General features: G+C 74.0%; 51 protein-coding genes (2 of these 51 cut by a window edge). 35 read left to right on the top strand and 16 right to left on the bottom strand.

The annotated features are described in order from the left end of the window. From ACGFXC_RS19285 to ACGFXC_RS19275, 3 genes are all read left to right on the top strand, one after another. Positions 1–1,228, top strand: partial view of a peroxidase gene (locus ACGFXC_RS19285; protein WP_393714259.1) — the 3' portion only. Its footprint begins 749 nt before the window's first position; the window shows 1,228 of its 1,977 coding nt (coding positions 750–1,977); its start codon lies off the left edge, out of view; the stop codon is at positions 1,226–1,228. Positions 1,229–1,357: 129 nt separating this feature from the next. Beyond that, positions 1,358–1,963: a helix-turn-helix domain-containing protein gene (locus ACGFXC_RS19280; protein ID WP_393714257.1), complete on the top strand. Its 606-nt coding sequence runs from the start codon at positions 1,358–1,360 to the stop codon at positions 1,961–1,963. Positions 1,964–1,967: 4 nt separating this feature from the next. Further along, positions 1,968–2,684, top strand: a complete 717-nt coding sequence (locus ACGFXC_RS19275) for a helical backbone metal receptor (RefSeq protein WP_393714255.1) — start codon at positions 1,968–1,970, stop codon at positions 2,682–2,684. Positions 2,685–2,730: 46 nt separating this feature from the next. Here the strand turns inward: ACGFXC_RS19275 and ACGFXC_RS19270 are convergent, their stop codons facing one another. Continuing rightward, positions 2,731–3,855 (bottom strand): TDT family transporter, encoded by a 1,125-nt coding sequence (locus ACGFXC_RS19270; RefSeq protein ID WP_393714253.1) that lies wholly within the window; start codon positions 3,853–3,855, stop codon positions 2,731–2,733. Between the two features lie 70 nt (positions 3,856–3,925). On the opposite strand from ACGFXC_RS19270, the gene ACGFXC_RS19265 reads away from it, so the two are divergent. Continuing rightward, positions 3,926–4,849 carry a LysR family transcriptional regulator gene (locus ACGFXC_RS19265; RefSeq protein WP_393714252.1) on the top strand — a complete coding sequence of 308 codons (924 nt, stop codon included), beginning with the start codon at positions 3,926–3,928 and terminating at the stop codon, positions 4,847–4,849. A 61-nt stretch (positions 4,850–4,910) separates the two neighbouring features. On the opposite strand, the gene ACGFXC_RS19260 is transcribed toward ACGFXC_RS19265, so the two are convergent. The 4 genes from ACGFXC_RS19260 to ACGFXC_RS19245 form a co-directional block, all read right to left on the bottom strand. Next, the gene (locus ACGFXC_RS19260; RefSeq protein WP_393714250.1) at positions 4,911–5,687 is read right to left on the bottom strand and encodes a hypothetical protein; all 777 of its coding nucleotides are present in this window, start codon (positions 5,685–5,687) and stop codon (positions 4,911–4,913) included. 103 nt (positions 5,688–5,790) lie between these two features. Next, complete coding sequence (locus ACGFXC_RS19255) at positions 5,791–6,498, bottom strand: gamma-glutamyl-gamma-aminobutyrate hydrolase family protein (RefSeq protein ID WP_393714248.1); 708 nt, start codon at positions 6,496–6,498, stop codon at positions 5,791–5,793. 48 nt (positions 6,499–6,546) lie between these two features. Beyond that, positions 6,547–8,010, bottom strand: a complete 1,464-nt coding sequence (eat, locus tag ACGFXC_RS19250; protein WP_393714246.1) for an ethanolamine permease — start codon at positions 8,008–8,010, stop codon at positions 6,547–6,549. Between the two features lie 152 nt (positions 8,011–8,162). Beyond that, positions 8,163–8,909, bottom strand: a complete 747-nt coding sequence (locus ACGFXC_RS19245) for a FadR/GntR family transcriptional regulator (RefSeq protein WP_393714244.1) — start codon at positions 8,907–8,909, stop codon at positions 8,163–8,165. A gap of 77 nt (positions 8,910–8,986) precedes the next feature. On the opposite strand from ACGFXC_RS19245, the gene ACGFXC_RS19240 reads away from it, so the two are divergent. The 4 genes from ACGFXC_RS19240 (at position 8,987) to ACGFXC_RS19225 (ending at position 14,004) form a co-directional block, all read left to right on the top strand. After that, positions 8,987–10,351, top strand: a complete 1,365-nt coding sequence (locus ACGFXC_RS19240) for a glutamine synthetase family protein (protein ID WP_393714242.1) — start codon at positions 8,987–8,989, stop codon at positions 10,349–10,351. An 81-nt stretch (positions 10,352–10,432) separates the two neighbouring features. Further along, positions 10,433–11,797, top strand: coding sequence for an aldehyde dehydrogenase family protein (locus ACGFXC_RS19235; protein WP_393714240.1), 1,365 nt, complete (start codon positions 10,433–10,435; stop codon positions 11,795–11,797). A 5-nt stretch (positions 11,798–11,802) separates the two neighbouring features. Then, positions 11,803–12,588, top strand: coding sequence for a 3-oxoacyl-ACP reductase (locus tag ACGFXC_RS19230; protein ID WP_393714238.1), 786 nt, complete (start codon positions 11,803–11,805; stop codon positions 12,586–12,588). Positions 12,589–12,696: 108 nt separating this feature from the next. Next, a complete protein-coding gene (locus ACGFXC_RS19225) occupies positions 12,697–14,004 on the top strand; it encodes a haloacid dehalogenase-like hydrolase (protein ID WP_393714236.1) in 1,308 nt (435 codons plus the stop codon). A gap of 49 nt (positions 14,005–14,053) precedes the next feature. Here ACGFXC_RS19225 and ACGFXC_RS19220 read toward each other — a convergent pair whose 3' ends face one another. Beyond that, positions 14,054–15,247: an amino acid deaminase/aldolase gene (locus tag ACGFXC_RS19220; protein WP_393714234.1), complete on the bottom strand. Its 1,194-nt coding sequence runs from the start codon at positions 15,245–15,247 to the stop codon at positions 14,054–14,056. A gap of 119 nt (positions 15,248–15,366) precedes the next feature. Here ACGFXC_RS19220 and ACGFXC_RS19215 point away from each other — a divergent pair, with 119 nt between their 5' ends. The 3 genes from ACGFXC_RS19215 to ACGFXC_RS19205 are packed head-to-tail and all read left to right on the top strand — an operon-like array spanning position 15,367 to position 18,100. Then, the gene (locus ACGFXC_RS19215; RefSeq protein ID WP_393714232.1) at positions 15,367–16,167 is read left to right on the top strand and encodes a hypothetical protein; all 801 of its coding nucleotides are present in this window, start codon (positions 15,367–15,369) and stop codon (positions 16,165–16,167) included. Beyond that, positions 16,164–17,357 carry a type VII secretion-associated serine protease mycosin gene (mycP, locus tag ACGFXC_RS19210; RefSeq protein WP_393714230.1) on the top strand — a complete coding sequence of 398 codons (1,194 nt, stop codon included), beginning with the start codon at positions 16,164–16,166 and terminating at the stop codon, positions 17,355–17,357. The genes ACGFXC_RS19215 and mycP overlap by 4 nt, the downstream gene beginning before the upstream one ends. A 2-nt stretch (positions 17,358–17,359) precedes the next feature. Next, positions 17,360–18,100 carry an SseB family protein gene (locus ACGFXC_RS19205; protein ID WP_393714228.1) on the top strand — a complete coding sequence of 247 codons (741 nt, stop codon included), beginning with the start codon at positions 17,360–17,362 and terminating at the stop codon, positions 18,098–18,100. 87 nt (positions 18,101–18,187) lie between these two features. Here ACGFXC_RS19205 and ACGFXC_RS19200 read toward each other — a convergent pair whose 3' ends face one another. After that, complete coding sequence (locus ACGFXC_RS19200; protein WP_266578154.1) at positions 18,188–18,568, bottom strand: DUF1844 domain-containing protein; 381 nt, start codon at positions 18,566–18,568, stop codon at positions 18,188–18,190. Positions 18,569–18,894: 326 nt separating this feature from the next. On the opposite strand from ACGFXC_RS19200, the gene infC reads away from it, so the two are divergent. The 10 genes from infC to ACGFXC_RS19150 all read left to right on the top strand — a co-directional run bounded on the left by infC (position 18,895) and on the right by ACGFXC_RS19150 (position 30,094). After that, positions 18,895–19,617: a translation initiation factor IF-3 gene (infC, locus tag ACGFXC_RS19195; protein ID WP_393714226.1), complete on the top strand. Its 723-nt coding sequence runs from the start codon at positions 18,895–18,897 to the stop codon at positions 19,615–19,617. Positions 19,618–19,719: 102 nt separating this feature from the next. Then, complete coding sequence (rpmI, locus tag ACGFXC_RS19190; RefSeq protein WP_030387121.1) at positions 19,720–19,914, top strand: 50S ribosomal protein L35; 195 nt, start codon at positions 19,720–19,722, stop codon at positions 19,912–19,914. A 102-nt stretch (positions 19,915–20,016) separates the two neighbouring features. Further along, a complete protein-coding gene (rplT, locus tag ACGFXC_RS19185) occupies positions 20,017–20,403 on the top strand; it encodes a 50S ribosomal protein L20 (protein WP_007263143.1) in 387 nt (128 codons plus the stop codon). A gap of 178 nt (positions 20,404–20,581) precedes the next feature. Beyond that, positions 20,582–21,439 (top strand): TrmH family RNA methyltransferase, encoded by an 858-nt coding sequence (locus ACGFXC_RS19180; RefSeq protein WP_393714223.1) that lies wholly within the window; start codon positions 20,582–20,584, stop codon positions 21,437–21,439. Positions 21,440–21,495: 56 nt separating this feature from the next. After that, complete coding sequence (locus ACGFXC_RS19175) at positions 21,496–22,743, top strand: ATP-binding protein (protein WP_393714221.1); 1,248 nt, start codon at positions 21,496–21,498, stop codon at positions 22,741–22,743. A gap of 151 nt (positions 22,744–22,894) precedes the next feature. Further along, a complete protein-coding gene (gene pheS, locus ACGFXC_RS19170; RefSeq protein ID WP_393714219.1) occupies positions 22,895–24,022 on the top strand; it encodes a phenylalanine--tRNA ligase subunit alpha in 1,128 nt (375 codons plus the stop codon). Then, positions 24,022–26,550, top strand: a complete 2,529-nt coding sequence (gene pheT / locus ACGFXC_RS19165) for a phenylalanine--tRNA ligase subunit beta (protein ID WP_393714217.1) — start codon at positions 24,022–24,024, stop codon at positions 26,548–26,550. Before pheS ends, pheT begins: the two co-directional genes overlap by 1 nt. Before the next feature lie 149 nt (positions 26,551–26,699). Beyond that, positions 26,700–27,695, top strand: a complete 996-nt coding sequence (locus ACGFXC_RS19160; RefSeq protein WP_393714215.1) for a PP2C family protein-serine/threonine phosphatase — start codon at positions 26,700–26,702, stop codon at positions 27,693–27,695. 472 nt (positions 27,696–28,167) lie between these two features. Further along, positions 28,168–29,505 (top strand): transcriptional regulator, encoded by a 1,338-nt coding sequence (locus ACGFXC_RS19155; RefSeq protein WP_393714213.1) that lies wholly within the window; start codon positions 28,168–28,170, stop codon positions 29,503–29,505. 52 nt (positions 29,506–29,557) lie between these two features. Further along, on the top strand, positions 29,558–30,094 hold the full coding sequence (locus ACGFXC_RS19150) for an NUDIX hydrolase (RefSeq protein ID WP_393714211.1): 537 nt from the start codon (positions 29,558–29,560) through the stop codon (positions 30,092–30,094). A gap of 6 nt (positions 30,095–30,100) precedes the next feature. On the opposite strand, the gene ACGFXC_RS19145 is transcribed toward ACGFXC_RS19150, so the two are convergent. Then, a complete protein-coding gene (locus ACGFXC_RS19145; RefSeq protein ID WP_351824133.1) occupies positions 30,101–31,003 on the bottom strand; it encodes a 3-hydroxybutyryl-CoA dehydrogenase in 903 nt (300 codons plus the stop codon). Between the two features lie 153 nt (positions 31,004–31,156). Between ACGFXC_RS19145 and ACGFXC_RS19140 the strand changes: the two genes are divergently transcribed. Next, positions 31,157–32,470, top strand: coding sequence for a glycoside hydrolase family 10 protein (locus tag ACGFXC_RS19140; protein ID WP_393714209.1), 1,314 nt, complete (start codon positions 31,157–31,159; stop codon positions 32,468–32,470). Position 32,471: 1 nt separating this feature from the next. Here ACGFXC_RS19140 and ACGFXC_RS19135 read toward each other — a convergent pair whose 3' ends face one another. After that, the gene (locus tag ACGFXC_RS19135; RefSeq protein WP_393714207.1) at positions 32,472–32,681 is read right to left on the bottom strand and encodes a DUF1918 domain-containing protein; all 210 of its coding nucleotides are present in this window, start codon (positions 32,679–32,681) and stop codon (positions 32,472–32,474) included. A gap of 105 nt (positions 32,682–32,786) precedes the next feature. Continuing rightward, a complete protein-coding gene (locus tag ACGFXC_RS19130) occupies positions 32,787–33,701 on the bottom strand; it encodes a DMT family transporter (protein WP_393714205.1) in 915 nt (304 codons plus the stop codon). Here ACGFXC_RS19130 and ACGFXC_RS19125 point away from each other — a divergent pair. The 6 genes from ACGFXC_RS19125 to ACGFXC_RS19100 all read left to right on the top strand — a co-directional run bounded on the left by ACGFXC_RS19125 (position 33,700) and on the right by ACGFXC_RS19100 (position 40,072). After that, positions 33,700–35,121 (top strand): PLP-dependent aminotransferase family protein, encoded by a 1,422-nt coding sequence (locus ACGFXC_RS19125; protein ID WP_393714204.1) that lies wholly within the window; start codon positions 33,700–33,702, stop codon positions 35,119–35,121. The two genes, ACGFXC_RS19130 and ACGFXC_RS19125, sit on opposite strands and share 2 nt — an antisense overlap. A 120-nt stretch (positions 35,122–35,241) precedes the next feature. Continuing rightward, positions 35,242–36,282 carry an N-acetyl-gamma-glutamyl-phosphate reductase gene (argC, locus tag ACGFXC_RS19120; protein ID WP_393714202.1) on the top strand — a complete coding sequence of 347 codons (1,041 nt, stop codon included), beginning with the start codon at positions 35,242–35,244 and terminating at the stop codon, positions 36,280–36,282. After that, the gene (gene argJ / locus ACGFXC_RS19115; RefSeq protein WP_393714200.1) at positions 36,279–37,436 is read left to right on the top strand and encodes a bifunctional glutamate N-acetyltransferase/amino-acid acetyltransferase ArgJ; all 1,158 of its coding nucleotides are present in this window, start codon (positions 36,279–36,281) and stop codon (positions 37,434–37,436) included. Before argC ends, argJ begins: the two co-directional genes overlap by 4 nt. Next, complete coding sequence (gene argB / locus ACGFXC_RS19110; protein WP_393714198.1) at positions 37,433–38,341, top strand: acetylglutamate kinase; 909 nt, start codon at positions 37,433–37,435, stop codon at positions 38,339–38,341. The genes argJ and argB overlap by 4 nt, the downstream gene beginning before the upstream one ends. Continuing rightward, complete coding sequence (locus ACGFXC_RS19105) at positions 38,338–39,528, top strand: acetylornithine transaminase (RefSeq protein WP_393714196.1); 1,191 nt, start codon at positions 38,338–38,340, stop codon at positions 39,526–39,528. Before argB ends, ACGFXC_RS19105 begins: the two co-directional genes overlap by 4 nt. A 7-nt stretch (positions 39,529–39,535) precedes the next feature. Beyond that, entirely contained in the window at positions 39,536–40,072 is a 537-nt protein-coding gene (locus ACGFXC_RS19100) for an arginine repressor (RefSeq protein WP_393714194.1), read from the top strand. Positions 40,073–40,085: 13 nt separating this feature from the next. On the opposite strand, the gene ACGFXC_RS19095 is transcribed toward ACGFXC_RS19100, so the two are convergent. The 4 genes from ACGFXC_RS19095 to ACGFXC_RS19080 are packed head-to-tail and all read right to left on the bottom strand — an operon-like array spanning position 40,086 to position 46,755. Further along, complete coding sequence (locus ACGFXC_RS19095; RefSeq protein ID WP_393714192.1) at positions 40,086–40,691, bottom strand: hypothetical protein; 606 nt, start codon at positions 40,689–40,691, stop codon at positions 40,086–40,088. Beyond that, positions 40,688–41,059 carry a hypothetical protein gene (locus ACGFXC_RS19090; RefSeq protein ID WP_393714190.1) on the bottom strand — a complete coding sequence of 124 codons (372 nt, stop codon included), beginning with the start codon at positions 41,057–41,059 and terminating at the stop codon, positions 40,688–40,690. Before ACGFXC_RS19090 ends, ACGFXC_RS19095 begins: the two co-directional genes overlap by 4 nt. After that, complete coding sequence (locus ACGFXC_RS19085; protein WP_393714188.1) at positions 41,056–46,032, bottom strand: caspase family protein; 4,977 nt, start codon at positions 46,030–46,032, stop codon at positions 41,056–41,058. The genes ACGFXC_RS19090 and ACGFXC_RS19085 overlap by 4 nt, the downstream gene beginning before the upstream one ends. 30 nt (positions 46,033–46,062) lie before the next feature. Continuing rightward, on the bottom strand, positions 46,063–46,755 hold the full coding sequence (locus tag ACGFXC_RS19080) for a L,D-transpeptidase (RefSeq protein WP_393714586.1): 693 nt from the start codon (positions 46,753–46,755) through the stop codon (positions 46,063–46,065). Between the two features lie 162 nt (positions 46,756–46,917). Here ACGFXC_RS19080 and ACGFXC_RS19075 point away from each other — a divergent pair, with 162 nt between their 5' ends. Continuing rightward, positions 46,918–48,111: an argininosuccinate synthase gene (locus ACGFXC_RS19075; RefSeq protein WP_030723509.1), complete on the top strand. Its 1,194-nt coding sequence runs from the start codon at positions 46,918–46,920 to the stop codon at positions 48,109–48,111. Between the two features lie 87 nt (positions 48,112–48,198). Continuing rightward, positions 48,199–49,626: an argininosuccinate lyase gene (gene argH / locus ACGFXC_RS19070; protein ID WP_393714186.1), complete on the top strand. Its 1,428-nt coding sequence runs from the start codon at positions 48,199–48,201 to the stop codon at positions 49,624–49,626. A gap of 101 nt (positions 49,627–49,727) precedes the next feature. Here the strand turns inward: argH and ACGFXC_RS19065 are convergent, their stop codons facing one another. Then, complete coding sequence (locus ACGFXC_RS19065; protein ID WP_393714585.1) at positions 49,728–50,261, bottom strand: HAD domain-containing protein; 534 nt, start codon at positions 50,259–50,261, stop codon at positions 49,728–49,730. A 107-nt stretch (positions 50,262–50,368) separates the two neighbouring features. On the opposite strand from ACGFXC_RS19065, the gene ACGFXC_RS19060 reads away from it, so the two are divergent. The 3 genes from ACGFXC_RS19060 (at position 50,369) to ACGFXC_RS19050 (ending at position 54,018) form a co-directional block, all read left to right on the top strand. Continuing rightward, the gene (locus ACGFXC_RS19060) at positions 50,369–50,920 is read left to right on the top strand and encodes a TetR/AcrR family transcriptional regulator (protein WP_393714184.1); all 552 of its coding nucleotides are present in this window, start codon (positions 50,369–50,371) and stop codon (positions 50,918–50,920) included. Beyond that, a complete protein-coding gene (locus tag ACGFXC_RS19055; RefSeq protein WP_393714182.1) occupies positions 50,917–52,461 on the top strand; it encodes an MFS transporter in 1,545 nt (514 codons plus the stop codon). The genes ACGFXC_RS19060 and ACGFXC_RS19055 overlap by 4 nt, the downstream gene beginning before the upstream one ends. A 69-nt stretch (positions 52,462–52,530) precedes the next feature. Continuing rightward, positions 52,531–54,018: a membrane-associated oxidoreductase gene (locus ACGFXC_RS19050; protein WP_393714180.1), complete on the top strand. Its 1,488-nt coding sequence runs from the start codon at positions 52,531–52,533 to the stop codon at positions 54,016–54,018. Between the two features lie 12 nt (positions 54,019–54,030). Here ACGFXC_RS19050 and ACGFXC_RS19045 read toward each other — a convergent pair whose 3' ends face one another. Further along, the gene (locus tag ACGFXC_RS19045) at positions 54,031–54,660 is read right to left on the bottom strand and encodes a lysophospholipid acyltransferase family protein (protein WP_393714178.1); all 630 of its coding nucleotides are present in this window, start codon (positions 54,658–54,660) and stop codon (positions 54,031–54,033) included. A 300-nt stretch (positions 54,661–54,960) separates the two neighbouring features. Between ACGFXC_RS19045 and ACGFXC_RS19040 the strand changes: the two genes are divergently transcribed. Together ACGFXC_RS19040 and ACGFXC_RS19035 are read left to right on the top strand one after the other, a co-directional pair. Then, positions 54,961–56,118, top strand: coding sequence for a glycerophosphodiester phosphodiesterase (locus ACGFXC_RS19040; RefSeq protein WP_393714176.1), 1,158 nt, complete (start codon positions 54,961–54,963; stop codon positions 56,116–56,118). A 73-nt stretch (positions 56,119–56,191) separates the two neighbouring features. After that, positions 56,192–56,675 carry the 5' portion of a sigma-70 family RNA polymerase sigma factor gene (locus ACGFXC_RS19035; protein WP_393714174.1) on the top strand. It continues 47 nt past the right edge of the window, so only the first 484 of its 531 coding nucleotides appear in the window; the start codon lies at positions 56,192–56,194; its stop codon lies off the right edge, out of view.

Here is a 56,675-nt window from a genome sequence, read left to right as displayed (position 1 = left end):
CGGGATCAGCCAGCCCGGCGTACGCGGCTTCCACGCCCCCGACCCCGCGGACAGCGCCACCGTGCAGGGGAAGCCCGGAACCCGGCTGGTGCCGGCCGGGGAGTTCCTCGTAGGACAGGAGAAGGCCGGGCAGCGGCCCGCCGGGCTGCCCGCGTGGGCCACCGGGGGCGCCTTCCAGGTGGTCCGGCGCCTGGCCCAGGACGTGCCCGGCTGGTGGGAGCAGGCCGGGCAGCGGCTCGCCGAGCTGAAGAAGTCCGGCGCCGCGCCGCCCGACGCGACCCCGACCTGGGTCGCGGCCCGGCTGGTCGGCCGCTGGCCCGGCGGCACCCCCATCGCGGGCTGCCCCCTCGCCGAGGAGCCGGGCCCGATCGGCGCGGATCCCGACGCCGCGCTGGTCTACGGCGAGGACGCGCAGGGCTGGCACACCCCGCTGTTCGCCCACATCCGCAAGGGCAACCCGCGCGACGGCCTCGTCCTCGGGCCCGGCCGGCCGCCGCTGGCCGCGGCCGAGCTGGACGGCCGCCGCATCATCCGGCGCGGCATCCCCTTCGGCCCCGCCTACGACCCCGCCCAGCAGGGCGGCGAGCACGGCCCCGACACTCCGCGCGGGCTGCTCTTCATCGGCTACCAGGCCGACCTGGTCCAGCAGTTCGAGTTCGTGGCCAAGAAGTGGATCAACGAAGCGGACTTCCCGGCCGGGCGCAACCCGCGCGTCGGCGCCGACCCGGTGCTCGGACCGGACTCCCCGGTCACCTTCGAGACCGAGTCCGACGGCGGCGGCAGCCGGGCCACCACGCTCCGCTTCGGCCGCTTCGTGCGCACCGAGGGCGCCCTCTACGCGTTCACCCCCTCGCTGACCGCCCTGCGCGCCCTGGCCGACGGCTCCCTCGACGACTCCGTCGAGGTCCACCCCGGTACGGTGCTGCGCGCCGGGGACGTCCTCGACGCCGGCTCCGCCCGGCTGACCCTCGGCGCCGACGGCGACCTCGTGGTGCTGGACGCCTCCGGGGCCCGCCGCTGGAACTCCGCCACCGCGGGCACCGGCCACGACGCGCTCTTCTCGTACGACGGCGAGCTGAGCGTGCGCACCGGGGCGGGCGGCCGGGTCTGGAGCAGCGGCACCGCGGGGCACCCCGGCGCCCGGCTGCTGGTCAGACCGTCCGGTGACGTGGTGATCCTGGACGGTGACCGGGTGCTGTGGCGGGCCTCGGGAGGCGGCGTAGGGTGACCGCGGGACCACGGGAAGCCACCGGGCGGGGGCCCGGTGGTCCCATGGGCGCGAATCCGGGGGCGGTTGCTGCGTAAGGTGCTTACAGCACACCGATGTGCGACGAGGACAGGGGAGGGCAGCCCCGAGATGAACGCCAAGGAAGACGGCAGTGACAAGGAGAAGGACTCCAAAGAACCGCTGCGGGTGGGCGTGGCCGTGCGCAAGAGACGCCGTGCGCTCCACCTGACCCTCGCCGCGGTCTCGGCGCGCAGCGGTCTGTCCGTCCCCTTCCTGAGTCAGATAGAGAACGAACGGGCCCGCCCCAGCATGCGTTCCCTGGAGCGGGTCGCCGACGCGCTGGAGACCACCGCGGTCGAGCTGCTGGCCGCCTCCGACACGGCGCGCACGGTGGACCTGGTCCGGGCCGGCGAGGAGCCCGGGCTGGAACCGGTCATGGGCGTACGTCCCCTCGTGCGCGGCCACCACCAGCTGCACGCGCTGGAGTTCACCGGGGACCAGGACGCGGGCCGCGAGTACCAGCACCGCAACGACGAGCTGATGTACGTGGTCTCCGGTGCCTGCCAGGTGGAGGCCGAGGGGCGGGCGTACCGGCTGGAGAGCGGGGACGCGCTGTTCCTCTCCGGCGGGGTGCGCCACCGGTGGCGGGCCGTCAGCGAGGACACCCGGCTGCTCGTGGTCGCCGTCGGCGACCACATCCACGCCACCTCCGAGCCCCCGTCGCCGGGACACTGAGCCGGTGCGCGTCGTCTCGCTCGTGCCCTCCCTGACCGAGGCGGTGGCGGTGTCCGCGCCCGGGCTGTTGGTGGGGGTGACCGACTGGTGCACGCACCCGGCCCGGCTGGGGGAGGCGGTGCGGATCGGGGGCACGAAGAACCCCGACGTACGGGGGGTGCTGGCCCTGCGCCCCGATCTGGTGATCGCCAACGAGGAGGAGAACCGGGCCCCCGACCTCGACGCCCTGCGGGCGGCGGGGGTGGACGTGCTGGTCACCGAGGTACGGGACCTGCCGCAGGCGCTGAGCGAGCTGGAGCGGGTACTCGTGGGGGCGCTGGGGCTGGAGCGGCCCGAGTGGCTCTCGCGGGCCGGGGAGGCCTGGGCGGAGGTGGAGCCCGTCGGGGCGTTCACGGCGTTCGTGCCGGTGTGGCGGCGGCCCTGGATGGTGCTGGGCCGGGACACCTTCGCCGGGGACCTGCTGGCCCGGCTCGGGGTGCGCAACGCCTACGCCGGGCACGCGGAGCGGTACCCGAGGGTGCCGGTGGCCGAGCTGGCGGGGAGCGGCTGCGATCTGGTGGTGCTCCCGGACGAGCCGTACCGCTTCACCGCCGGCGACGGTCCCGAGGCGTTCCCGGGCCTGCCCGCGGCGCTGGTCAGTGGCCGCCACCTGACCTGGTACGGGCCCTCGCTGGTGGAGGCCCCGGCGGTCTTGGCGGCGGCGCTGCGGGCGGCCCGGTAGCTGCCCGGCGGCCCGGTGGCCGCCGCGGGGACGGCCGCGCGGGGCGTCAGCCGCCCGTGGGCAGCAAGCGGCCGGTGAACAGGCCGCGCAGGGTGTGGACGGCGGCGAGCAGCCAGCCGGCGAGCAGACCCAGGAAGAGGGCGGCGGCCAGCCAGGCGAAGGCGTCCAGACCGGTGTGGCGGGCCAGTCCGGCGGCGCCGGTGACGCAGGTGCCGACGGGGAAGGTCAGGGCCCACCAGGTCATCGCGAAGGGCATTCCGGCGCGGGCGGCCCGCACCAGCATGGCGCCCGCGAGCGCCAGCCAGAGCAGGGCGAAGCCCATCACGGGGACCCCGTAGACGACGGCGAAGCCGGCCAGGGCGTCCGCGTAGGGGGCGGCGATGGCGTGCGGGGCCACGTCGGCGAGCTGGTTGACGGCGGTGGTGGACTGGCCGAGGGGGCCCAGTACGAGGAACAGCGCCGGGGTCGTCACCAGCGGCAGGGGGCCCGTCACGATCAGGCGTCCGAAGACCAGGGGGAGCAGCAGCAGGGTGGCGAGCAGGCTCACGCCGAACATGGCGTAGCAGGCCAGCAGCATCGCCTCGCGGGGCTGGCCCGCGGGCAGGTGCGGGACGAGCAGGGGGCCCAGCGCGGCGGAGACCATCGGGGCGACCACGGGCAGCAGCCAGACGGGGCTGGCCTGGGCGGCCTCCACCTTGTGCCGCACCACCATCAGGTAGGGCACCACGACCGCCATGACCAGGCCGATCACGGTTCCGGCGGTGAACAGCACGGCGTCGGCGACGACGGCCGCCGGCTCCCCGATCAGGTCCTTCCCGACGATCAGCGTGCCGCCCCCGACGGCCAGCAGGGCCATCGAGAGGCACCCGTAGAAGGGGGCCACGGCGTGGTCGAGGAGATGGGCGCGGGCCTGGTCGCGGTGGTGCAGCCAGTGCCCGGCGCGGGCGGTGAGCAGGACGGCGAGGGCCACGGCGGACAGTGCCCAGACGGCCTGGCAGGCCGCGCGCTGACCGGGCACCTGGTACGGGAGGGTGGCTCCGGCGTTGGCGACGATGGCCGTGCCCATGACGCCGGCGTACCAGTTGGGGCCGAGGTGGCGCAGCGCGGGGGCCCTGCGGGTCCGGGGCGCGGTGACGGCGGTGGAGCGGGGTATCGCGAGGGTGGTGGCCATGGACCCAGCCTCGCGCCGGGGGCGCGGGGACGGCAGAGGTCAACACCCTATGAGGCCATAAACTGATGTTATGGGTAATGAGGAGTGGGTTCCGCTTGCGCACCGCGTGCCGGACCTGGGCGCGCTGGAGCTGCTGCTCGCGGTGGCGCGGGTCGGCAGCCTGAGCGGTGCGGCGCGGCACCTCGGCATCACGCAGCCGGCCGCGAGCAGCCGGATCCGCGCGATGGAGACCCGGCTCGGGGTCGCCCTGGTCGACCGCTCCCCGCGCGGCTCGACGCTGACGGCCGAGGGCGCGCTCGTCACGGACTGGGCCCGGCGGGTGGTGGAGGCAGCGGAGGCCTTCGACGCCGGGGCGCAGGCGCTGCGCGGCCGCCGGGACTCGCGGCTGCGGGTGGCGGCCAGCATGACCATCGCGGAGTACCTGCTGCCGGGGTGGCTGATCGCCCTGCGCGGGGAGCGCCCGGACACGGCGGTCTCGCTGCACGCCGGGAACTCGGCGGACGTAGCCCAGCGGATCCTGGGCCACGAGGCGGACCTGGGCTTCGTGGAGGGGCTGTCGGTGCCGGACGGCCTGGACTCCGCGGTCATCGCGCAGGACCGGCTGGTCGTGACGGTGGCCCCGACGCACCCGTGGGCCCGCCGGACGAAGGGCGTCGAGGCCGCCGAGCTGGCGTCGACCCCGCTGATCCTGCGGGAACGCGGCTCGGGCACCCGGCAGGTGCTGGACGCCGCGCTCGCGACGGCCGGCGGGCTGGCGGCCCCGCTGCTGGAGCTGGCCTCGACCACGGCCGTGAAGGCGGCGGCGCTCGGCGGCGCCGGGCCGTGCGTGCTCTCGGAGCTGGCGGTGGGCGACGAGCTGGCGGCGCGGCGGCTGGTGGAGGTCCCGGTGCCCGGCGCGGCGCTCGGCCGGGCCCTGCGCGCCGTCTGGCCGGCGGGCGCCCGGCCGGCGGGCCCGGCCCGCGACCTGCTGTCGCTGACCCGGCGCCGCCCGTAGACCGGCCGCGGGCCGGAAGGCCCGGGCCGCGGATCCGGCGTCCGGGAGACCCGTGCCGGGCTCACTCCCCGGTGCGCAGCGCCTTCGTCAGGAGGGCGCCCGCGACGATCAGGGCCGTGCCCAGCCACCACACGTTGTCGAAGATCAGCACCGCGATGCCGATCGGCACCAGCAGCCCGGCCAGCGGCACCAGCACGGCGGCCCGGCCCGGCCCCGGTTCGCCCCGCGCGCGGGAGCGCACGACGCCCGGGTACCAGACGGTGAAGCGGAGCGCGGCGGCGATGGCCAGGATCTGGACGATCCAGCCGGTCCAGACGTTGTTCGGGTTGTGCAGCACCAGGTCCCCGTAGCCGCCGGCCAGCGCCGCCACCAGGAAGGCCAGTCCCCATACGCCGGTGATCACGTAGTTGGTCCGCAGGAAGGCCGGCGTGTGCCACAGGGACGGGTCCGCCTGCTCCCGGGCGTACGGGAGGGTGAACGGCATCCGCAGCGCCATCGAGCCGAAGGCGATCGCGGTGAGGGCGAGGTTCGAGACCTCTCCCGCGTACGTCTCCAGCCAGCGCAGCGTGCCCTGTCCGGCCAGGGCGCCGATGACGGCCATGGCCCCGAAGAAGACCACGTCCGCCAGTTCCAGCAGTTTCCAGGAGCTGCCCCGGTGGACCAGCCGGCCGGCGGCGACCAGGACGACGACCGAGGCCAGCGCCAGGCCCACCGCGAGCTCGAACCGCCCCGGTCCCACCAGCAGCGAGAAGACGATCCACGGCGCCATCCCGACCACCGGGTTCTCCAGGATCCCGGAAACCCGGCCGGTGAACGTGCCGTACGCCTGCGTGCCCATCCTCCCAGCCTGCGCGCCGCGGGGGCGGGCGGCCAGTCGCGGGGGACCGGCCCCGGGCCCGGCCCCGGGAGGACGCCGGGGCCCGGCCGGGCGGCGCACGCGTTCAGGCCACCAGGACCGCGCGGCGGGCCGTGGCCGCCTCGATCAGCGCCGCCATCACCCGGGTGTCCTTGTCCCGCTCCGGGTGCCACTGGACGCCCACGACCCAGCGGGAGCGGTCCGGGTCCTCGATCGCCTCCACCGTGCCGTCCTCGGCGTACGCCGAGACGACCAGGCCGCGGCCCAGCCGGTCCACGGCCTGGTGGTGGTAGGTCGGGACCTCCGCCACCTCCGGGACCAGCGCCGCGTAGCGGGTCCCGGCGACCGGGCGCACCGGGTGCCAGGAGGTGACGCCGGGGGTGTCGACGTGGCCGTCGATGTGCTGGATGAGCGTGCCGCCGAGGGCCACGTTGAGGGCCTGCATGCCCCGGCAGATCCCCAGGAAAGGCGTGCCGGACTCCAGGGCCGCCCCGGTCAGGGCCAGTTCCCACTCGTCGCGCACCGTGGCGGGCGCTCCCGTACGGGGGTCGCGCGCGGCCCCGTAACGCAGCGGGTCCACGTCCGGGCCGCCCGCGACGATCAGGCCGTCCACCCGGCCCAGCACCTCCGCCGCCCGCGCCGTTTCGTCCGGCGGCAGCAGCACGGCCGCGCCGCCGGCCGCCTGGACGAGCTCGTAGTACCCGGTCGGGACGAGGGAGGTGGGCAGGTCCCACACGCCGTAGCGGGTGGATTCCTCGACGTAGGTGGTGATGCCGATGAGCGGCCTGGGCACGGTGATACCTCCAGGGTGGTGCCGGACAGCGGAAACGGGGCCAGGATTTCAGTCGCGGGTCAACTCCGCCTCGGCTGCCGCAAGCGCGGCGAACTCCTCCTCGGGCGCGGAGGCGACCAGGTGGTGGCGACTGTAGAAGGCGAAGTAGGCGAGGGCGACGGCGTACACGGCGAGCGCGATGAACGCCGCGTCCTTGTCCACCAGGAAGGTGGCCACCAGCGCCGACAGGGCGAGCACGAAGGCGACGGAGGAGGTCAGGACGCCGCCGGGGGTGCGGTAGGGGCGTTCCAGGCCGGGCTCGCGGCGCCGCAGCACGATGTGCGAGAGGGCCATCAGGGCGTAGGAGATGGTCGCTCCGAACACCGCGATGTTCAGCATCCGCGCGCCGTTGCCGGTGGCCGCCGCGAGGGCGAAGCCGATCGCCCCGGGAATCACCAGTCCGAGGTACGGGGCCTTGCGCCGGGAGGTGAGCGAGAGGAAGCGCGGCAGGTATCCGGCGCGGGAGAGCGCGAACAGCTGGCGGGAGCCCGCGTAGATGAGGGAGAAGAAGGAGGCGACGAGGCCGGCGAGACCCGCGTAGTTGACGAAGCGGCTCAGCGCGGTCGGTCCTCCGTCGCCCTCCAGCGCCACGACGAGCGGGTTGCCCGCGGACCGCACGGCGTCCGCGCCGTGGGCGCCGGTGGCGGCGAAGAAGGTGATCAGGGCGAGCAGGGCCAGGATGCCCATGGCGATGGCGAGGGCCTTCGGCATGGAGCGGACCGGGTCCTTGGCCTCCTCGGCGGCGAGCGGTACGCCCTCGACGCCGAGGAAGAACCACATGCCGAAGGGGAACGCGGCCCAGATGCCGAGGACGCCGAACGGCAGCCAGGAACTGGAGCCGAACGCGCCGGTGTCCACCGCGATGTCGTCGAGGGAGCCCGCGTCGAAATCGGTGAGCGCCCCGAACGCGAAGATCAGCAGCGCGGCGACGGCTATGGCGGTGACGACCAGGCTGAAGCGCAGGGCCTCGCCCACGCCCCACAGGTGGACGCCGATGAAGACGACGAAGCAGCCCAGGTAGACGGGCCAGCTGGAGGTGAGCCCGAACAGGCCGAGGGATTCGACGTAGTCGCCGATGAAGATGACGATGGCCGCCGGGGCGAGGATGTACTCGATGAGGATGGCCGTACCGGTGAGGAAGCCGCCCCAGGGGCCCAGCGCGCGGCGGGCGAAGCCGTAGCCGCCGCCCGCCGTGGGCAGGATCGTGGACAGCTCGGCGAGGGAGAAGACCAGACAGGCGTACATGGCGCCCATCAGGACCGTGGCGATGGCCAGGCCGCCGAAACCGCCCTTGTCCAGGCCGACGTTCCAGCCGGAGAAGTCGCCCGAGACGACGTAGGCCACGCCGAGGCCGGTCAGCAGCAGCCAGCCGGCGCTGCCGCGGCGCAGGGTGCGGCGCTCCAGGTAGGCGGCGTCCGCGTCCCCGGGGGAGGGCGGCGCGGATGCGGGTGCGGATGCGGTGTCGTCGGCCATGTGCGCTCCTGCCTAGGGCAATGCGATGCAATGGTTGTGAGGCGTACCTTTGCGTCCGGGGTGTGGCGGGCGCAAGACCCTGGCGTTAAAGAGCGGTTACGAATCCGCCCCGCCCCGCTGAGCACCCCCCCGCTGAGCGCCCGCCCCGCCCCTCAGGCCAGGAACCCGCGCAGCAGGGCCGCCGTGCCGCAGCAGTGCTCGCGCATCACGGCCCGGGCCCCCTCGGCGTCCCGCTCCAGCACCGCCTCCACCAGCGCGGTGTGCTGCTGCTGCGAGTGCTCCAGGTTGCGCACCAGCAGCGGGATGCAGTCCAGCAGGTCGTTCACGGTGGCCCGGACGGCCGCGTACTGGGCCGTCAGGGAGGCCGACCCGGCGAGCTCGCACAGCGTGAGGTGGAAGAGGGTGTCCTGGCGGCGGTAGTCGGCGAGCGGGGCGTCGTGGGTGGCGGTGAGCGCGCGCAGCAGCCGCTCGGTGCCCTCCTCCGTCAGGCCGTGCACGGCGCACAGTCCGGCCGCTCCCACCTCCAGCACCTCGCGGAAGCGCAGCGCGTCCTCGATGTCCACCCCCGCGACCCGCCGGCGCAGCTCCTCCTCGGCGCCGCCGGCCGGGGTGTCGGGGCGGGTCCGTACGAACGTCCCGCCGTAGCGGCCGCGCCGGGCCTCGACCAGCCCCTGGTCCTGGAGCACCTTCAGCACCTCGCGCAGGGTGACCCGGCTGATCCCCATCCGCTCCGCCAGCTCGCGCTCCGGCGGCAGCCGTTCCCCGCCCGGCACCAGACCCAGCCGGACCACCTGGAGGATCTGTTCGAGGGCCTCCTCGAAACCGTTGCCCGCCCGCACCTGCCGCAGTACGGGATTCAGCCGCGCGATCGCGCCACCCTCGCCCGCCGTGTCGGTCATCTCGGCCCCTCCCCTTCCCAAGCAATGGTCTCATTCAATACCTTAGGCGCACTCGGCTCACCGAAGGAGAGATTCCAGTGGTAGACCGCAAGCCCCCGCTCGCGCCCGAGGAGCTTCGCGCCCTCGTTGCGAGCGGCGAGATCGACACCGTCGTCCTGGCCTTCCCCGACATGCAGGGACGCCTCCAGGGCAAGCGGTTCGCCGCCCAGTTCTTCCTCGACGAGGTCCTCGACCACGGCACCGAGGGCTGCAACTACCTCCTCGCCGTCGACACGGACATGAACACCGTCGACGGCTACGAGATGTCCTCCTGGGACCGCGGCTACGGCGACTTCGCCATGCACCCGGACCTCGCCACCCTGCGCCGCATCCCCTGGAACCCCGGCAGTGCCTTCGTCCTGGCCGACCTCGCCTGGAACGACGGCTCGCCCGTGGTCGCCGCGCCCCGCCAGATCCTGCGCCGCCAGCTGGAACGCCTCGCCGGACACGGCTACACGGCGGCCGTCGGCACCGAGCTGGAGTTCATGGTCTTCCGGGACACCTACGAAGAGGCCTGGAACGCCGACTACCGCGGGCTGACCCCGGCCAACCAGTACAACATCGACTACTCGGTCCTCGGCACCGGCCGCGTCGAACCCCTGCTGCGGCGCATCCGCAACGAGATGCAGGCCGCCGGCCTGGTCGTGGAGTCCGCCAAGGGCGAGTGCAACCTCGGCCAGCACGAGATCGTCTTCCGCTACGACGAGGCGCTCACCACCTGCGACCAGCACTCCCTCTACAAGACGGGAGCCAAGGAGATCGCCGCCCAGGAAGGCGTCTCGCTCACCTTCATGGCCAAGTACGACGAGCGCGAGGGCAACTCCTGTCACATCCACCTCTCGCTGGTCGACGCCGACGGCAACAACGCCATGGCGGGTGACGGCGCCGGCGGCATGTCACCCGTGATGCGGCACTTCCTGGCCGGGCAGCTCGCAGCCCTGCGCGACTTCTCCCTTCTCTACGCCCCCAACATCAATTCGTACAAGCGTTTCCGCCCGGGATCCTTCGCCCCGACGGCGGTCGCCTGGGGCCTCGACAACCGCACCTGCGCCCTGCGCGTGGTCGGCCACGGCCGCTCCACCCGCTTCGAGAACCGCCTCCCCGGCGGCGACGTCAACCCCTACCTCGCCGTCTCCGGCCTGATCGCGGCCGGCCTCTACGGCATCGAGAACCGCCTCGAACTCCCCGAGGCCTGTACCGGCAACGCCTACACCGGCGACTACGCACACGTACCGGCCACCCTGCGCGAGGCCGCGGAGCTCTGGGAGAACAGCGAGATCGCCAAGGCGGCCTTCGGCCCCGAAGTCGTCGCGCACTACCGCAACATGGCCCGCGTCGAACTCGACGCCTACGACTCGGCCGTCACCGACTGGGAACTGCGCCGCTCCTTCGAACGCCTGTGACCCCGGGCCGCTGCCCCGGCCCGCAGCCCCGGCGACAGCCCCGCCCGTAGCCCCGCTCACCGAACCACTGAGAGGCACCACGTGTCCGACGCGCTGGAAGTCCTGAATCCGGCCACCGAGGAAATCGTCGCCACCGTCCCGGCCGCCACACGGGACGACGTCGACGCCGCCGTCGTACGGGCCGCCGCGGCCCAGCGCGGATGGGCGGCCGCCGCCCCCGCCGACCGGGCCAGACTCCTGCGGCGCTTCGCCGCGGTCGTCGACGGACACCTGGAGGAACTGGCACGGCTGGAGGTCAGGGAGGCCGGCCACACCATCGGCAACGCCCGCTGGGAAGCGGGCAACGTACGCGACCTGCTGGACTTCGCCGCCGGGGGAGTGGAGCGCCTCTCGGGCCGTCAGATCCCGGTCGCGGGCGGCATCGACGTCACCTTCCTCGAACCCCTCGGCGTCATCGGCGTGATCGCGCCCTGGAACTTCCCCATGCCGATCGCCGCCTGGGGCCTGGCCCCCGCCCTCGCCGCGGGCAACGCCGTCCTCCTCAAGCCCGCCGAGACCACCCCGCTCACCGCCCTGCGCCTCGCCGAACTCGCCCTCGAAGCCGGGATCCCCGAGCACCTCTTCCAGGTGCTCCCCGGGCACGGAGCGGTCGCCGGGGACGCCCTGGTCGAGCACCCCGGAGTCGCGAAGATCGTCTTCACCGGCTCCACCCGCGTCGGCAAGCAGATCATGTCCAAGTGCGCCGAACGGGTGAAGCGGATCACCCTCGAACTCGGCGGCAAGAGCCCCAACATCGTCTTCGCCGACGCCGACCTGGAAGCCGCGGCGGCCGCCGCGCCCATGGCCTTCCTCGACAACACCGGCCAGGACTGCTGCGCGCGCACCCGGATCCTCGTCCAGCGCTCCGCCTACGACCGGTTCCTGGAGCTCGTCGCCCCGGGCATCGAGAGCGTGGTCGTCGGCGACCCGGCCGACGAGAAGACCCAGATGGGGCCGCTGATCTCGCGGATCCAGCTGGACCGCGTACGGTCCTACGTCACCGACGACCTCACCGCGGTCCGCGGCACCGCCCCCGAGGGACCCGGATTCTGGTACCCGCCGACCCTCGTCACCGGCGCCGCCCCCACCGCGCCGGTCGCCGCCGAGGAGGTCTTCGGCCCGGTCGCCGTCGTCCTGCCCTTCGAGGACGAGGAGGACGCCGTACGCCTGGCCAACGCGACCGCGTACGGACTCTCCGGCTCCCTGTGGACCCGCGACCTCGGCCGCGCCCTGCGCGTCTCGCGCGCCGTCCAGGCCGGCAACCTCTCCGTCAACTCCCACTCCAGCGTCCGCTACTGGACCCCCTTCGGCGGCTACAAGCAGTCCGGGCTCGGCCGCGAGCTCGGACCGGACGCCCTCACCGCCTTCACCGAAACCAAGAACGTCTTCATCAGCACGGAGGCCTGACCAGCATGTCGAACGAAGAGATCATCTGCCGCCGCCTCGTCGGCCGCACCGCCGTCATCACCGGAGCGGGCAGCGGCATCGGCCTCGCCACCGCCCGGCGCCTGGCCTCCGAGGGGGCGAACATCGTCTGCGCCGACATCGACGAGCGGGCCGGCAAGGCCGCCGCCGAGGAGGTCGGCGGCACCTTCGTCCAGGTCGACGTCACCGACCAGGAGCAGGTCGAGGCCCTGTTCAAGGCCGCCTTCGACACCTACGGATCCGTCGACATCGCCTTCAACAACGCCGGCATCTCGCCCCCCGACGACGACTCCATCCTCACCACCGGGCTCGACGCCTGGCGCCGCGTCCAGGACGTCAACCTCACCTCCGTCTACCTGTGCTGCAAGGCCGCCCTGCCCTACATGCAGCGCCAGGGCCGCGGCTCCATCATCAACACCGCCTCCTTCGTCGCCGTCATGGGCGCCGCCACCTCCCAGATCTCCTACACCGCCTCCAAGGGCGGCGTCCTCGCCATGTCCCGCGAACTCGGCGTCCAGTTCGCCCGCGAGGGCATCCGCGTCAACGCCCTGTGCCCGGGCCCCGTCAACACCCCGCTGCTCCAGGAACTGTTCGCCAAGGACCCCGAGCGGGCCGCCCGCCGCCTCGTGCACATCCCGCTCGGCCGGTTCGCCGAGCCCACCGAGATCGCCGCCGCCGTGGCCTTCCTCGCCAGTGACGACTCCTCCTTCATCAACGCCACCGACTTCCTCGTCGACGGCGGGATCTCCGGCGCGTACGTCACTCCTCTCTAAACGTTCACCCCCGCACCACCCACCGGACAGCCGGGCGTCGCACGACGCCCGGCTGTCGTGCTCTAACGTCCGCGACGATCTTCATCAGAATCAGGAGTGACCACCTCAGTGACCCGACCCAGCTCCCCCCGCCGGTTCCAGGCCGCCGCCGCGGCCGCCCTGGCCGCCGGCGCCCTCGTCGCCGCCACCGCACCCGCCGCCCAGGCGACGACGGCCCGCCCCGGCGCGCACTGCACCACCCCGCAGCTCGCGGCCGGCTGGTACGGGGACAACCAGGCCCGCCTGCAGCAGCTGATCGACCAGTACGGCAGCTGCAACCCGTACCGGCCCGACCGGACCAAGCCCGTCGCCGTCTTCGACTGGGACAACACCGTCGTCAAGAACGACGTCGGGGACGCCACCATGTTCTGGCTGCTGCGCAACGGCAAGATACGCCAGCCCGCGGGCGGCGACTGGACCACCACCAGCCGCTACCTCACCCCCGCCGCCGCCCGGGCCCTGGCCACCGCATGCGGCCCGCTCGCCCGCCCCGGCACCCCGCTGCCCACCGGCACCCCGCGGGGCGCGGCCTGCGCCGACGAACTGAACGCCGTCTACGGCACCGCCGCCACCCGGACCGGCGCCGCGGCCTTCGCCGGCTGGGACCGCCGTACGATCGAACCCGCCTACGCCTGGCTGCCGCAGCTGACGCAGGGCTGGACCGCGGCCCAGGTGCGCGGCTTCGCCGCCGCAGCCCGCGCCGAGAACCTCGCCGCGCCCGTCGGAGCCACGCAGCGGGTCGGCACGAGCACCGCCGCCACCGGCTGGGTCCGCTACTACGACCAGCAGCGCGACCTGATCAAGGGCCTCCGGCAGGCCGGCTTCGACGTGTGGATCAGCTCCGCCTCCCCGCAGCCCGTCGTCGAGGTCTGGGCCCAGGGCGTCGGCGTCAAGGCCGACCACGTCATCGGCATCCGCAACACCACCACCCGGGGCGGCGCGTTCACCGCCCACCTCCAGGGCTGCGGGTCCGTCAAGGACGGCGCCGACACGATGATCACGTACGTCGACGGCAAGCGCTGCTGGATCAACAAGGAGGTCTTCGGGGTCCGCGGCGCGGCCGCCGAGAAGGTCCAGCCCGCCGCCCGCCGGCAGGTCTTCGCCGCCGGTGACTCCGACACCGACATCTCGTTCCTGCGCGACGCCACCGCCCTGCGGCTCGTCGTCAACCGCAACAAGAACGAGCTGATGTGCCGCGCGTACGACAACAGCGACGGCAAGTGGATCGTGAACCCCATGTTCATCGAGCCGAAGAAGCAGAAGAGCAGCCCCTACCCCTGCTCCACCACGGGCTACGTCGACCACGACGGCACGCCCGGCCCCGTCCGCCGGGGCGACACCAGCGTCGTCCCCGACCAGACGGACCGCGTCTTCTAGCGCGGGCGGAACCCTGGCGGCCTCTGAGGCCTCGGAGCCCCCGGGGGCCTCAGAGGAAGGTGCGGCCCTCGCCCCGGTACGTCGGGGCGGTGGCCGTCACCCGGTCGCCCTCGACCAGGTGCAGCGTCTCGAAGCGCTCGCACAGCTCACCGGCCTTCGCGTGCCGGAACCAGACCCGGTCGCCGATCAGCAGATCGTCGGCCGGGCTCCCCAGCAGCGGCGTCTGCACCTCGCCCGCGCCCTCCTGCGGGTCGTAGCGCAGCCCGGCCGGCAGGTACGGCACGGGCAGCCGGTCCGCGCCCGGAGCGCCCGACGCCGGATAGCCCCCGCCCAGCACGGTCACCACGCCCACCCCCGGCCGGCGCACCACGGGCTGCGCGAACAGCGCCGCCGGACGGCCCCGGAACGAGGTGTAGTTGTCGAACAGGCGCGGCACGTACAGCCCCGACCCGGCGGCGATCTCGGTCACCGCGTCCTCGGCGGCCGTCTCGGCCACGCTCCCGGTGCCACCGCCGTTGACGAACTCCAGGTCCGGCACCACCGCGCGCACGGCCCGCACCACCTCGGCCCGCCGCGCCGCCAGCTCCCGGCGCGCCGCCCCCTGCATCAGCCGGATCATCCGCGACCGCACCGGCCGCCCGGCCGGCGCGTCCCCGACCCCGGCGATGTGGCCCTCGTAGCCCATCAGCCCCACCACCCGGAACCCGGGCCGCTCGTTCACCGTCCGCGCCAGTGCGGCCAGTTGCCCCGGCTCCCGCAGCGGCGAGCGCCGCGCGCCGACCCGGACCCGGCCGCCGAGCAGGTGCAGGGCCGTGTCGAGCTCCAGGCAGACCCGGACCTCCTCCGCGCCCCCGTCGCGCGCGCGGTCGATCAGGTCCAGCTGCGCAGGATCGTCCACCATCACCGTCACGGCGGCGGCCAGCTTCGAGTCGTGCGCCAGCTCCCCGAATGCGGCCCGGTCGGCCGACGGATAGGCGAGCAGCACGTCCTCGAACCCGGACCGGGCCAGCCACAGCGACTCCGCGAGCGTGTACGACATGATCCCGGCGAACCCCGGCCGCGCCAGGACCCGTTCCAGCAGCGCCCGGCACCGCACCGACTTGCTGGCCACCCGTACCGGCTTGCCGCCCGCCCGGCGCACGAGGTCGTCGGCGTTGGCGTCGAAGGCGTCGAGGTCCACGAGGGCCAGGGGCGCGTCGAGGTGCGCGGTCGCCCGGTCGTACCGAGCCCGGTCGGAAGTCATGGGCGGCAGCTTGCCAGACGCTTCTACCGGTGGGTAGGCCCCGGCCGGGACGGGGGCCGCGCCCGGGGACCGTAGAGTACGGGCAGGCAGCCGTACGGAACGGGGGGCGGAGCCGCCGCATGACCACGTCGACACCACGGACCGAGGTCCTCGGCGAGCCCGGACCGCCCGCGGACCCGGCCCCGCGCCGCCGCCCCGGCCGGATCGTGGCCGCCGCCCTGTGCGGCCTGCTCGGCGCCGGCCTCCTCGCGGGCGCCGCCGCCGGCGCCTGGCGCCAACACCGCGCCGACCAGCGCCCCGTGACCCCCGGCGCGGCCTACCGCGCGGCCGCCGGCCTCTGGCACACCGCCCCTGCCGACGGCCTCCTGCCGCCCGTGCTCGACGCCCCCGACAGCGGCCCCGGCGGCGCCGACCGCAGCTGGATTCGGCTCGCGCTCGCCCCCGACGCCGACTGCGCGGCCGCGCTCCCCGCCGACTGGCGGGCCGCCCTCGCCGCGACCGGCTGCACCCGGGTGCTCCGCGCCACCTACACCGACGCCACCCGCAGTTCCCTGGTCACCGTCGGCCTGGTCTTCACCCCCGCCGACGCCACCGCCATGAACGGCCTGCGCGGACGGCTCCCCGTTCCGCCCGCCTACGCGTACGCCGACACCCGCCGGGCCGCCTGGACGGCGGGCGTCGCCGCCGCGGCCCCGGCCGTCGTCTACGCCGTCTCCGCCTTCGCCGACGGCCGGGCCGTGGACGCGCCGGTGCCCGCCGAGGAGGCCGCCCGCCAGGGTGCCACCGGGGCCGTCGCCGAAGCGGGCCTCGGTCACGGGGCCCGCTCCGTCGCCGACCGGATCGAACACGCCCTCGCCGCCCTCGCGGCCCCGCCCGCCTCGTCCGCCCCGCCCACGGCGACCCCGGAGCACCGCGGATGACCCCCGCCCGCCGCGCGGCCGCCCGCGCCACCGGCGCGCTGGCCCTGGCCGCCCTGCTGACCGGGCTCGCCGTACCGCCGGCCGCCGCCGACACCATCCGCGACCGCCAGTGGGGGCTGCTGGCCCTGCGCGCCGAGGAGGCCTGGGGCACCACCCGGGGCGACGGGATCACCGTCGCCGTCCTCGACACCGGCGTCGACGCCACCCACCCCGACCTGAACGGGCAGGTGCTCGACGGCACCGACCTCGTCGGCATGGGCGCCGGCCGCGGCGAGCGCGCCTGGGCCCGGCACGGCACCGCGATGGCGAGCATCATCGCGGGCCACGGCCACGGCCCCGACCGCTCCCAAGGCGTCCTCGGCATCGCCCCCCAGGCCCGGATCCTCCCGGTCCGGGTGATCCTGGAGGAGGGCGACCCCGGCCGCGCCCGGGCCCGCGACAGCAAGTCCGGCGCCCTCGCCGAGGGCATCCGCTGGGCCGCCGACCACGGCGCCGACGTGATCAACCTCTCGCTCGGCGACGACAGCGACACCGCCCACCACGAGTCCGCCGAGGACGAGGCCGTCCAGTACGCCCTCGGCAAGGGCGTGGTCGTCGTCGCCTCCTGCGGCAACGGCGGCGAACGCGGCGACCACACCTCCTACCCGGCCGCCTACCCCGGGGTCATCGCCGTCGCCGCCGTCGACCGGCAGGGCCGCAAGGCCCCCTTCTCCACCAGCCACTGGTACGCCGGCGTCAGCGCCCCGGGCGTCGACGTGGTCATCGCCGACCCCGACCGGGCCTACTACGAGGGCTGGGGCACCAGCGCCGCCGCCGCCTTCGTCTCCGGCGTCGTCGCCCTCGTCAAGGCGGCGCACCCGGGCCTCTCCCCGGCGCAGGTCAAGAGGCTGCTGGAGGACACCGCCACCGGCGGCCCGGCCGGCGGCCGCGACGACGCCCGCGGCCACGGCACCGTCGACGCCGTCGCGGCCCTCCAGGCCGCCGCCCGGCTGCGCCCCGAGGCCGCCGCCCCGGCCCCCGTCCCGGCCGGCCGCCGCTACTTCGGCCCGGGCCCCGACCCCGTCCGCCCGCCCGAACGGCGGCCGTTGCTCGGCGTGGGCGCGGCGGCCGCCGGGGGAGCGGCCCTGCTGGTGCTGGCCGCCGTACTGGCCCGGCGGCCGCGCCCGGCCCGGCGGGATAGGGTCGGGTAACTGTGGCCACCAAGAACATTCCAGACCCCGGTTTCTCCGACGACGACGGCACCGCCGATCCCCGGCTGAGCGCGGCCCTCGCCGCCTGGGCCGCCGACCGCGCGGCCGAACCGGAACTGCTGGAGGCCCTGAAGGGGGCCCGCCTGCTGGTCCCCGTCGTGGCGGTGCTCGGCGAGGTCGAGACCGACCCGGAGACGGGCCTGCGGCGCGAGAAGACCAGCGACATGGCCGTCCCCACCCTGACGGCGGGCAGCCGGCGGGCGCTGCCCGCCTTCACCTCGACCGCCTCGCTGGCGCTGTGGGACCCGGCCGCCCGGCCGGTCGCCGTCCCGCTGCACCAGGCCCTGGCCGCCGCCGCCCACGAGAAGGCCGACACGATCGTCCTCGACCTGGCCGGCCCCGTCCCCTACCAGCTGACGGGCCCCGCCCTGCTCGCCCTCGCCGAGGGCCGCACGGACGCCGGCCCGCTGGCCGATCCCGCCGTACGCGAAGCCGTACGGGCGGCCGTCGCCGCCGAGCCCGCCGTCCTGCGCGCCCACCTCGGCCCGGGCGGCGCGGGGGCCGACGGCACCCTCGCCGTCGTGCTGTCCGACACGGCCCCGCCCGCCACCGCCGCCCGCCGGGTCGCCGAGGCCCTCGCCGCGGACGAGACCCTGCGCGGCCGGCTCGTGCGCGGACTGGACCTCGCGCTGCTCCCGGCCGACGCCCCGGTCCCGCCGGGGGAGCCGCTCTTCACCCGCTGAGGCCCGTACGGCGCACGTACGGGTACGCGGAAGGGGCGCCCGCCGGCCGTCGGCGGGCGCCCCTTCGCGGCGCGGGTGCGGGCGGGATCAGGCGTAGACCGGGCCCGTGAACTTCTCGCCCGGCCCCTGGCCCGGCTCGTCCGGGACGATCGAGGCCTCGCGGAAGGCCAGCTGGAGCGACTTCAGGCCGTCGCGCAGCGGGGCCGCGTGGAAGGAGCTGATCTCGGTGGCGCTGGCGGTGACCAGCCCGGCCAGTGCCGTGATCAGCTTGCGGGCCTCGTCGAGGTCCTTGTGCTCGGAGTCGGGCTTGTCGAGGCCCAGGTTGACCGCGGCGGCGCTCAGCAGGTGGACGGCCACCGTGGTGATGACCTCGACGGCGGGCACGTCCGCGATGTCGCGGGTCATGTCGTCGTAGTCGGGGGCGTCCGGGGCGGAGGAAGGGGAATCGGAGGGCGTCGCGTCAGTCATGGCCCCCACGATATGCCGTGCGGCGGCCTTGCAACGCGGGTGCTAGTATGTACTTCGACCGGCCGGACACCTGTGTGCCCGGCCCACAAGTGGAGGCTCCGACTTCCCACCTGACCACCCTCCGGGGAGGCAGGTCATCCGGTCAGGCGGTATCCATCGTTCCGTACGGACGATGGAAAGCTGCCCGAGTCTGCGCCCCGCGGTTCGCACGCGGCGGTGCTCCGGTTGTGTTGGAGCCCCTGCCTGTGCCCGGCGGGGCTTTTTTCATTCTCCGCCGCGGTAGGTCTGACGACAAACAGACGTCAGCGGCTGTCTGCCAGACAGTCGTGTGGTGCTACCGAGGAGGATCCATCAGCACCGAGCCCCGCATCAACGACCGGATTCGCGTTCCCGAGGTACGACTCGTCGGTCCCAGCGGCGAGCAGGTCGGCATCGTGCCGCTTGCGAAGGCCCTTGAGCTGGCGCAGGAGTACGACCTCGACCTGGTCGAGGTCGCGGCGTCCGCACGCCCGCCGGTCTGCAAGCTCATGGACTACGGCAAGTTCAAGTACGAGTCGGCCATGAAGGCCCGTGAGGCGCGCAAGAACCAGGCGCACACGGTCATCAAGGAAATGAAGCTCCGGCCGAAGATCGACCCGCACGACTATGACACCAAGAAGGGTCACGTCGTTCGGTTCCTCAAGCAGGGCGACAAGGTCAAGATCACGATCATGTTCCGTGGTCGCGAGCAGTCGCGACCGGAGCTCGGCTACCGCCTGCTCCAGCGCCTCGCTTCGGACGTCGAGGACCTCGGGTTCATCGAGTCGAACCCGAAGCAGGACGGCCGAAACATGATCATGGTTCTCGGTCCGCACAAGAAGAAGACCGAGGCGATGGCCGAAGCCCGCGAGGCGCAGGCCGCCCGCAAGGCCGAGCGCCAGGGTGTCGCCGCCACCGACGAGGACGCTCCTGCCGAGGAGACCGACCTGGTCGAGGCGGAGCACACCGAGGCCGCCGAGGCCGCCGAGGTCACCGAGGCCGCCGCCGACGAGGCGAACGCCGAGGCCTGATTCCGGGGCAGCCCGTCTCGGATCACCGACACAACATGACGCTCCCGCGAGCCGGCCCGCACGGGCCGGTGGGAGCGCCACCGACGAGGAGATAACGGCGCTATGCCGAAGAACAAGACGCACAGCGGTTCCAAGAAGCGCTTCAAGATCACCGGCTCCGGCAAGGTGCTCCGTGAGCGCGCCGGCAAGCGCCACCTGCTCGAGCACAAGTCGTCCCGTGTCACCCGCCGCCTGACCGGCACCGCGGAGATGGCCCCCGGCGACGCCGCGAAGATCAAGAAGCTTCTCGGCAAGTGACGTCCTCCGCTCCCCTCGCCGGGAGCGGGACGTCAAGACCGGGACCCCATCGAATTCGGGCCGTGTGAAGACAACCACGGCCCCGCTACAAGGAGTTAAAAAGTGGCACGCGTCAAGCGGGCAGTAAACGCCCACAAGAAGCGCCGGGCGATCCTCGAGGCGGCCTCCGGCTACCGCGGTCAGCGTTCGCGCCTGTACCGCAAGGCCAAGGAGCAGGTCACCCACTCGCTGGTCTACAACTTCAACGACCGCAAGAAGCGCAAGGGCGACTTCCGTCAGCTGTGGATCCAGCGCATCAACGCCGCTGCCCGCCAGAACGGCATGACGTACAACCGCCTCATCCAGGGTCTGAAGGCCGCCAACATCGAGGTGGACCGCAAGATCCTCGCCGAGCTGGCCGTCAACGACGCCAACGCGTTCGCCGCGCTGGTCGAGGTCGCCCAGAAGGCGCTTCCGGCCGACGTCAACGCCCCCAAGGCCGCTGCCTAAGGCGTAGCCGGCCCGCTGCGCGCGGGCCGGCCCCCACGGACCCGCAGGCGATTCGCCTGCGGGTCCGTGTGCTTTCACCCCGCACCCCGCACCCCGCGCTCCCGCGCCCCGCGCGCATCCGCACCCGCGTGCGCCCCGCCGCCCCGGACCCCGAGCCCGAGAGAGAACCGCACACACCATGGGTTACCCCGACGAGCTGATCTCCCCCCGATCCCCGCGGGTGGCCGCCGCCAGGCGCCTGGCGCGGCGCAACTTCCGCACCAAGGAGCGCCGGTTCCTCGCCGAGGGCCCGCAGGCCGTGCGCGAGGCCGTCGAGCACCGCGGGTCCCAGGGCGCGACCCTGATCGAGCTGTTCGCCACCGTCGAGGCCGCCGAGCGCTACGCCGACATCGTCGAGGCCGCGCTGCTGGGCGGGGCGCGGGTGCACTACGCCTCCGACGAGGTGCTGGCCGAGGTCTCGCAGACCGTCACCCCGCAGGGCCTCGTCGGCGTGTGCCACTTCCTGGACTCCCCCTTCGAGGAGATCCTCCGGGCCCGGCCCCAGCTCGTCGCCGTCCTCGCGCACGTCCGCGACCCGGGTAACGCGGGCACGGTGCTGCGCTGCGCCGACGCCGCGGGCGCCGACGCGGTGGTGCTGACCGACGCCTCCGTGGACCTCTACAACCCGAAGTCCGTACGGGCTTCGGTGGGCTCCCTCTTCCACCTGCCGGTGGCCGTCGGCGTGCCGGTGGAGCAGGCCGTGGAGGGGCTGCGGGCGGCGGGCGTACGGATCCTCGCGGCGGACGGGGCCGGCCGGGACGACCTCGACGCCGAGCTGGACGCGGGCACCATGGGCGGCCCGTCCGCCTGGGTCTTCGGCAACGAGGCCTGGGGCCTGCCCGAGGAGACCAGGGCCCTCGCGGACGCCGTCGTACGGGTCCCGATCCACGGCAAGGCGGAGAGCCTGAACCTCGCCACGGCCGCCGCGGTGTGCCTGTACGCGTCCGCGCGTGCACAGCGGGCGCCCGGAGGGTGCCGCTCCGTGACCCCCAGCTAGTAATGTGGCGGCCCGGGGGGCCCACTGTGCTACTCGGAGATGTGGGGTACGGGGACATGACCGTCGGTACGAACAGCTCGCCCGGGGCCGCGGGGGCGGCCGGGGAGCGGCTGCGGGACGCCCCCGGGCCCACGGGCCCGGCGCCCGCCGCCGACGGCCTGCACGGCGTTCCGCCCCAGGCGGCCGCCGGCCGGGCCCGCCCCGCGGCGTCCGCCACGGACCCCGCCGCCGGCCGGGCTCCCGGCGTCCCCGGGGAGGGGGACGGCTTCGGGATCGATCCCGACGAGCTGCCCGACGGGCTCGTCGTCGCCGACCACGCCGGACGGGTCATCTGCTTCAACCGGGCCGCCGCCCGGATGACGGCCACCGACCCCGGCCGGGCGATCGGTGCCCGCATCGACCGCGCGCTGCCGCTCGAGGACCTCGAAGGCCGCCGCTGGTGGGCCCTGACCGACCCCTACGGCGGCCTCGCCACCCGCCGCGGACAGCCCGAGCGGAACCTGCTGCTGCCGGGCGGGCGCGAGGTCCTCGTCTCCGCCCGCTACGTCCGCACCCACCCCACCGGCCCGCTGCGCCGCCTCGTGGTCACCCTGCGCGGCACCGAGGCCCGCCGCCGCACCGAACGCAGCCACGCCGAGCTGATCGCGACCGTCGCGCACGAGCTGCGCTCCCCGCTGACCTCCGTCAAGGGCTTCACGGCCACCCTGCTCGCCAAGTGGGAGCGGTTCACCGACGACCAGAAGCGGCTGATGCTGGAGACCGTCGATGCCGACGCCAACCGCGTCACCCGGCTCATCGCCGAGCTGCTCGACATCTCCCGCATCGACTCCGGCCGCCTGGAGGTGCGCCGTCAGCCGGTCGACGTCGCCGCCGCCGTGGGCCGCCACGTCCAGGCGCTCACCGCGAACGGCCAGGCGCCCGAGCGGTTCCTCGTCCGGGTGAGCCGTCCCCTTCCCGATCTGTGGGCCGACCCGGACAAGATCGACCAGATCCTCGGCAACCTCCTCGAAAATGCGGTGCGGCACGGTGACGGAACGGTCACCATCGACGTAGCGCCGCACGAGAAGGGAACCGCCGTCACCGTGACCGACGAAGGCCCCGGGATCCCCGAGGAGTCGATGGGCCGCGTCTTCACCCGCTTCTGGCGGGGGAGCAAGCGCGGCGGCACCGGCCTGGGCCTGTACATCGTCAAGGGCATCGTGGAGGCCCACGGCGGCACCATCACGGTGGGCCGCGGTCCCGGCGGCGGAGCCGAGTTCCGATTTATCCTGCCCGTGAGCGCGCCGGCCTACCTCACGCAGTGACCCTGCGGAGCGTCTCGCCAGGCGGCCCACGGGCTCCTCCACCCCCGGCGGCCTTTAGACTCGTCCTTTGGCACCTTTGTGTCTCTGCGTCGATCACTCTGATCGTGCCGTACGGGGACCCACCAGCCAGCCATCGGAAGTACGGGAAGAGATGTCGGCACCGAACAAGTCGTACGACCCTGTCGAGGTCGAGGCACTGAAACCGGAAGAGATCGAGCGCATGCGGGACGAGGCGCTCGCCGCCTTCGCGTCCGCCGGTGACCTCGACGCACTCCGCGAGGCGAAGACCGCGCACATGGGCGACCGCTCGCCCCTGGCGCTCGCCAACCGGGAGATCGGCGCGCTGCCGCCCCAGGCCAAGGCCGAGGCGGGCAAGCGGGTCGGACAGGCCCGCGGCGCCGTGAACAAGGCCTTCGGGGCCCGCACCGTCGAGCTCGAGGCCGAGCGCGACGAGCGGGTGCTGGTCGAGGAGGCGGTGGACGTCACGCTGCCCCACGACCGCGTGCCCGCCGGCGCCCGCCACCCCCTGACCACGCTGATGGACCGCATCGCGGACATCTTCGTCGCCATGGGTTACGAGGTCGCGGAAGGCCCCGAGGTCGAGGCGGAGTGGTTCAACTTCGACGCCCTCAACTTCACGCCGGACCACCCGGCGCGCCAGATGCAGGACACCTTCTTCGTCCGGGGCCCCGAGGGCACCGAGGGCGACGAGTCCGGTGTCGTGCTGCGCACCCACACCTCCCCGGTGCAGGCGCGGTCGCTGCTGGAGCGCAAGCCCCCCGTCTACATCGTCTGCCCGGGCCGGGTGTACCGCACCGACGAGCTCGACGCGACGCACACGCCCGTCTTCCACCAGGTCGAGCTGCTCGCCGTGGACGAGGGCCTGACGATGGCGGACCTCAAGGGCACCATGGACCACATGGTCCAGGAGCTGTTCGGCGAGGGCACCACCACGCGCCTGCGCCCGCACTTCTTCCCCTTCACCGAGCCGTCCGCCGAAATGGACATGCAGTGCTACGTGTGCCGCGGCGCCTCGGTGGGCAACCCCGACCGCCCCTGCCGCACCTGCTCCAGCGAGGGCTGGATCGAGCTCGGCGGCTGCGGCATGGTCAACCCGAAGGTGCTCGTCGCCTGCGGCGTGGACCCGGAGAAGTACAGCGGCTTCGCCTTCGGCTTCGGCATCGAGCGGATGCTGATGTTCCGTCACAACGTGGAAGACATGCGAGACATGGTCGAGGGTGACGTCCGTTTCACCCGGCCTTTCGGGAGTGAGATCTGATGCGCGTCCCGCTTTCCTGGCTGCGGGAGTACGTCGACCTGCCCGCAGGTGAGACCGGCCGCGACGTGGCCGCCAAGCTCGTCGACGCCGGCCTGGAGGTCGAGACCGTCGAGCAGCTCGGCGGCGGCCTGAAGGGCCCCCTCGTCGTCGGTCAGGTGCTGACCATCGAGGAGCTGGAGGGCTTCCGCAAGCCGATCCGCTTCTGCACCGTCGACGTGGGCGCCGCCAACGGCACCGGCGAGCCGCAGGAGATCGTCTGCGGTGCCCGGAACTTCGCCGTCGGCGACAAGGTCGTCGTGGTCCTGCCCGGCGCAGTGCTGCCCGGGGACTTCGCGATCGCCTCGCGCAAGACCTACGGCCGCACCTCGCACGGCATGATCTGTTCCGGCGACGAGCTGGGCATGGGCGACGACGGCACGCACGGCATCATCGTGCTGCCGCCGGAGCACGAGGTCGGCACCGACGCGATCGAGCTGCTCCAGCTCGTCGACGAGGTCCTCGACATCGACATCACCCCGGACCGCGGCTACTGCATGTCCCTGCGCGGTGTGGCCCGCGAGGCCGCCACCGCCTACGGCCTGCCGCTGCGCGACCCGGCGCTGCTCGACGTGCCCGCGCCGAACTCGTACGGCTACGCGGTGAAGGTCTCCGACCCGCAGGGCTGCGACCGCTTCACCGCCCGCACGGTGACCGGCCTCGACCCCGAGGCGCGCTCCCCGATCTGGCTCAGCCGCCGCCTCCAGAAGGCCGGCATGCGCCCGATCTCGCTCGCCGTCGACGTCACCAACTACGTGATGCTCGAACTCGGCCAGCCGCTGCACGCCTACGACCGCTCCCGCCTCGACGGCGCGATCGGTGTCCGGCGTGCCGAGCAGGGCGAGAAGTTCACCACCCTCGACGGGGTCAAGCGCACGCTCGACGCCGAGGACCTGGTGATCACCGACAACAGCGGTCCCATCGGGCTCGCCGGTGTCATGGGCGGTGCCAACACCGAGATCGCCGACTCCGTCACCGACCCCGAGACGGGCGCCGTCACCGGCACCACCGACGTGGTCATCGAGGCCGCGCACTTCGACTCCGTGTCGATCTCGCGCACGGCCCGCCGCCTGAAGCTCTCCTCCGAGGCCTCCAAGCGCTTCGAGCGGGGCGTCGACCCGCAGGCCGCCGCCGCGGCCGCGCAGCGGACCGTCGACCTGCTCGTCCTGCTGGCCGGCGGCACCGCCGAGGCCGGGGTCACCGAGCTCACCGCCCCGGGCGCCCCGCGCACCATCGCGATGAGCGCGGACCACCCGGACCGGGTCGCGGGCATGGAGTACGGCCGCGAGACCGTCGTCCGCCGCCTCCAGGAGGTCGGCTGCGACGTCTACGGCCAGGACGAGCTCGTCGTCACCGTCCCCTCGTGGCGGCCCGACCTCGCCGCGCCCAACGACCTCGCCGAAGAGGTCATCCGGCTGGAGGGCTACGGGAACCTCCCGTCGACCCTCCCGCAGGTGCCCTCCGGCCGCGGCCTGACCGCCCGGCAGCAGCTGCACCGCCGGGTGGGCCGCGCGCTGGCCGGCGCCGGTTACGTCGAGGCGCTGAGCTATCCGTTCCTCGGCGAGGGCGTCCTCGACCAGCTCCAGCTGCCCGCGCACGACGCGGCCCGCGGGGTCGTCAGGCTGGTCAACCCCATCTCCGACGAGGAGCCGGCGCTGCGCACCACGCTGCTGCCGGGTCTGCTCGGCGCGCTGCGCCGCAACGACAGCCGGGGCAGCCACGACCTCGCGCTCTTCGAGACCGGCTCGGTCTTCCGCGCCGGTGACCGGCCGGGGGTCGCCGTACGGCTGCCCGTCGACCGGCGTCCCACGGACGAGGAGATCGCCACCCTGAACGCGGCCCTGCCCGCCCAGCCGCGGTACGCCGCGGTCGTGCTGGCCGGTGCCCGCGAGCAGGCCGGCTGGTGGGGCAAGGGCCGCCCGGCGGACTGGGCCGACGCGGTCCAGGCCGCGCGCGCCCTGGCCGTCGAGGCCGGTGCCGAACTGGTGGTCCGCCAGGGCCAGTACGGCCCCTGGCACCCGGGCCGCTGCGCCGAGCTGCTCGTCGTCCTGGACGGCGTGGAGACGGTCATCGGCCACGCCGGCGAGCTGCACCCCCGCGTCGTGAAGGCGATGGGCCTGCCCGCCCGGACCAGCGCCATGGAACTCGACCTGGACCGCCTCGCGGCGGCCGGCGGCGAGGCCCTGCGGGCGCCGAGGATCTCCTCCTTCCCGGTGGCCACCCAGGACGTCGCGCTGATCGTCGACGCGTCGGTGCCGGCCTCCGAGGTGGAGTCCGCGCTGCGCGCCGGAGCCGGCGAACTGCTGGAGTCCCTGCGGCTGTTCGACGTGTTCACCGGTGAGCAGGTGGGCGGGGGCAAGAAGTCCCTCGCGTACGCGCTGCGCTTCCGCGCGGCCGACCGCACGCTGACCGCCGAGGAGTCCACGGCCGCGCGCGACGCCGCCGTGGCCCTGGCCGGCGAGCGGACCGGGGCGGTGCTGCGCGGGGCCTGATCCCGTGTCGTAGAGCCAGGTGAGGGCCCCTCCGGTGATCCGGAGGGGCCCTCACTCGTTCGGGTGAGAAGGACGGTCACCCGTGTCCGGTACGTCAGGAGGTCGACACAATCGTTCCGGCCGACGAGCCGGAGGGGAGCGTCCTACGGATGATCACGCGCGGGGAGATGCCCCTGGTGCGCCGGGCGTGCGTCCTCGCCTGGGGCGGCGCCGCGGTCTCCTGGGAACTGTCCTCCCCGGGCCGCCTCGGCCCGAGCCTCGCGACCTGCGCGGCCTTCCTGCTCCTGGCCACCGGCTCCGCGCTGCACATCCGGCGCGGCATGACGGCCGAACTGCGCCGCTCGCGGGAGATCGCCGGAGCCACCCAGCGGGTCCTGCTGCGCCCCCTGCCGAACCGGATCGACGGACTGGCGGTGTCCGCGGCCCAGTTGTCGGCGAGCCGGGGCGCGGCCGTCGGCGGGGACCTGTACGAGGCCGTCGCGACGGCGTACGGGGTGCGGCTGCTGATCGGGGACGTACGGGGCCACGGGCTCCCGGCCCTGGGCGCGGCCGCCGCGGTGCTGGGCTCCTTCCGCGAGGCGGCGTACGACGAAGCCGCGCTGGCCGGGGTGCTGCGCCGGATGGAACGCTCCCTCCAGCGGCACCTGCGCGAGCGGTCCCTCGCCGAGCACCCGTCGGCCGGCCCGGCCGGACCACAGTCCCCGGTGGCGGAGGAGTTCGTCACGGTGCTGCTGCTCCAGATCGCCCCGGACGCCGGCGTGACGGCCCTGAACTGCGGGCACCCCTGGCCCTACCGCCTGCACCCGCCGGCCGGGGCACCGGATCCGGTGCGGCCGCCGGACGGCGGCGCGACCCTGCCGCCGCTCGGGGTGCTGCCGCTGCCGGCGGCGCTGGCGCCGCAGCCGTGCGGGACGCTCGGACCGGGGGAGCTCCTCGTCCTGCACACCGACGGCGCCGAGGACGCCCGAGACCGCCGGGGCCGGTTCTTCCCGCTGCGCCGGGTCCTGGACCTGCTCGCGCAGGAGACGGCGCCCACGCCCGCCCGGCTGGTGGCGGGCGTGCACGCCGCGCTGCTGCGCCACACCGGCGGGCGGCTCTCCGATGACGTGGCCCTGCTGGTGCTGCGCAACGACCGCGCCCGGTGAGCCGGCCGGGCCGCGTTCCGCCGCGGCCGCCGGGGCCGGGCCGGCCCTGCACCGGTCCGGCCGTCTCCGAGCGGCCCGAGCGGTCCGAGCGGTCCGAGCGGGCCGCGGGGCCACCCCGCACCGGGCCGGTGGACGGGCCCGGTGCGGGGGCGGCCCGGCTCCGTGCGGGACCCGGCGACCAACCGGGCCCCGGCGGAGCCGTGGTGCGCCGCCCGCCTGCCATGGAGTGTCGGGCAGACAGCAGGACGGGCGGCGCGGTGCCGGGTCGTCGCACTGTACGAGGGGGAGCCGACGACCCGAGCGGCCTCCTTGGCGAGGCTCCTCAGTGAAACCCCCCGGGGCCCCTCCGCGGCAGGGTGCGGGTCGCATTTATGCGCGTACTCGCTTCACACGGGGTGTGAATGCGCCGCACTGGCCCCCGAGCGGAGCGCGCAGCCACTAGCCTGGTTCCCACGAGCCCTTGGAGCGGCCCATGCAGCCCAACGCCCTGCTCGACGCCCTCCTCGCCGAGGCGGGCATGTCCCACGCCGGCCTCGCCGCGCACATCAACCAGGCGGGCCGTTCCCGCGGACTCGCCCTGCGCTACGAGCACACCGCGGTCTCCCGCTGGCTCAAGGGGCAGCGCCCCAGGGGCCAGGTGCCGGACCTGATCTGCGAGGTGCTCGGCGGCCGGCTGCGACGCCCCCTCGGCCTCGACGACGTCGGGCTCGGCATCCCCGGCCAGCACGGGCCGCACGGCAACCGGATCGGCGGCTTCGTCGACCGGGCCACCGCCCTGTGGCGCTCCGACGAGCTGGGCCGGACCGCGCAGCTCTCCGCCGGGGCGGTCACCGGGACCCCGGCCGTCATCCCGGTCTGGGAGTGGGAGAACCCGCCCGAGGACGCCGACGTCTCGCGCGCGGGCCCGCAGCGGATCGGACCCGAGCACATCGAGATCCTGCGGGCGGCCCGGGTGCACTACGAGCTGATGTACCGCCGGACGGGCGGGATGGCCACCCGGGCGCGGATCGTGCGTTTCCTCGGCAGCGAGACGGCCCCGATGCTGCGCGGCGGCTATCCCGACGACGTGGGCCGGCTCCTGCACCGGGCCACCGGTTCGCTGGTGGCGGTGGCCGGGATCTGCGCGTACGACTCCGACGCCCACGGGCTGGCCCAGCGCTACTTCCACCAGGCGCTGCGGCTCGCGAAGGCCAGCGGGGACCGGGGGCTCGGCGCGTACGTCATCGCCCTGCTGGTCAACCAGTCGCTGCACCTGCGGGAGTACCGGCAGGCGGTGGCCTTCGCCGAGGCCGCGCTGCGCGCCGCCGGGCGGCGCACCACCCCGGCACTGGCCGCCGACCTGTACGCGATGCAGGCCAAGGCCTACGCGCAACTCGGCGATCCCGCCTCCGCGCTGGCCTGCATCCACAGCGCGGAGGCGGCCGCCGAACGGATCCGGCCCGGCGCGGAACCCGCGGAGACCGGCTACGTACAGCCCGGGCTGGTCAACGTCCAGGTGGCGGAGGCGCTGCTCAGCCTGGGGGACCTGGACGCGGCCCACGCGCAGGCGGCCGAGGCGGTGGGCACGCCGGCGCACGACCGGGGGCGGGTGCACCGGCTCGCGATGCTGTGCGAGATCCAGCTGCGGCAGGGCGAGGCGGACCGGGCGGTGGCCTCGGCGGCCGAAATGGCCGAGCGGGCCCAGGGGATGGAGTCGCTGCGGCTGCGCGACCGGCTGCGTGCGGTCCGGGAAGCGCTGCTGACCAGCGGCTGTGCGGGCGCGGCGGAGACCGCGCAGCTCATCGACGGGGCACTGCGCGTTCCCCTGTGAGGGCGTCGGCTGCTGCCATGTGGTCACCTACGGAACGGAAGGTGGCACACCCGTGCAGTGGACGAACCTGAGTGAGCAGACCGTGTACAAGAACCGCTGGTTCGACGTGAACCTCGCGGACGTGGAACTCCCCGACGGCCGGCACCTGGACCACTTCGTGATCCGGCTGCGGCCGGTGGCGGTCGCGACGGCGGTCAACGGGGCCAACGAGGTGCTGCTGCTCTGGCGGCACCGGTTCATCACCGACAGCTGGGGCTGGGAGCTGCCGGCCGGCGTCGTCGAGGACGGCGAGAGCGTGCGCGGCGCGGCGGCGCGGGAGATGGAGGAGGAGTCGGGCTGGCGGCCCGGCCCGCTCCACCACCTGATGACCGTGGAGCCCTCCAACGGCCTCACCGACGCCCGCCACCACCTCTACTGGGCGGACGGGGCGACGTACGTGGGCCATCCCGAGGACGACTTCGAGTCCTCGCGGCGCGAGTGGGTCCCGCTCGGACTCGTGCCGGACATGATCGCGCGGGGAGAGGTCCCGGCCGCCAACATGGCGGCCGGGCTGCTCCTGCTGCACCACCTGCGGCTCGATCGGTCCTGAGGCGGCTCAGCCGTACGGGTAGAAGCCCGAGCCGGTCTTGCGGCCGAGCCGGCCCGCGTCGACCATCCGCTGGAGCAGCGGGGGAGCGGCGTAGAGCGGCTCCTTGAACTCGGAGTACATGGAGTCGGCCACCGAGGCGACCGTGTCCAGCCCGATCAGGTCCGCCAGCTTCAGCGGGCCCATCGGGTGGGCGCAGCCCAGCTCCATGCCGTTGTCGATGTCCTCGCGGCTCGCGATGCCGGACTCGAACATCCGGATCGCGGACAGCAGGTACGGGATGAGGAGGGCGTTGACCACGAACCCGCTGCGGTCCTGGGCGCGGATCGCGTGCTTGCCCAGCACGTCCCGCACCAGGGCCTCGGCCCGCTTGATGGTCTCCTCGCCCGTGGTCAGGGCCGGGATCAGCTCGACGAGCTGCTGCACCGGGGCCGGGTTGAAGAAGTGGATGCCGATGACCTGGTCCGGCCGCGACGTCGCGACGGCCAGCTTGACCAGCGGGATCGAGGAGGTGTTGGAGGCGAGGATCGCGTCCGGGCGGGTGATCACCTGGTCCAGGACCTGGAAGATCTCCGTCTTGACCTGCTCGTTCTCGACGACGGCCTCGATGACGAGGTCGCGGTCGGCGAACTCGCCGAGGTCGGTGGTGAAGGTGAGGCGGGCCAGGGTGGCGTCCCGCTCCTCCTCGCTGATCTTGCCGCGTTCGGCGGCCTTGGTCAGCGAGTTGTGCAGCCGGGTGCGCCCGATCTCCAGGGCTTCGCCCGTGGTCTCGGCGACCATCACCTCAAGACCGCTGCGGGCACACACCTCGGCGATGCCCGCGCCCATCTGGCCGCAGCCCACCACGCCGACCCGTGCGATGTCGGTCGGGAGGGTAGAGAGGTCCGTCACATCGTGCCTTTCGCTGCTCATCCATCGCGGGTCCCCCGTACTCCGGCAGTGTCACTGCCTTCCGGCGCCCGCCACGCCCCCCGACGTTACCCCCGAGTTCGTCCCGGCGGCGGGGTGGGGCGGGCATGCTGGGCGCACGCAGAGCGATGTCACGGAACGGAACGGAGCCATCACATGGCGTACATCGGACGGCGGGGACTGCTGGCGGGGGCCGCGGGGGTACTGGCCGGCGCGGCGGCGGCGGTCCCGGCGGCGGCGGACCCGGTCACGGACCCGGCGGCGGGAGCGGTGGCGGGTGCGGCGGAGCAGGGCCGCCGGACGCGGCGGGCCGGCGCCGCGGGGCGGCCGGGCGGCGGCCGGGCGGCGGCGGAGCTCAGGGGGATGTGGATCGCCTCGGTGGAGAACGTCGACTGGCCCTCGCAGTCCGGGCTGTCCGCGCGCGAGCAGCGCGCCGAACTGACGGGGCTGTTCGACACGGCCGTCGCGCGGCGGCTGAACACGGTGTTCCTCCAGGTCCGGCCGGCGGCGGACGCCCTGTGGCCGTCGGCGAAGGAGCCCTGGTCGCAGTGGCTGACGGGGGTTCAGGGCCGTGACCCGGGCTGGGACCCGCTGGGGACGGCGGTCACGGAGGCGCACGCGCGGGGTCTGGAGCTGCACGCCTGGTTCAACCCGTACCGGGTGGCCAACCACACCGATCCGGCCCGGCTCGTCGCCTCGCACCCGGCCCGGCGCAACCCCGGCTGGACCGTGCCCTACGGCGGGAAGCTCTACTACAACCCCGGTCTGCCGCAGGTGCGGGCGTTCGTGCAGGAGGCGATGCTCGACGCGGTCTCCCGCTATCCCGTCGACGGGGTGCACTGGGACGACTACTTCTACCCGTACCCGGTGGCGGGCCGGGACTTCGACGACGACGAGGCCTTCGCGGCGTACGGGGAGGGGTTCGCGTCCCGCGCCGACTGGCGCCGGCACAACACCGACACGCTGGTGCGGGAGATGTCGGGACGGCTCAGGACGCTGCGGCCGCGGGCCCGGTTCGGGATCAGCCCGTTCGCGGTGTGGCGCAACGCCGACCGGGACCCGCTGGGCTCGCGGACGCGGGCGGGGGTGCAGACGTACGACGACCTGTACGCGGACACCCGCAAGTGGGTCAAGGAGGGCTGGATCGACTCGATCGTCCCGCAGGTGTACTGGCACATCGGCAACTCCGCGGCCGACTACGCGAAGGTCGTCGAGTGGTGGGCCCGGACGGTCGAGGGCACCGGGGTGGAGCTGCACGTGGGCGAGGCGCTGTACCGCTGCGACGCGGACAGCCCCACCGCCGCCTGGCGCGATCCGGCGGAGCTGTCGAGGCACCTGACCCTCGCCGGGCGGTACGCCGGGGTCCGCGGCCACGTCTACTTCTCGGCGAAGCAGGTGGCCGCGGACCCCAACGGGGCGATGGCCAGGGTCGTCGCCGACCACTACCCGTCGGCGGCGGCGCCGCGGTGAGTCAGTGCGCGGGTTCCGCGTGCCGCTCCGCGGGATGCTTCACCACGCAGTCGGGGCCCGGAGACATGACCGCCTCGTGGCCGTCCGTGAAACGGACCCGGTAGGGAGGGGTGCCGTTCTCGCCCAGTACCTGAGTGATCTCGCCCAGCTTGTCGTGCTGCCCTACGACTCTCCCGTGCTGCACAAGCTGGTCGCCCTCGGTCGCGCGCATGTGCTGACCTCCTCGGAGCCGGTCTCGGAGCCGGACGGATTCCGGTGACAGCAGTTTACGGCGGTTCGCCCGGATTGAGACCGGCCGGAAGCCGCTCCCGGCGGCTCAGTTCCGCTGGGTCACCGCGATGCAGACCAGCACCGCGCCCGCGGCGAGTGGGGCGGCGGGCGAGAGGTGCTCGCCCAGCAGCGCCACCGACCAGACCAGGGTCAGCAGCGGCTGGGCGAGCTGCAGCTGGCTGGCCCGCGGGGCGCCGATCTCGGCCATGCCCCGGTACCAGACGTACAGGCCGAGGAAGGTGGAGCCGGCCGCCGCCCATACCAGGCCGGCCACCCCGTGGACGCCCAGGTGCACCGGCTCGTACGCCAGCCCGACGGCGGCGCCCGCCACCGTCAGCGGCAGGCACAGCACCAGCGCCCAGCCGATGACCTGCCAGCCCGGCAGGAGCCGGGCCAGGCGCCCGCCCTCGGTGTACCCGGCCGCGCACACCAGCAGCGCCCCGAACAGGTAGCCGTCACCGGGGGACAGGGCCCCGCCGCCCCCGGCCAGGGTGAAGCCCAGCACGACGGCGGCGCCGGCGAGGGCCGCCGCCCAGAAGCGGCGCGAGGGCCGGGCGCCGGTGCGCAGGGCGGATACGGCGGCGGTGGTCAGCGGCAGCAGGCCCACCACGACGGCGGCGTGCGAGGTGCTGGAGGTGCGCAGCGCGAGCGTGGTCAGCAGCGGGAAGCCGATCACCACCCCGCCGGCCACGACGGCGAGGCCCGCCCAGTGCTCCCGGGCGGGCAGCGGCACCCGCCCGGCCAGCAGGAAGACCCCGGCGAGGGCGGCGGCCAGCACGCTGCGCAGGGCGACGAGCGACCAGGGGCCGAAGCTCTCCAGGCCCCAGGCGGTGGCGGGGAAGGTCAGCGAGAAGGCCACGACGCCGAGCAGGGCGAGGGCGGTGCCGCGGCGGGTGCCGTCGGCGGGTCCGGTGTGGACCGCTATCGCCGCGGAGTGAGTAGCGCTATTCTGTGCTGTCATGTACGAGCGTAGCAGTGTGGTGGAACTGGCAGAATCCCTGCGGTCGGAGCTCGACCGCTATCCGCTGGGTGGAAAGCTCCCCTCCAGCCGGGTTCTGGTCGAGCGCTACCGCGTCAGCCCGGTCACGGTCTCCCGTGCCCTCGCCCAGCTCGCCGCCGAAGGGCTCGTCGTCACCCGCCCCGGCGCCGGGGCCTTCCGCGCCCAGCCGCGTACGCGGACGGACCCGCCCGGGGACACCTCCTGGCAGGAGGTCTCGCTGAGCGCGGAGGGGGCCGGCGAGGTCGTGCCCCGCTCCGTGGACGCCTCGGGGGTGCTGGTCTGCCTCAACACCCCGCCGTCCGGGGTGATCGGGCTCAACAGCGGCTACCTGCACCCCGCCATCCAGCCGGAACGGGCCATGGCGGCCGCGCTGGCCCGGGCCGGACGCCGGCCCGGGGCGTGGGGGCGGCCGCCCACCGAGGGGCTGCCCGAGCTGCGGGACTGGTTCGCCCGCGAGATCGGCGGGGCCGTCGGGGCCCGCGACGTCCTGGTCACCGCGGGCGGGCAGAGCGCGCTGACCACCGCGCTGCGGGCGCTGGCCCCGCCGGGCGCGCCGGTCCTGGTCGAGTCGCCCACCTACCCCGGGCTGCTGGCCATCGCCCGCGCCTCGGGCTGCCGGCCCGTACCCGTACCGGTGGACGCGGAGGGGGTCCGCCCGGAGCTGCTGGCCGCCGCCTTCGAAGCCACCGGCGCGCGGGTCTTCGTATGCCAGCCGCTGTTCCAGAACCCGACGGGCGCGGTGCTGTCGGCGGCGCGCCGGCCCGAGGTGCTGCGGATCGCGCGGGCCGCCGGGGCCTTCGTGATCGAGGACGACTACGCGCGGGCCCTCGCCCACGAGGACGCCGGTCCGCCGCCCGCCACCCTGGCCGCCGAGGACGCCGACGGGGTGGTGGTGCACGTCCGCTCACTGACCAAGGCCACCTCGCCCAGCCTGCGGGTGGGCGCGCTCGCCGCCCGGGGGCCGGTGCTGGACCGGCTGCGCGCGATCCAGGTCGTGGACACCTTCTTCGTGCCCCGGCCGCTCCAGGAAGCCGCCCTGGAGCTGGTCGGCGCACCGGCCTGGCCGCGCCATCTGCGCTCCGTCGCCGCCGAGCTGCGCCACCGCCGGGACGTCCTCGCGGGCGCACTGCGCCGGGAGCTGCCGGGGCTGGAGCTCGCGCACCTGCCGGCCGGCGGGTACCAGCTGTGGGTGGGGCTCGGTGCGGGCGGCGACGACGCGGCCTTCGCCGCCGACGCCCTGCGGGCCGGGGTCGCCGTCGCGCCCGGCCGTCCGTTCTTCTGCGCGGAGCCGCCCGCCGCGTACGTCCGGATGAGCTTCGCCGGGGTGTCCGGGCCGGGCGAACTGGTGGAGGCCGTCCAGCGCCTGCGGGCCGTGGGGTGAACCCGGCGGAAGGCGGCGCCGCCCGCCCCGCACGCAGTACGGTGTGATCGTCGAGCACCTCCCGACGATTGCATAAAAGTGCAGCGCTACGTATAGTCATGCCATCGAGGAGGAGGTCCGATGGTGGTACGTGTAGCGGTGGCCGGAGCGAGCGGGTACGCGGGTGGTGAGCTGCTGCGCCTGCTGCTCTCGCACCCCGAGGTCGAGATCGGCGCGCTGACCGGGCACTCCAACGCCGGACAGCTCCTCGGCGGCCTCCAGCCGCACCTCGTGCCCCTCGCCGGACGGACCCTGGAGGCCACCACCCCCGAGGTCCTCGCCGGCCGGGACCGTCCGCACGACGTGGTCTTCCTCGCGCTGCCGCACGGACAGTCCGCCGCCGTCGCCGCGCAGCTCGGCGAGGACGTGCTCGTCATCGACATGGGCGCCGACCACCGGCTGAAGGACTCCGCGGCCTGGGACCACTTCTACGGCGCCCCGCACGCCGGGACCTGGCCCTACGGCCTGCCCGAGCTGCCCGGCGCCCGCGCCGCCCTCGCCGGGACCAGGCGGATCGCCGTCCCCGGCTGCTTCCCCACCGCCGTCACCCTCGCGCTCCAGCCCGCCTACGCTGCCCGCCTCGCCGGGCCCGAGGCCGTGATCGTCGCCGCCACCGGGACCTCCGGCGCCGGCAAGGCCCTCAAGCCGCACCTGCTCGGCTCCGAGGTGATGGGCACCGTGACCCCGTACGGGGTGGGCGGCATCCACCGGCACACGCCGGAGATGGTGCAGAACCTCTCCCCGCTCGCCGGCGAGCCCGTCTCGGTCTCCTTCACCGCCAACCTCGTCCCGATGCCCCGCGGCATCCTCGCCACCTGCTCGGCGAAGGCGCTCCCGGGCACCACCGCCGAGTCGCTGCGCGCCGCCTACGAGAAGGCGTACGCGGACGAGCCGTTCGTCCACCTGCTCCCCGAGGGCGTCTGGCCCACCACCAAGTCCGTGTACGGCTCCAACGCCGTCCACCTCCAGGTCGCCTTCGACCCGTACGCCGGGCGGATCATCGCCATCAGCGCGATCGACAACCTGACCAAGGGCACCGCCGGCGGCGCGGTGCAGAGCATGAACATCGCGCTCGGGCTCCCCGAGGCGCTGGGTCTTTCCACGATTGGAGTCGCGCCGTGAGCGTTACGGCTGCACAGGGGTTCACGGCGGCGGGCATCGCCGCCGGGATCAAGGCGAACGGCAACCCGGACCTGGCCCTCGTGGTCAACAACGGCCCCCGGCTGGCGGCCGCCGGCGTCTTCACCTCCAACCGCGTCAAGGCCGCGCCCGTGCGCTGGTCCGAGCAGGTCCTGCGCGGCGCCACCGTCAGCGCCGTCGTCCTCAACTCCGGCGGGGCCAACGCCTGCACCGGCCCCAAGGGCTTCCAGGACACCCACGCCACCGCCGAGAAGGTGGCGGCCGTCCTCGGCGGCGAGCACAACGCCGGGGAGATCGCCGTCGCCTCCACGGGTCTGATCGGCCTCCTGCTCCCCATGGACAAGCTGCTGCCCGGCATCGAGACGGCGGCCGCCGCCCTCAGCGCCGACGGCGGCGAGGCCGCCGCCATCGCCATCAAGACCACCGACACCGTCCACAAGACGGCCACCGCCTCCCGGGACGGCTGGACCGTCGGCGGCATGGCCAAGGGCGCCGGCATGCTCGCCCCGGGCCTGGCCACCATGCTCGTCGTCCTCACCACCGACGCCGACGTGGACGGCGCGACCCTCGACAAGGCGCTGCGCGACGCCACCCGCACCACCTTCGACCGGGTCGACTCCGACGGCTGCATGTCCACCAACGACACCGTGCTGCTGCTCGCCTCCGGCGCCTCCGGCCAGGTGCCCGCGTACGCGGACTTCGCGGAGGCCGTACGGACCGTCTGCGACGACCTCGCGCGCCAGCTGATCGGCGACGCCGAAGGTGCCAGCAAGAACATCCGCATCGAGGTGACCGGCGCGGTCAGCGAGGACGACGCCGTCGAGGTGGGGCGCTCCATCGCCCGCAACAACCTCCTCAAGTGCGCCATCCACGGCGAGGACCCCAACTGGGGCCGGGTGCTCGCCGCGATCGGCACCACCGGCGCGGGCTTCGACCCGGACCGGCTGAACGTCGCCATCAACGGCGTCTGGGTCTGCCGCAACGGTTCGGTCGGCGAGGACCGCGACCTGGTCTCCATGAAGGACCGCGAGGTCCGCATCACCGCCGACCTGGCGAACGGCTCCGAGTCCGCGGTCATCTGGGCCAACGACCTGACCGCCGAGTACGTCCACGAGAACAGCGCGTACTCGTCATGAGCACCGCACGCAAGCACACGGCCCTGCCCAAGGCGGAGATCCTCATCGAGGCCCTGCCCTGGCTCACCCGCCACAACGGCAAGGTCGTCGTCATCAAGTTCGGCGGCAACGCCATGATCGACGAGGACCTGAAGGCCGCCTTCGCCCAGGACGTGGTCTTCCTGCGGCAGGCCGGCCTGCGGCCCGTCGTCGTCCACGGCGGCGGCCCCCAGATCAACGCCCAGCTCGACAAGCAGGGCCTGGTCAGCGAGTTCAAGGCGGGCCTGCGGGTCACGACCATGGAGGCGATGGACGTCGTACGGATGGTGCTGGCGGGCCAGGTCCAGCGCGAGCTGGTCGGACTGCTCAACCAGCACGGCCCGCTCGCCGTCGGCATGACGGGCGAGGACGCCCACACCATCACCGCCACCAAGCACACCCCCTCGATCGAGGGCGAGTTCGTCGACATCGGGCGGGTCGGTGAGATCACCGCGATCGACACCGGCGCCATCGAGGCCCTGCTGGCGGACGGCAGGATCCCGGTGATCTCCTCCATCGCGCGCAGCGCCGACGACCACCACGTGTACAACGTCAACGCCGACACGGCCGCGGCGGCCCTCGCCGCAGCGCTGGGCGCCGAGACGCTGATGGTCCTCACCGACGTCGAGGGCCTCTACGCGGACTGGCCCAACAGCGACGAGGTCATCAGCCGGCTCACCGTGAGCGAGCTGGAGAAGCTGCTGCCCGAGCTGTCCAGCGGCATGGTCCCCAAGATGGAGGGCTGCCTGCACGCCGTCCGGGGCGGGGTCGGCACCGCGCGCGTGATCGACGGCCGGGTCCAGCACTCGATCCTGCTGGAGATCTTCACCGACGAGGGAATCGGCACGATGGTCGTGCCCGACGCACAGGGAGGGGAACCCGCATGACCGGCAACCAGGAGTTCGCCGCCCGCTGGCAGGGCGCGCTGACCGACAACTACGGCACCCCCGCGCTGGCCCTCGTACGCGGTGCGGGCGCCAGTGTGTGGGACGCGGACGGCACGCGGTACACCGACTTCGTCGGCGGGATCGCCGTCAACGCCCTCGGCCACGCCCACCCGGCGATCGTCGAGGCCGTCACCGCGCAGATCTCCACCCTCGGCCACGTCTCCAACCTCTACGCCTCCGAGCCCGTCGTCGCCCTCGGCGAACGGCTGCTCCAGCTCTTCGGCCGCCAGGGCCGGGTGTTCTTCTGCAACTCCGGTGCGGAGGCGGTCGAGGCGGCCTTCAAGATCGGCCGGCTGACCGGGCGGACCCACATGGTCGCCACCACCGGCGGCTTCCACGGCCGGACCATGGGCGCCCTCGCGCTCACCGGCCAGCCGAAGAAGCAGGAGCCCTTCCTGCCCCTGCCCGGCGAGGTCACGCACGTCCCGTACGGGGACGTCGAGGCCCTGCGGGCGGCCGTCACGGAGCGGACCGCCCTCGTCCTCATCGAGCCGGTCCAGGGCGAGAACGGCGTCGTGGTCCCGCCCGCCGGCTACCTCACGGCCGCCCGCGAGATCACCCGGGCCACCGGCACCCTGCTCGCCCTCGACGAGGTCCAGACCGGCATCGGCCGTTGCGGCCAATGGTTCGAGCACCAGGCCCACGAGGGCGTCGAGCCCGACCTCGTCACCCTCGCCAAGGGGCTGGGCGGCGGCCTGCCCATCGGGGCCGTGGCCGCCTTCGGCCCCGCCGCCGACCTGCTCCGGCCCGGCCAGCACGGCACCACCTTCGGCGGCAACCCGGTCGCCTGCGCCGCCGGCCTCGCCGTCATCGACACCATCGCCGCCGAGGGACTGCTCGACCAGGTCAAGGCGCGCGGCGAACGGCTGCGCTCCGGAATCGAAGCCTCCGGCCACGGGCTGGTCTCCCACGTCCGCGGCTCCGGCCTCCTGCTGGGTATCGTGCTGACGGAGCCGCTCGCGCAGAAGGCGCAGCAGGCGGCTCAGGAGGCCGGATTCCTGGTCAACGCGCCCGCCCCCGACGTCGTACGGCTGATGCCCCCGTTCGTCATCACCGAGGCCGAGGTCGACGCGTTCGTCCGGGCGCTGCCCGGCATCCTCGACGAAGCGGGACGATCCGGAGAATGAGACGACGATGAGTCAGGCGCAGGAACACGAGCAGCAGGGCCCGTCCGTCCCGCAGACCCGCACCGCCCGCCACCGCCGGATCGTGGACATCCTCAACCGGCAGCCGGTCCGTTCCCAGAGCCAGCTGGCCAAACTGCTCGCCGACGACGGGCTGAGCGTTACCCAGGCGACGCTCTCCCGCGACCTCGACGAGCTGGGAGCGGTCAAGATCCGCAACACCGGCGGCGAGCTGATCTACGCGGTCCCCAGCGAGGGGGGCTTCCGCACCCCGCAGGCCCCCCTCGGCGAATCGGCCAAGGAGGAACGCATGCGGCGGCTCTCCGGCGAACTGCTGATCTCCGCCGAGGCCTCCGCGAACCTCGTGGTCCTGCGCACCCCGCCCGGCGCGGCCCAGTTCCTCGCCTCGGCGATCGACCAGGCCGAACTGCGGGCCATCCTCGGCACCATCGCCGGGGACGACACCCTGATGCTGATCAGCCGCGACCCGGCGGGCGGCCAGGCCCTGGCCGACCACCTGCTGCGGCTGGCCCAGAAGGAGGGCTGAGCCGCCGGGCCGGTCAGCCGCAGGCCGCCACCGGCACGACGCCGACCAGCCCGGCCACCGGCACCACCTGCCGGGCCGTCACCGGCCCCGCGCCGACCCGCACGACGACCTCCCGCGCGTCGGCGCGCAGCAGCTCCCCGCACACCTCGGACCGGTCGGTGGTGACCCGGACGAGGTTGCGGGCGGGGGGCTCCGAGGCCACCCACAGCAGCACGAGGGCGCCCGCCGCCAGGGCCACCCCGGCCACGCAGCCCACCGCTGCCCAGCGCAGCGACCGGGTCACCCGGACGATCTCGCCCTCGGTCCACCGCCGCAGGGACTGCCCGCCCAGCAGGATGTCCTCACCGGGCCGCCCGTGCGCGGCCCGGGCGGCGAGCAGCATCCCGGCCAGCAGCAGGACGTACGCCGCCGCCACCATCGCCGTGGCGGCCGTCCCGGCCCCGCGGGCGGCGCCGGCCAGGCTGTCGGGCCCCTTGACGACGGTCAGTACGGCGAGCAGTCCGGTCAGGCCCGTGAGCCCCGTCCGCCAGCCCTCGGCCTGTCGGCGCAGCTGCGCGAGCTGCGTGAACTCCAGCTCCCGCGCCAACAGCGCCCACCGGCGCTCCGACGGCCCGCTCACGGGGCGCTGCGGATCCGCCAGGCGGCCCCGCACCCGACGAACACGGCCTCCGCGGGCATGCCGGGGTGCGCGTGGCCGCATTCGCAGAAGTGCGCCTCGGAGTACAGCGGATCGCGGTCCGGGGCGCCGGGCCTGGCGCGCGTACCGGCGAACCAGTCGCCCAGCCCCTTGCCGCCCAGTCCGGGCACGCCGTAGCGGTACGTGGTGGAGGTCGGGCCGCCGCAGCGGGGACAGGTGCCCCGTACGGTCACACCGGCGCCGTCGCCGTCGGGGGAGACGGAGAACCCGGTGTCCTCGATCTCGCCGAGCGGGCTCTCGTCGTAGCCGAGACCGGCCTGGTGGGCCGTCGAGGTCGGGTCGGTCGTCACGGGGTCTCCTCGGGGTCGGGTACCGGCGGCACCTCGGGCAGGTCCAGGGCGAACATGGCGGCGTAGAGCCCGAGCCGCCGACGGGCCCAGGGGGCGTCCCGGCCGACGGCCCCGGCGGCGCGGGCGATCGCCTCGGGCCCGATCCGGCCGTGCAGGGCGGGCAGCCGGCCGTCGTGGTGGACGGACAGCAGGATCAGGTCCTGCCAGCACGGGACGACCTCGGGCGCACCGGTGACCCGCGGCGCCGTGCCCTCCAGGGGCAGGTACGGCGTCATGCGCCGCCAGGTCCGGGCCACCGGTTCGCCGAGCCGGGCGGCGACGGAGACGACGTCGAGCGGGCCGAGTGCGTCCGCGGGCGCCGAGACGCGCTGCTCGGGGGCGAGGGCCAGCGCGTCCCCGGGTTCGGGCACAGCGGCCGGGAGTTCCGCCAGCTGCCGTTCGGACACCTCCGGTACGAGGGCCCCGATGGCGCGGAACCGGGTGAGGGACCGGTAGGCCTCGGCGGGTGGCAGTCGGCGGTTGCGGGCGTAGCCGATCAGGCGTTCCGCGGTGAGCGCGGTCCAGCGGGGGGCCTCCATCCACTCGCCGTCGAAGTCCTCGTCGTCGCCGAAGTCGATCAGCGCGGCGGTTTCGTGCCAGGTGGGAACGGTGTCGGCGAGCTCCGCCGGGAGCGGGGGGACCTTCAGACCCAGGGGCTTGGCCAGGCGCCGGGCGGTCTTCCAGGTCCGTCCCAGCGGCTCCCGCAGCTCTGTCGCCGCCGCGAGCAGGACGTCCGTCGTGGGGAGCAGCGGATAGTTCGCACCGCCCCACGCCGGATCGCGTCCGGCGAAGTAGTACTGGTGCCCGTGGGCCATCTCGTCCCAGGCCTCCACGAGCTGGTCTCCGGGATCCGTCCGTACCCCTGCCCGGCGCAGGTCGGCCAGGGCCCCGGCCAGCTCGCTGTCCGCGGTCTCCTTCGGCCTGCAGAAGGCGAGGTCGCGCAGGCTGAAGCCGTCCTCCAGCCGCAGCCCCTGCTCGTGGGCGATCTGGGCGATGTCGGCCGTCGCCTCGCCCGGAACGAGCCGGCCGGCCTCCGACGCGGCCGGATAGCGGCGCTGGTACTCCACTCCCAGCCGGGAGGTCCAGAATCCGAGTTCCTTCTCCGCCTTGCGCAGGGTCAGCTCCCACCGTCCGGCATAGGCCAGGGTGGCGGCCCAGGCCAGCGCGGGCGGCGCCTCCCCTGCCGTGTGCAGGAAGTGGCTCAGGAAGAACCGCTCGTCGGGCGGCACCTCGCACCACGCGAGCACCGTCTTCCAGTCGTGGGCGGGCCACCCGAGCCAGGAGAAGCGGGCGATGTGCTCGCTGACCTCACGCGGGCTGCGCCCGGTGAGCTCCGAGAGCGGCAGGACGTCCCACGGCCGGCGGGCCGGGCGCCAGGTCTTCTCGGGGGTCTCCAGATAGAGCACGGCCAGGTCCGCGTCGTCGCAGACGTGATCGCGGTGGTGCGCGGGCACTTCGGGAACGGGCGCGGGCATCAGGCCGACGTAGCGCCGGCACCGCTCCGCCAGTTTCCCGAGCGGGACGCGGCCGGCGGCGGAAGCACGGACCAGGCCGCCCAGATCGGCGGGGCCGTGCTCGAAGCCGGAGAGCTCCCGGCTCCGCCGGCCGTACCGGTCTTCGGTGGCGAGCAGCCCCCTCGTCAGCAGCCGGTCGCGCCAGTCGGGTGCCCAGTCCAGCGGCCCGAGGGCGCTGGGCGGCGGGGCGAGCGCCGGATCGGTGATGCGCAGCGAGCGCACGATGCGCAGGAGCTCACCGACCGTCCTGCCCTGGCTGTAGGCCTGGTTGAGGACCGTGCGCCAGTCCCCGACGGTGGAGTTGGCCACGAAGCCCCACCCGGGCTCCGGCAGCGGGTGCCCGGCGAGGGTGAGGGGAGGGGCGTCCAGCGGATCCCGCGGCCGTACCCCGTGGGCGGCGGCCCGCCATGCGAGACGGCGTGCGTCCTTGCCGGTGGCCGTTCGCGTCTTCGAACGGATCCCGGAGTCCGGCTCGAACCAGCCGACCCGGTCCAGTGCCACGTCCGGCCCGCCCCCGCCGACCGGGATGCTGAGCCCCCGTTCGCGCAGCGCGTCCCACAGGATGCGCGCGCACCGCAGCGCCGTCCGCTCCATGGACCAGAGCCAGGACATGGTCAGCCCGCCCCACGACACCAGGACCGGTGCTCCGGCCCGCCACAGCTCCGCCTCCCAGTCACGGTCGTAGTCCTGCAGCTTGGTGCGGTTGACACTCAGCTCTCCCGCGTGCGGGCCCGTCAGGTTCAGCACGTATCCGCGCGCCTTCTGGTCCGTGACGATGCCGTCGCAGACGACGGCGCCCTCCCCGTCCACCCACCACAGGGATCCGGCGACGGCCTCGACGGCGCCACCGGGCCCGTACGCACCCTGGAGCGCCCCCGCCGGCCAGTGGTATGAGGCCCCCGAGGCATCCCGGGCGTCCAGCGGGAACTCGCTGACCAGCACCAGCGAACGCAGCACCGTGACGCAGGACAGGGACTCGGCGCCACGGCCCGGCCGGGTGTGCAGCCGGACCCGGGTGCCGCCGTCCGGCATGCCGTCGCCGGGGCCCTCGTACTCCTGGATGCGGAACAGGCTCCCGCTGCCGGAGATGTGCACCAGCAGCGCCTTCTCCGCGGGGACGCCGTCCGGGCCCACCTGCCGGGTCACGATGGTCATCTCGTCGGCGAGCATGAAGTAGCTGAACACCCCGATGCCGAAACGGCTGTTGGGATAGAGCCGCAGCGACGGGTCCTGGCGCAGCCAGGCGTCCTGCTCGCGCCGGAAGTCACGCGACTGCTCGAAGCGGCGGCCCGCCCGGGTGAAGGTGCCGCGCAGCTGTTCCACGCCCATGCCGACTCCGGTGTCCCGGCATTCGACGTACGGACCGCGCTCGTCCTCGCCCTGGGTGAAGGAGATCCGGCCCTGCCAGCCGCCCGTCTCGTGCCCCGTGGCCCGCAGGTAGCGCCGTCGCATCGCCCGGTAGCGGCAGGCGTCCATGGCGTTCTGGTACAGCTCGCGCAGCGCCAGCTCCCGACGGCCGTCGTAGAGCTGCTCGCCCATCAGCAGCTCCCGCACCTCGGTCTGCGCCAGCTGGAAGCGCAGCAGGGGTACGTCGTAGGCGCGCCGCCCCCGCGACTCCATCGGGCGCAGGCGACGGTCGCTGACCCGGGCGGGCAGCGCCGCCAGCAGTTCCCGGTCGGCCGCCGGCCACCACGGGACCCTCAGCAGCGAGCCGGTCAGCTCGTCCGCGCGTTCGACGGCGCCGCCCAGGGCGGCGTGGACCGCCGGATGGGGGCACACCACGTCCAGGTGGAGCCCCTCGTCCTCCGCGTACCACTCGGTGTCGTTCAGCACGGCGACCACCTCCCGCGGGAGCACCCCGTCCGGGACGGCGAGGTGCTCCGCGAGCACCTCGGGCAGGGCGCGGACGTCGAGCGCCAGCGCGGCGGCCAGGTGCAGCAGCGCCGTCAGCGGCCGCACCCGCACCGTCCGGGTCTCCCGGCCCGGGCGGACCCGGAGCGGCTCGGCCGGCAGCTGCTCCCACACCGGACCGCGGCCGACGGCCGCGGCCAGCTCCGCGACGGCCGCCGCGAACTCGGCCGTCCGGGCGGTCGGACCGCCCTCCACCCCGAGGAGCGCCGTGACGAAGGGGTCGACGAAGGCGGGCGGCACCGCGTGCTCGTCCGTCTCGAACTGTTCGGCGATCCACCGGTGGACCAGCCAGCCCGAGACGTTCCGGGCGTCCTCCGCGAAGCCGTCCCGCCCCAGCGCGTCGTCGATCTTCCGCGCGATGTGCGGATGGTGCGCCGCCACCTGCTCGTAGTACCGGCGCCCCGGACCGGCCTCGGGCGTCCGGCGCACCGACCACGGATTCACCTCGCGCGCCGCGCTCAGCCGGTTCGCCCGGGCCGCCTCGTGCAGGACCGGCGCGGCCACCAGTACGGCCGCCTCCACCGCCGACAGACCGGCGTCCTCCGGGAGGAGCCGGGGGAGCACCTTGAGCAGCAGCCGTACCGGGAAGGCGTCGTCCGCCCAGGGGTCCGGCTGCCGCCGCCGCGCGCGGTGCACCGTCTGCGCGCTGTCGCGGACCAGCCGCTCCACCGCCTCGCGGAAGAGGTCCGCCTCGGCGGCCTGGTCCGCGGGGACCCGCTCCCACAGCGGGCACTCGCGTACCGCCCGCTGCCAGGACTCCAGCAGCCGGCGGCCGTCGCACACCACCGTGGCCCGGGTCCGGGGTTCGTGGTCGGCGCCGTAGCGCACCTCGGGATGCTGGCGCAGCCCGTGGGCGTGCGCGGCCTTCCGGGCCAGGGCGGAGGCCGTCGCGTGCACTTCCCCGACGGTGCGCGCGCCCGTCAGGGGCCGCACCGCCTCCGCGAGGCCGAGCGTGAAGAAGCTGCCCTCGTCCGTGTGCCCGCAGACCTCGCCCGCGCGGCAGCCGGTGAGCACCGCGAAGCTGCCCGAGGGCGGCCCCGCGACGATCTTGCCGCCGAAGCGGAAGCCGTCGTCGGTCATCGGCGAGCGGCAGGCGTCGAGCGTCCACAGCACGGTGCCGGTCCTGCACTTGGCCAGGTACGGACCGATGTCGGCCGGCACGAGGCTCTGGAGCACGTGGGGCTGCTCCCAGTCCTCGTCCCCCTCGGCGGGAGCCAGTGCGTCGTGCGGCACCAGGTAGTCGGTGTCCCCGACGCGGACCCCGTGACCGGTGAAGTGGATCAGCAGGACCCCGTCGGCCGGCAGGTCCCGGCCGGCGGCCGCGATCCGGGACGTGAGGGCCGCCCGGGTCGCCTCCTCCAGGACCTCGACCTCGTAGCCCGACTCCCGCAGCGCGTCGGCCAGCTCCCGCAGATCGGCGGCGACCGGCTTCTCCAGCGGGGCGAAGCGCCCGCCCGCCCCCGGTGTCGTCCCCACCCCGATCAGCAGGGCCCTGCGCGTTCCGTCCATGTCCCCTCCCCGTGGCACGGGGACATGATCTCAGTACCGGGTCACCGCCAGCGGGCCGGATTCCGTGCCGATCGCGATGTGCGGATGGCGGCCGGGGTCCGCCCAGCGGAGCAGGGCGCGCAGGGCGCGGCGGGGGACCGAGACGCAGCCGGCCGTGGCGCCCTCGCCGTCGACGTGGAGGAAGATGCCCGCGCCCCGGCCGCGTACGGGCCGCTCGTAGTTGAAGCCGACGACCAGGGCGTGCGCGTACTGCCGGCCGTAGGAGGCCAGGTGCTCGGCTTCGCCGGGGGCGCAGTCCGCCGGGAGCGGTTCCGTCCAGCGGTTGTACTGCGCCGAGGCGTTGTCCTGGCACCACCACGAACGGTCCGTCACCGGCCGGTAGGCGTAGGCCGTCCCGGCCGGCGGCGGTGCGGTGCCGAAGGCGTACGGGAGCCCGTACAGGCCCGTCGGCGTGGTGTTCGTGCCCTGGGTCCGCGTCGCGCCCTCGGTGAGGCCGTTCGCGCCGAACCGGGCGGGCGCGCTCCCGGCCCGGTACCAGCGGCCGGCCCGCCGGTCCCACCAGCTGAGCCGGCCGGTCGTGGAGCCGGGCGCCGGGGCCACGGCGGTGATCAGCTGGCTGCCGCCGCCGGTGTCGGCGAGGCGGTCGGGCAGCGGGCCCGCGGGGCCGCCCGCCAGGGGCAGGGCGGCGAGGATCAGCGAGCCGGTGAGCAGAGCGGTACGCAGCACACGTCAGACGGTACGGGCCGGGGCGGGCAGGGGGAGCGCAGGCAGGCCGTCGAGGCTCGAACCGGTGACTCCATGGCGCACCATCGGGGCGCGATTGACGAAACATACGGAGTAGTGCATAGTTATGCCTGTCGTTGAATGCACCGTAAGGAGAAACCCGTGACCGAGCGCGTCGTACTCGCCTACTCGGGCGGCCTGGACACCTCCGTCGCCATCGGCTGGATCGCCGAGGAGACGGGCGCCGAGGTCATCGCCGTTGCCGTGGACGTCGGCCAGGGCGGCGAGGACCTGGACGTCATCCGCAAGCGCGCGCTCGACTGCGGTGCGGTGGAGGCCGAGGTCGCCGACGCCTCGGACGAGTTCGCCAACGAGTACTGCCTCCCGGCGATCAAGGCGAACGCCCTCTACATGGACCGGTACCCGCTGGTCTCGGCGCTCTCCCGGCCGGCCATCGTCAAGCACCTGGTCGCCGCCGCCAAGAAGCACGGCGCCACGACCGTCGCCCACGGCTGCACCGGCAAGGGCAACGACCAGGTCCGCTTCGAGGCGGGCATCGTCGCCCTCGCCCCCGACCTCAAGTGCATCGCCCCGGTCCGTGACTACGCGATGACCCGGGACAAGGCGATCGCCTTCTGCGAGGAGAAGCAGCTCCCGATCGCCACCACCAAGAAGTCCCCGTACTCCATCGACCAGAACGTCTTCGGGCGCGCGGTCGAGACGGGCTTCCTGGAGGACATCTGGAACGCCCCGATCGAGGACATCTACGAGTACACCTCGAACCCGGCCCTGCCCCGCGAGGCCGACGAGGTCGTCATCTCCTTCAAGGAGGGCGTCCCGGTCGCCATCGACGGCAAGCCCGTCAGCGTGCTCCAGGCCATCCAGCAGCTGAACGACCGCGCCGGCGCCCAGGGCATCGGCCGGATCGACATCGTCGAGGACCGTCTCGTCGGCATCAAGTCCCGCGAGGTGTACGAGGCCCCGGGCGCGATCGCGCTGATCACCGCCCACCAGGAGCTGGAGAACGTCACCGTCGAGCGCGAGCTGGCCCGCTACAAGCGGCAGGTCGAGCAGCGCTGGGGCGAGATGGTCTACGACGGCCTGTGGTTCTCCCCGCTCAAGCGGGCGCTGGACGGCTTCATCAACGAGGCCAACCAGCACGTCACCGGTGACATCCGGATGACCCTGCACGGCGGCCGCGCCGTCGTCACCGGCCGCAAGTCGGACGAGTCGCTGTACGACTTCAACCTCGCGACCTACGACTCGGGCGACACCTTCGACCAGTCCAAGGCCCAGGGCTTCATCGAGATCTTCGGGCTCTCCTCGAAGATCGCCGCCCGTCGCGACCTCGCCTGAGTCGTCCGCGCGGTACGACGGCGGCCTCCCCGAAACCTCCGCGGCGGGGAGGCCGTCGCACATCCACCCTCATGAGGAGCAGCAGCTGTGAGCAGCAACAACGGTGACGTCCGGCTCTGGGGCGGCCGGTTCGCCGACGGGCCCTCGGAGGCCCTCGCGAAGCTGTCCGCGTCGGTCCACTTCGACTGGCGCCTCGCGCCGTACGACATCGCCGGCTCGCGCGCCCACGCCCGCGTGCTCGCCAAGGCGGGCCTGCTCACGGCCGAGGAACTCGACCGCATGACCGACGGCCTGGACCGGCTGGAGGCCGACGTGGCCGACGGCTCGTTCACCGGCACCATCGCCGACGAGGACGTGCACACCGCCCTGGAGCGCGGCCTGCTGGAGCGGCTCGGCGCCGACCTCGGCGGCAAGCTGCGGGCCGGCCGGTCGCGCAACGACCAGGTGGCGACCCTCTTCCGGATGTACCTGCGCGACCACGCCCGGATCATCGGCGGCCTGATCGCCGACCTCCAGGACGCGCTGGTCGGCCTCGCCGAGGCGCACGCGGACGTGGCGATGCCGGGCCGCACCCACCTCCAGCACGCGCAGCCGGTGCTCTTCGCCCACCACGTCCTGGCCCACGTGCAGTCCCTGTCCCGGGACGCCGAGCGGCTGCGGCAGTGGGACACCCGGACCGCCGTCTCCCCGTACGGGTCGGGCGCGCTGGCCGGTTCCTCGCTGGGCCTGGACCCCGAGCAGGTCGCGGCAGACCTGGGCTTCGAGCGGGGCTCGGTCGGCAACTCGATCGACGGCACGGCCTCCCGCGACTTCGTCGCCGAGTTCGCGTTCGTCACGGCGATGATCGGGATCAACCTGTCCCGGATCGCGGAGGAGATCATCCTCTGGAACACGAAGGAGTTCTCCTTCGTCACCCTCCACGACGCCTTCTCCACCGGCTCGTCGATCATGCCGCAGAAGAAGAACCCCGACATCGCGGAGCTGGCGCGGGGCAAGTCGGGCCGGCTCATCGGCAACCTGACGGGCCTGCTGGCGACCCTCAAGGCGCTGCCGCTGGCCTACAACCGGGACCTCCAGGAGGACAAGGAGCCGGTCTTCGACTCCTGCGACACCCTGGAAGTCCTCCTGCCCGCCTTCACCGGCATGATGGCGACCCTCACCATTCACCGGGAGCGGATGGAGGAGCTGGCTCCGGCGGGCTTCTCCCTGGCCACCGACATCGCGGAGTGGCTGGTCAAGCAGGGCGTGCCGTTCCGGGTGGCGCACGAGGTGGCCGGTGAGTGCGTCAAGGCCTGCGAGGCCGAGGGCATCGAACTCGACCGGCTCACCGACGACCAGTTCGCGAAGATCTCGGAGCACCTGACACCCGAGGTCCGTACGGTCCTCAACGTCAAGGGCGCCCTGGCCTCCCGCAACGGCCGCGGCGGCACCGCCCCGTCGGCGGTGGCCGTCCAGCTCACCGAGCTGAAGGCCGACCTGGTCATCCAGCACGCCTGGGCCCTCCACAAGAAGTAGCCGCACACCCGTCGCACCCTCGGGGGCGGTACGAGCCGGCCGGCCCGTACCGCCCCCGAGTCGTGCGCGGACCACCGAGCGGCTCCGCCCCGGGCGGGGGATCACTGCGCGTCCGGGCCCGGCCCCCGCGCGGCCCAGCCGGCCAGCGCGTCGAAGTCGGCCCGCGTCAGCCCGACCCGCTCGTCGACGCGCAGGAGCAGGGCGTGCGCGGGGTACAGCTGGTCGACGTACTCGCGGTCGGCGGGGGTGATGTCATCGTCGATCCAGGCGAAGGGCCGCCCGGCCGCGTACTCCAGCACGTACTGGGTCTTCCAGAAGGTGCCGCGCGGCGCCCGGCCGTGCATCTGCGGCCAGTCGATGAAGGGCAGCCGGGGCAGGCCCAGGTGCGGGCCTATCCAGTCGTTGGCCTCGTCCTTCCAGGTGGTGGCCCAGACGAGGTCGTAGAGCTCCGCCAGCGCGAGCAGCTCCGCACCGTGGCCGTGGTTCAGCCAGACCCGCAGGGGTTCGCCCCGGCCGGCGACCGTCCACCCCCGAGGCGTCATCCGGTGGGTGCTGTAGCCCTCCGGGCGGCGTTGGGCCCGGGCGGCGTAGGGGTTGAGCGGTCCGTCGACGTCGATGAGCAGCAGGGGCTTCAGGGGCTTCAGGGGCTTCATGGGCGCAGGATTCCTTTCCGGCTGTCCGGGCGCAGCCGATTTTTTGATCGAATGAGACACTGGCGTCTCATTCGGGTTATGCTTGTCTCATGGCCATGGATCGTGACCAGGTGCTCCGCGACGCGGCCGCCCTGCTCTCCCGCAAATCGACCGCCACGATGGACGAGGTCGCCCGCGCCGCCGGAATCGGCCGCGCGACCCTCCACCGGCACTTCGCCGGGCGCGACGCCCTCGTACGGGCCCTGGAGGAGCTGGGGATCCGCGCCTTCGAGGTGGCCTTCGACCGCGCCCGCCTCGACGAGGGCACGGCCGTGGAGGCGATCGGGCGGCTGATCGCCGAGACGGAGCCCAACGCCCAGCTGCTGGCCTTCCTCGTCACCGAGAACCAGCTCTTCGAGGGCGATGCGGTCAACGAGGGCTGGGCCCGCCTCGACGCCCGGGTCGGCGCGCTGTTCCGGCGCGGCCAGCAGGAGGGCGACATCCGCATCGACCTGAGCCCCGCCTGGCTCACCGAGGCCTTCTACGGCCTCGTCGGCACCTGTGCCTGGGCCGTGATGGACGGCCGGGTCGCCGCCAAGGACTTCCAGTACATGATCACCGAGTTGCTGCTCGGTGGCGCACGACGGAGTGTGGAGCAATGAGCCGTATCGAACAGCTGAACCGGCAGAAGGGGGCGGAGGGGAAGGGCCGGGGGCGATGGCTCGCCCTCTCCGTGCTCGTCCTGGCCGTGCTGCTGGTCGCGGTGGACGCCACCGTGCTCGGTCTCGCCACCCCCGCCCTCAGCGAGGACCTCAAGCCGTCCGGCACCCAGCTGCTGTGGATCGGCGACATCTACTCCTTCGTCATCGCGGGTCTGCTCGTCTCCATGGGCTCCCTCGGCGACCGGATAGGCCGCAAGAAGCTGCTGCTGGCCGGAGCCACCGCCTTCGGCGCGGTGTCCGTGCTGAACGCCTACGCCTCCAGCCCCGAGATGATGATCGTGGCCCGGGCGCTGCTCGGCGTGGCCGGCGCGACCCTGATGCCCTCCACCCTCGCGCTGATCCGGAACATCTTCCAGGACCCCCGCGAGCGCAGCCTGGCCATCGGCATCTGGGGCGCCACCGCATCCGCCGGCGCGGCCGTCGGGCCGGTCGTCGGCGGAGTCCTGCTCCAGCACTTCTGGTGGGGCTCGGTCTTCCTGATCAACCTGCCGGTGATGGTCGCCCTGGTCCTCGTCGGCATCAAGCTGCTGCCCGAGTCCAAGAACCCGGTCGCCGGGCCCTGGGACCTGGTCAGCGTCGCCCTTTCCCTCGTCGGTGTCATCGGTGTGGTCTACGCCGTCAAGGAAGTCGCCACCCACGGCCCGACCTGGGGCGTCTGGGCCGCCGCCGTCATCGGCGGAGCCTGCCTGTACGCGTTCGTCCGGCGCCAGTTCAGCCTGCCGTCCCCGCTGCTGGACATGCGGCTCTTCAAGCACCGCGGCTTCTCCGGCGCGGTCCTCGCCGACCTGCTGACCGTCTTCGGCCTGTCCGGGCTGGTCTTCTTCCTCTCCCAGTTCCTCCAGCTCGTGCAGGGCCGCGACCCCCTGGAAGCCGGCCTGGCCGAACTGCCCGCCGCCATCGGCGCGGTGGTCACCGGCCTCGTGGCGGGCCGCTACGCCCGCAAGTACACGGTCCGCGTCATCGTGACCGGCGGCCTCGCCGCCATCGGAGTGGCCCTGGCCGCCCTTACGGTGATCCACAAGGAGACCGGCTACCCGCTGCTCGGCGCGGCCCTGCTCGTCGTCGGACTCGGCGCCGGCTTCTCCTTCACCGTCACCGCCGACGTGATCCTCTCCAGCGTCCCCAAGGAGCAGGCCGGCTCGGCCTCGGCCGTCTCCGAGACCGCGTACGAACTCGGCGCGGCCCTCGGCATCGCCCTGCTCGGCTCCGTGGTGACCGGCGTCTACCAGTCCTTCACCGCCCCGGCCTCGGTGTCCGCGCAGGTGGCCGACGCCGCGCACGAATCGCTCGGCGGAGCCGTCGAAGCCGCCAGGGCACTGGATCCGCAGACCGCCTCGCAGATGGTCGGTGCCGCCCAGGACGCCTTCGTGGACGGACTGCGGCTCGCCTCGGGCGTCGGCGCGGCCGTCCTGCTGGCCACCGCCGCGGCCGCCTGGTTCCTGCTGAAGGGCCAGGAGCTCCAGGACGGCATCGAGCACTGACGCACCGCCAGGCAGCGGCGTCCCGCCCGTGGTTGACACCGCGTCGGCGGGCGGGACACCATCCCGGCGATGGAGATCACCGATCTGACCCCGGCCGAACGCCGCGTATGGGACGCCTTCCCGCGCGGCGACGGCGTCGACTTCCGCGCGCACCCCGAGGACAGCTCCGCGGACGGGGCCGGCTGGGGCCCCGAGCGCACCGTCCGGGCCGAGGTGCTGCGCGCCCTGCTGCTGGGCGCGGGCCCCGCCGAAGAGGGCCGGGTCGCGGGCCTGAAGGTCAAGGGCGCGAAGATCGTCGGGAAGTTCGACCTGCGCTACGCGACCGTCGACCACCCCGTCCGGCTGCGCGACTGCTGGTTCGAACGGGCCCCCCTGATGTTCGGAGCCCAGCTCAAGGCCCTGGTCCTCGGCTACTCCACCCTCCCCGGCCTCACCGCCGCCACCCTCCGCGTCGACGTGGTCCTGCGGCTGTCCTGCTGCCGCATCACCGGCCCCGTACGGCTCCAGGGCGCGAAGATCAACGGCGGCCTGTTCCTCCAGGGAGCGGTGATCGGCCCGGTGGCGGGGGAGGAGACGGGGGAGGAGGCGGACGAACCCCCGCTCCAGCTCAACCACGCCGAGGTCGGCACCGACATCATCGCCAACGACCTGACCGTCCACGGCCAGCTGCGCCTCAACGGCGCCACCGTCGCGGGCCAGATCAGCCTGGACCGGGCCCGCCTCCTCGCCCCCGGCGGGATCGCGCTGCACGCCGAGACGCTGACCGTCGGCACGGACCTGCGGGCCCAGCGGCTGGAGGCCCGGGGCACGGTGAACCTCACCGGCTCGCGGATACCGGGTCAGCTCAACCTCGCGCACGCCACCTTCACCAACCCCGGCGGCGTCGCCCTGCGCGCCTCCAGCTGCGCCGTCGGCGAGATGTGGCTGCGGGGCTGCGAGCAGGTCCGGGGGCTCGTCAACCTGCGCCGTTCCCACTTCGACCTGCTGCACGTGCCCAGCGCCACCTGGCCCGAGAAGATCCGCATCGACGGGCTCACCTACCGCACGCTCGCCCCGCACCTGCCCGCCGAGCAGCGCCTGCCCGCGCTGGAGCGCGAGGAGTCGGGCTACCTCCCGTACGCCTACGAACAGCTCGCCGCGGCCTACCGTACGGCCGGCGACGAGTCGGCCGCCCGTACGGTGCAACTGGCCAAACTGCGGCGCCACCGCCGCACCCTGCCCCGGGCCGCCCGGCTGTGGGGGCTCCTCCAGGACGTCACCGTCGGCTACGGCTTCCGGCCGCTGCGCGCGGCGTCCTGGCTGGCCGCGCTGCTGCTCCTCGGCTCCCTCGCGTACACGGCGCACGCGCCCCGGCCGCTGAAGGCGGGGGAGGCGCCGGACTTCAACGCCGTCTTCTACACGATCGACCTGATGCTGCCGATCGTCGGCTTCGGCCAGGAGTCCGCCTACGCGCCGGGCGGCTGGTACCAGTGGCTGTCGTACCTGCTGATCGTGACCGGCTGGATCCTCGCCACCACCACCGCGGCGGGCGTCAGCCGCTCGCTCCAGCGGCAGTAGCGCCGGTGCCGGTCAGGCGGCCTTCGCCTTGGTGGCGTACATGTCCACGTACTCCTGCCCCGACAGCCGCATGACCTCGGCCATCACCGAGTCGGTGACGGCGCGCAGCACGTAGCGGTCGCGGTCCATGCCCTCGTAGCGGGAGAACTCCATCGGCTCGCCGAAACGGACCGTGACCCGGCCCGGGCGCGGCATGCCCGAGCCGCCGGGCTGGAGCTTGTCGGTACCGATCATCGCGAAGGGGACCACGGGGGCGCCGGTCATCAGGGTGAGGCGGGCGATGCCGGTACGGCCTCGGTACAGGCGGCCGTCGGGGGAGCGGGTGCCCTCGGGGTAGATCCCGAAGATCTTGCCCTCCTCCAGGATCCTGCGCCCCGTCATCAGCGCCGCGACACCGCCGTTCGCGCCGTCCCGGTCCACCGGGATCATGCCGGCGCCGGTGAAGAACCACGCCATCAGGCGGCCCTTGAGGCCCTTGCCCGTCACGTACTCGTCCTTGCCGATGAAGTGGACCGTGCGGTCGCAGACCAGCGGCAGGATCATCGAGTCGATGAAGGTGAGGTGATTGCCCGCCAGGATCACCGGACCGGTGCCCGGAATGTTCTCGATGCCCTCCACCCTGGTGCGGATGATCAGGCGCATGACCGGTCCGACAGTGGCTTTGATGAGCGCGGTACGGAACAACGTGAGCCCTCCGGCATCGAAAAGCGGCTGCGCACCACGCGGCGGTAGTGCAGGTGAGGACGATACTCGCGGGTCACCGCTGATCGCACATCGGGTTCACGTGTCGGATACGCAGTGTTGACGCGCGTTCGCGCCATGTTCCCGCCGAGCCCACCCTCCCGCCACCCCTCCTTGCCTACCATCGGCACGCCGACGGCGGGCCGCGCGACCCGGAGATCCCGGGCTCCCGGGCCCGTCGCGGAACGAGGAGGGGCACTGATGACGCAGGGTGGGTCAGCACGGCGCACGGTCCTGGGAGCGGCGGTCCTGGCGGCCGGAACGGGCATCACCGCACTGACGGCGGGCACCGCGGCCGCCGCGGGCGGGCACGGCGAGGGGGGCTACCGGAGCCTCCCCGTCCCGACGGTCATCGGCCACCGCGGCTCCAGCGGCTACCGGCCCGAGCACACGCTCGGTTCCTACCAGCTCGCCCTCGATCTCGGCGCCGACGTCGTCGAGCAGGACCTCGTCCCCACCAAGGACGGCCATCTGGTGTGCCGTCACGAGAACGAGATCGGCGCCACCACCGACGTCGCCGACCACCCCGCCTTCGCCCCCCGGCGCACGACCAAGACCGTCGACGGGGTCCCCGTCACGGGCTGGTTCACCGAGGACTTCACGCTGGCCGAGCTCAAGACCCTGCGGGCGAAGGAGCGCATCCCCGCCGTCCGCCAGCGCAACACCCTCTACGACGGCCGCTGGGACGTCCCCACCTTCGAAGAGGTGCTGCGCTGGGCCGACCGGGAGGGCCGCCGGCGCGGCAAGCGGGTCTGGCTGCACGTGGAGACCAAGCACCCCAGCTACTTCCGGGGCCTGGGCCTCGGCCTGGAGGAGCCCCTCGCCCGGCTGCTGCGCCGCTACGGGCGCGACGGCCGCGACGCCGCGCTCTTCCTCCAGTCCTTCGAGCCCTCCAGCATCCAGCGGCTCTCCCGCCTGGTCTCGGCCCCGCGCGTGGTGCTGCTCGGCGCGGCCGCCACCCGGCCCTGGGACTTCGAGGTGGCGAAGGACCCTCGTACGGTCGCCGACCTGGTCAAGCCCGAGGGCCTCAAGTGGATCGCCGGCTTCGCCCAGGGCATCGGCCCGACCCTGGACCTGATCGTGCCCCGCACCGCCGACGGCCGCCTCGACCGGCCGACCACCCTGGTCAAGGACGCGCACGCGCGCGGCCTGGTGCTGCACCCCTACACCGCGCGCAACGAGAACGCCTTCCTGCCGGCCGAATACCGCAAGGGCACCGACCCCAACGCGTACGGGGACGCCTTCGGCGCCTTCCGGCGGTACTTCGAACTGGGCGTCGACGGCATCTTCACCGACAACCCGGACACCGGACTCCTCGCGGCGGAGGCCTTCCGCCCCGGCCGCGGCGTCAACGGCTGACGCCCCGTCCCCGTACGGGTGTGCCCGGCCCGGCGGGGAAACCGCCGGGCCGGCTCCGTACGTCCCGCCCGGCATGGACCTGCTGAAGGAATCCGATCTGCTCCGGGAGCTCGGCCCGCTGCTCTCCGCCGAGGCGGCCGCGGAGGCCCCCGCCGCCGGGGTGGACGCCGCCGACCTGGAACAAGCCGTCTGGGTGCGGCTGCTGGAGCGCGGCCCGTGCACCCCCGACCCGACCGGCCGGGCCCGCTGGCTGCGCCGGGCCGTGCGCGCCGAGGCCCGGCGCGCCCGCCGCCGCACCCGGCGCGAGGTCCCGTACGCGGCGGCGTCCACGCCCGCCGCCGCGGCCGCGGAGCCGGAGGACGCCCTCCTGCACGGCGAGGCGAACCGGGCCCTGCGCTCGGCGGTCGCCCGGCTGCCCGGGCGCTGCCCGCAGCTGATGGGCGCACTTCTTTCGCCGAGGGACCTCACTTACCGTGAAATCGCAGGAGAGTTGGGTATCTCACAAGGAAGTTTGGGACCCGTGCGTTCCCGTTGCCTGGGATGTCTGCGCAGAATGC

This window comes from Streptomyces sp. NPDC048507 (genome assembly GCF_043199995.1).
In the GTDB taxonomy this organism is placed as follows: domain Bacteria; phylum Actinomycetota; class Actinomycetes; order Streptomycetales; family Streptomycetaceae; genus Streptomyces.
Note: the sequence above shows the minus strand (reverse complement) of the source record. Positions and strands in the feature narration are given on the sequence as shown.

Excerpts from the sequence above, each read along its gene's own strand:
- ACGFXC_RS19265 (WP_393714252.1), top strand. The coding sequence starts at position 3,926 with ATGGGTAATGAGGAGTGGGTTCCGCTTGCGCACCGCGTGCCGGACCTG.
- ACGFXC_RS19270 (WP_393714253.1), bottom strand. The coding sequence starts at position 3,855 with ATGGCCACCACCCTCGCGATACCCCGCTCCACCGCCGTCACCGCGCCC.
- pheT (WP_393714217.1), top strand. The coding sequence starts at position 24,022 with ATGCGCGTCCCGCTTTCCTGGCTGCGGGAGTACGTCGACCTGCCCGCA.
- argB (WP_393714198.1), top strand. The coding sequence starts at position 37,433 with ATGAGCACCGCACGCAAGCACACGGCCCTGCCCAAGGCGGAGATCCTC.
- ACGFXC_RS19140 (WP_393714209.1), top strand. The coding sequence starts at position 31,157 with ATGGCGTACATCGGACGGCGGGGACTGCTGGCGGGGGCCGCGGGGGTA.
- mycP (WP_393714230.1), top strand. The coding sequence starts at position 16,164 with ATGACCCCCGCCCGCCGCGCGGCCGCCCGCGCCACCGGCGCGCTGGCC.
- ACGFXC_RS19040 (WP_393714176.1), top strand. The coding sequence starts at position 54,961 with ATGACGCAGGGTGGGTCAGCACGGCGCACGGTCCTGGGAGCGGCGGTC.
- ACGFXC_RS19180 (WP_393714223.1), top strand. The coding sequence starts at position 20,582 with ATGGGTTACCCCGACGAGCTGATCTCCCCCCGATCCCCGCGGGTGGCC.
- eat (WP_393714246.1), bottom strand. The coding sequence starts at position 8,010 with ATGGCCGACGACACCGCATCCGCACCCGCATCCGCGCCGCCCTCCCCC.
- pheS (WP_393714219.1), top strand. The coding sequence starts at position 22,895 with ATGTCGGCACCGAACAAGTCGTACGACCCTGTCGAGGTCGAGGCACTG.
- ACGFXC_RS19055 (WP_393714182.1), top strand. The coding sequence starts at position 50,917 with ATGAGCCGTATCGAACAGCTGAACCGGCAGAAGGGGGCGGAGGGGAAG.
- ACGFXC_RS19280 (WP_393714257.1), top strand. The coding sequence starts at position 1,358 with ATGAACGCCAAGGAAGACGGCAGTGACAAGGAGAAGGACTCCAAAGAA.
- ACGFXC_RS19215 (WP_393714232.1), top strand. The coding sequence starts at position 15,367 with ATGACCACGTCGACACCACGGACCGAGGTCCTCGGCGAGCCCGGACCG.
- ACGFXC_RS19100 (WP_393714194.1), top strand. The coding sequence starts at position 39,536 with ATGAGTCAGGCGCAGGAACACGAGCAGCAGGGCCCGTCCGTCCCGCAG.
- ACGFXC_RS19085 (WP_393714188.1), bottom strand. The coding sequence starts at position 46,032 with ATGGACGGAACGCGCAGGGCCCTGCTGATCGGGGTGGGGACGACACCG.
- ACGFXC_RS19050 (WP_393714180.1), top strand. The coding sequence starts at position 52,531 with ATGGAGATCACCGATCTGACCCCGGCCGAACGCCGCGTATGGGACGCC.
- ACGFXC_RS19230 (WP_393714238.1), top strand. The coding sequence starts at position 11,803 with ATGTCGAACGAAGAGATCATCTGCCGCCGCCTCGTCGGCCGCACCGCC.
- ACGFXC_RS19160 (WP_393714215.1), top strand. The coding sequence starts at position 26,700 with ATGATCACGCGCGGGGAGATGCCCCTGGTGCGCCGGGCGTGCGTCCTC.
- ACGFXC_RS19245 (WP_393714244.1), bottom strand. The coding sequence starts at position 8,909 with ATGACCGACACGGCGGGCGAGGGTGGCGCGATCGCGCGGCTGAATCCC.
- ACGFXC_RS19060 (WP_393714184.1), top strand. The coding sequence starts at position 50,369 with ATGGCCATGGATCGTGACCAGGTGCTCCGCGACGCGGCCGCCCTGCTC.
- argC (WP_393714202.1), top strand. The coding sequence starts at position 35,242 with ATGGTGGTACGTGTAGCGGTGGCCGGAGCGAGCGGGTACGCGGGTGGT.
- ACGFXC_RS19155 (WP_393714213.1), top strand. The coding sequence starts at position 28,168 with ATGCAGCCCAACGCCCTGCTCGACGCCCTCCTCGCCGAGGCGGGCATG.
- ACGFXC_RS19130 (WP_393714205.1), bottom strand. The coding sequence starts at position 33,701 with ATGACAGCACAGAATAGCGCTACTCACTCCGCGGCGATAGCGGTCCAC.
- ACGFXC_RS19220 (WP_393714234.1), bottom strand. The coding sequence starts at position 15,247 with ATGACTTCCGACCGGGCTCGGTACGACCGGGCGACCGCGCACCTCGAC.
- ACGFXC_RS19105 (WP_393714196.1), top strand. The coding sequence starts at position 38,338 with ATGACCGGCAACCAGGAGTTCGCCGCCCGCTGGCAGGGCGCGCTGACC.
- ACGFXC_RS19135 (WP_393714207.1), bottom strand. The coding sequence starts at position 32,681 with ATGCGCGCGACCGAGGGCGACCAGCTTGTGCAGCACGGGAGAGTCGTA.
- ACGFXC_RS19045 (WP_393714178.1), bottom strand. The coding sequence starts at position 54,660 with ATGCGCCTGATCATCCGCACCAGGGTGGAGGGCATCGAGAACATTCCG.
- ACGFXC_RS19175 (WP_393714221.1), top strand. The coding sequence starts at position 21,496 with ATGACCGTCGGTACGAACAGCTCGCCCGGGGCCGCGGGGGCGGCCGGG.
- ACGFXC_RS19260 (WP_393714250.1), bottom strand. The coding sequence starts at position 5,687 with ATGGGCACGCAGGCGTACGGCACGTTCACCGGCCGGGTTTCCGGGATC.
- ACGFXC_RS19125 (WP_393714204.1), top strand. The coding sequence starts at position 33,700 with ATGTACGAGCGTAGCAGTGTGGTGGAACTGGCAGAATCCCTGCGGTCG.
- ACGFXC_RS19145 (WP_351824133.1), bottom strand. The coding sequence starts at position 31,003 with ATGAGCAGCGAAAGGCACGATGTGACGGACCTCTCTACCCTCCCGACC.
- ACGFXC_RS19200 (WP_266578154.1), bottom strand. The coding sequence starts at position 18,568 with ATGACTGACGCGACGCCCTCCGATTCCCCTTCCTCCGCCCCGGACGCC.
- rpmI (WP_030387121.1), top strand. The coding sequence starts at position 19,720 with ATGCCGAAGAACAAGACGCACAGCGGTTCCAAGAAGCGCTTCAAGATC.